The organism is Roseibium sp., from assembly GCF_965229775.1.
GTDB lineage: Bacteria > Pseudomonadota > Alphaproteobacteria > Rhizobiales > Stappiaceae > Roseibium.
Map to the genome: position 1 here is coordinate 4,564,271 of NZ_OZ245929.1, position 57,671 is coordinate 4,621,941.

Annotated in this window: 50 protein-coding genes and 2 tRNA genes (2 of these 52 running past the window's edge); 21 read left to right on the forward strand and 31 right to left on the reverse strand. The window is 60.2% G+C overall.

Features of this window, described 5'->3' with window-relative positions:
• The 4 genes from ACO07N_RS20550 to ACO07N_RS20565 form a co-directional block, all read left to right on the forward strand.
• On the forward strand, positions 1-915 hold the 3' portion of the coding sequence (locus tag ACO07N_RS20550; protein WP_421982816.1) for a caspase family protein. 708 nt of this gene lie to the left of the window's left edge; 915 of the gene's 1,623 nt are visible here — the last part of the coding sequence; its start codon lies beyond the left edge, outside the window; its stop codon occupies positions 913-915.
• A gap of 826 nt (positions 916-1,741) precedes the next feature.
• Entirely contained in the window at positions 1,742-2,422 is a 681-nt protein-coding gene (locus tag ACO07N_RS20555) for a hypothetical protein (RefSeq protein ID WP_421982817.1), read from the forward strand.
• Entirely contained in the window at positions 2,419-4,353 is a 1,935-nt protein-coding gene (locus ACO07N_RS20560; RefSeq protein ID WP_421982818.1) for an adenylate/guanylate cyclase domain-containing protein, read from the forward strand. Before ACO07N_RS20555 ends, ACO07N_RS20560 begins: the two co-directional genes overlap by 4 nt.
• Before the next feature lie 278 nt (positions 4,354-4,631).
• Positions 4,632-6,458: a M23 family metallopeptidase gene (locus ACO07N_RS20565; protein ID WP_421982819.1), complete on the forward strand. Its 1,827-nt coding sequence runs from the start codon at positions 4,632-4,634 to the stop codon at positions 6,456-6,458.
• Between the two features lie 134 nt (positions 6,459-6,592).
• On the opposite strand, the gene tssH is transcribed toward ACO07N_RS20565, so the two are convergent.
• From tssH to ACO07N_RS20610, 9 genes are all read right to left on the reverse strand, one after another.
• Positions 6,593-9,403, reverse strand: coding sequence for a type VI secretion system ATPase TssH (tssH, locus tag ACO07N_RS20570; RefSeq protein ID WP_421982820.1), 2,811 nt, complete (start codon positions 9,401-9,403; stop codon positions 6,593-6,595).
• Positions 9,404-9,428: 25 nt separating this feature from the next.
• Positions 9,429-10,952 carry a type VI secretion system baseplate subunit TssG gene (tssG, locus tag ACO07N_RS20575; RefSeq protein ID WP_421982821.1) on the reverse strand — a complete coding sequence of 508 codons (1,524 nt, stop codon included), beginning with the start codon at positions 10,950-10,952 and terminating at the stop codon, positions 9,429-9,431.
• On the reverse strand, positions 10,949-12,946 hold the full coding sequence (gene tssF / locus ACO07N_RS20580) for a type VI secretion system baseplate subunit TssF (protein WP_421982822.1): 1,998 nt from the start codon (positions 12,944-12,946) through the stop codon (positions 10,949-10,951). The genes tssG and tssF overlap by 4 nt, the downstream gene beginning before the upstream one ends.
• Positions 12,943-13,494 carry a type VI secretion system baseplate subunit TssE gene (gene tssE / locus ACO07N_RS20585; protein ID WP_421982823.1) on the reverse strand — a complete coding sequence of 184 codons (552 nt, stop codon included), beginning with the start codon at positions 13,492-13,494 and terminating at the stop codon, positions 12,943-12,945. The genes tssF and tssE overlap by 4 nt, the downstream gene beginning before the upstream one ends.
• Before the next feature lie 135 nt (positions 13,495-13,629).
• Positions 13,630-14,118, reverse strand: a complete 489-nt coding sequence (locus ACO07N_RS20590) for an Hcp family type VI secretion system effector (RefSeq protein WP_421982824.1) — start codon at positions 14,116-14,118, stop codon at positions 13,630-13,632.
• Between the two features lie 200 nt (positions 14,119-14,318).
• Positions 14,319-15,842 (reverse strand): type VI secretion system contractile sheath large subunit, encoded by a 1,524-nt coding sequence (tssC, locus tag ACO07N_RS20595; protein ID WP_421982825.1) that lies wholly within the window; start codon positions 15,840-15,842, stop codon positions 14,319-14,321.
• The gene (gene tssB, locus ACO07N_RS20600; RefSeq protein ID WP_421982826.1) at positions 15,843-16,397 is read right to left on the reverse strand and encodes a type VI secretion system contractile sheath small subunit; all 555 of its coding nucleotides are present in this window, start codon (positions 16,395-16,397) and stop codon (positions 15,843-15,845) included.
• A gap of 278 nt (positions 16,398-16,675) precedes the next feature.
• Positions 16,676-17,962: an ImpA family type VI secretion system protein gene (locus ACO07N_RS20605; RefSeq protein ID WP_421982827.1), complete on the reverse strand. Its 1,287-nt coding sequence runs from the start codon at positions 17,960-17,962 to the stop codon at positions 16,676-16,678.
• A 68-nt stretch (positions 17,963-18,030) separates the two neighbouring features.
• Entirely contained in the window at positions 18,031-18,741 is a 711-nt protein-coding gene (locus tag ACO07N_RS20610; protein WP_421982828.1) for an OmpA family protein, read from the reverse strand.
• Between the two features lie 386 nt (positions 18,742-19,127).
• Between ACO07N_RS20610 and ACO07N_RS20615 the strand changes: the two genes are divergently transcribed.
• From ACO07N_RS20615 to ACO07N_RS20665, 11 genes are all read left to right on the forward strand, one after another.
• Positions 19,128-20,954, forward strand: coding sequence for a type VI secretion system Vgr family protein (locus ACO07N_RS20615; protein ID WP_421982829.1), 1,827 nt, complete (start codon positions 19,128-19,130; stop codon positions 20,952-20,954).
• Positions 20,955-20,999: 45 nt separating this feature from the next.
• The gene (locus tag ACO07N_RS20620) at positions 21,000-21,590 is read left to right on the forward strand and encodes a DUF6931 family protein (RefSeq protein WP_421982830.1); all 591 of its coding nucleotides are present in this window, start codon (positions 21,000-21,002) and stop codon (positions 21,588-21,590) included.
• 22 nt (positions 21,591-21,612) lie between these two features.
• Entirely contained in the window at positions 21,613-23,400 is a 1,788-nt protein-coding gene (gene tagH / locus ACO07N_RS20625) for a type VI secretion system-associated FHA domain protein TagH (protein ID WP_421982831.1), read from the forward strand.
• A 74-nt stretch (positions 23,401-23,474) separates the two neighbouring features.
• Positions 23,475-24,809, forward strand: coding sequence for a type VI secretion system baseplate subunit TssK (gene tssK / locus ACO07N_RS20630; protein WP_421982832.1), 1,335 nt, complete (start codon positions 23,475-23,477; stop codon positions 24,807-24,809).
• Positions 24,809-26,443 carry a type IVB secretion system protein IcmH/DotU gene (gene icmH, locus ACO07N_RS20635; protein ID WP_421982833.1) on the forward strand — a complete coding sequence of 545 codons (1,635 nt, stop codon included), beginning with the start codon at positions 24,809-24,811 and terminating at the stop codon, positions 26,441-26,443. Before tssK ends, icmH begins: the two co-directional genes overlap by 1 nt.
• A gap of 40 nt (positions 26,444-26,483) precedes the next feature.
• Positions 26,484-30,140: a type VI secretion system membrane subunit TssM gene (gene tssM / locus ACO07N_RS20640; RefSeq protein ID WP_421982834.1), complete on the forward strand. Its 3,657-nt coding sequence runs from the start codon at positions 26,484-26,486 to the stop codon at positions 30,138-30,140.
• 10 nt (positions 30,141-30,150) lie between these two features.
• On the forward strand, positions 30,151-30,837 hold the full coding sequence (gene tagF / locus ACO07N_RS20645) for a type VI secretion system-associated protein TagF (RefSeq protein WP_421982835.1): 687 nt from the start codon (positions 30,151-30,153) through the stop codon (positions 30,835-30,837).
• Positions 30,834-31,601, forward strand: coding sequence for a PP2C family protein-serine/threonine phosphatase (locus tag ACO07N_RS20650; RefSeq protein ID WP_421982836.1), 768 nt, complete (start codon positions 30,834-30,836; stop codon positions 31,599-31,601). Before tagF ends, ACO07N_RS20650 begins: the two co-directional genes overlap by 4 nt.
• Positions 31,598-33,511, forward strand: a complete 1,914-nt coding sequence (locus ACO07N_RS20655; protein ID WP_421982837.1) for a serine/threonine protein kinase — start codon at positions 31,598-31,600, stop codon at positions 33,509-33,511. Before ACO07N_RS20650 ends, ACO07N_RS20655 begins: the two co-directional genes overlap by 4 nt.
• A 36-nt stretch (positions 33,512-33,547) precedes the next feature.
• The gene (locus ACO07N_RS20660) at positions 33,548-33,970 is read left to right on the forward strand and encodes an ExbD/TolR family protein (RefSeq protein WP_421982838.1); all 423 of its coding nucleotides are present in this window, start codon (positions 33,548-33,550) and stop codon (positions 33,968-33,970) included.
• Complete coding sequence (locus ACO07N_RS20665; RefSeq protein WP_421982839.1) at positions 33,967-35,853, forward strand: hypothetical protein; 1,887 nt, start codon at positions 33,967-33,969, stop codon at positions 35,851-35,853. The genes ACO07N_RS20660 and ACO07N_RS20665 overlap by 4 nt, the downstream gene beginning before the upstream one ends.
• Here the strand turns inward: ACO07N_RS20665 and ACO07N_RS20670 are convergent.
• The 3 genes from ACO07N_RS20670 to ACO07N_RS20680 all read right to left on the reverse strand — a co-directional run bounded on the left by ACO07N_RS20670 (position 35,845) and on the right by ACO07N_RS20680 (position 37,415).
• Positions 35,845-36,516 carry a MotA/TolQ/ExbB proton channel family protein gene (locus ACO07N_RS20670; protein WP_421982840.1) on the reverse strand — a complete coding sequence of 224 codons (672 nt, stop codon included), beginning with the start codon at positions 36,514-36,516 and terminating at the stop codon, positions 35,845-35,847. The two genes, ACO07N_RS20665 and ACO07N_RS20670, sit on opposite strands and share 9 nt — an antisense overlap.
• Positions 36,517-36,551: 35 nt before the next feature.
• Entirely contained in the window at positions 36,552-36,983 is a 432-nt protein-coding gene (locus ACO07N_RS20675; RefSeq protein ID WP_421982841.1) for a hypothetical protein, read from the reverse strand.
• 69 nt (positions 36,984-37,052) lie between these two features.
• Positions 37,053-37,415, reverse strand: a complete 363-nt coding sequence (locus ACO07N_RS20680) for a DUF1036 domain-containing protein (RefSeq protein ID WP_319387269.1) — start codon at positions 37,413-37,415, stop codon at positions 37,053-37,055.
• A 241-nt stretch (positions 37,416-37,656) separates the two neighbouring features.
• Between ACO07N_RS20680 and ACO07N_RS20685 the strand changes: the two genes are divergently transcribed.
• Positions 37,657-38,082 (forward strand): ExbD/TolR family protein, encoded by a 426-nt coding sequence (locus ACO07N_RS20685; protein ID WP_421982842.1) that lies wholly within the window; start codon positions 37,657-37,659, stop codon positions 38,080-38,082.
• A 51-nt stretch (positions 38,083-38,133) separates the two neighbouring features.
• Here the strand turns inward: ACO07N_RS20685 and ACO07N_RS20690 are convergent, their stop codons facing one another.
• The gene (locus tag ACO07N_RS20690; protein WP_421982843.1) at positions 38,134-39,714 is read right to left on the reverse strand and encodes a caspase family protein; all 1,581 of its coding nucleotides are present in this window, start codon (positions 39,712-39,714) and stop codon (positions 38,134-38,136) included.
• A gap of 471 nt (positions 39,715-40,185) precedes the next feature.
• Here ACO07N_RS20690 and ACO07N_RS20695 point away from each other — a divergent pair, with 471 nt between their 5' ends.
• Complete coding sequence (locus ACO07N_RS20695) at positions 40,186-41,037, forward strand: hypothetical protein (protein ID WP_421982844.1); 852 nt, start codon at positions 40,186-40,188, stop codon at positions 41,035-41,037.
• 50 nt (positions 41,038-41,087) lie between these two features.
• Here the strand turns inward: ACO07N_RS20695 and ACO07N_RS20700 are convergent.
• Positions 41,088-41,163: transfer RNA gene (locus tag ACO07N_RS20700), tRNA-Glu, on the reverse strand.
• 125 nt (positions 41,164-41,288) lie between these two features.
• A complete protein-coding gene (gene gloA, locus ACO07N_RS20705; protein ID WP_421982845.1) occupies positions 41,289-41,729 on the reverse strand; it encodes a lactoylglutathione lyase in 441 nt (146 codons plus the stop codon).
• A gap of 53 nt (positions 41,730-41,782) precedes the next feature.
• Here gloA and ACO07N_RS20710 point away from each other — a divergent pair, with 53 nt between their 5' ends.
• From ACO07N_RS20710 to ACO07N_RS20720, 3 genes are all read left to right on the forward strand, one after another.
• A complete protein-coding gene (locus ACO07N_RS20710; protein ID WP_421982846.1) occupies positions 41,783-42,562 on the forward strand; it encodes an SIR2 family NAD-dependent protein deacylase in 780 nt (259 codons plus the stop codon).
• A 137-nt stretch (positions 42,563-42,699) separates the two neighbouring features.
• Positions 42,700-43,281, forward strand: a complete 582-nt coding sequence (locus ACO07N_RS20715; protein WP_421982847.1) for a cold-shock protein — start codon at positions 42,700-42,702, stop codon at positions 43,279-43,281.
• Positions 43,282-43,456: 175 nt separating this feature from the next.
• Positions 43,457-43,939 (forward strand): DUF192 domain-containing protein, encoded by a 483-nt coding sequence (locus ACO07N_RS20720; protein WP_421982848.1) that lies wholly within the window; start codon positions 43,457-43,459, stop codon positions 43,937-43,939.
• Positions 43,940-44,281: 342 nt separating this feature from the next.
• Here the strand turns inward: ACO07N_RS20720 and ACO07N_RS20725 are convergent, their stop codons facing one another.
• Entirely contained in the window at positions 44,282-44,995 is a 714-nt protein-coding gene (locus tag ACO07N_RS20725; protein WP_421982849.1) for a peptidoglycan-binding protein, read from the reverse strand.
• Between the two features lie 316 nt (positions 44,996-45,311).
• Here ACO07N_RS20725 and ACO07N_RS20730 point away from each other — a divergent pair.
• Positions 45,312-45,388, forward strand: a tRNA-Pro gene (locus ACO07N_RS20730).
• A 322-nt stretch (positions 45,389-45,710) separates the two neighbouring features.
• On the opposite strand, the gene ACO07N_RS20735 is transcribed toward ACO07N_RS20730, so the two are convergent.
• From ACO07N_RS20735 to ACO07N_RS20805, 15 genes are all read right to left on the reverse strand, one after another.
• Positions 45,711-46,145: a GFA family protein gene (locus tag ACO07N_RS20735; RefSeq protein WP_421982850.1), complete on the reverse strand. Its 435-nt coding sequence runs from the start codon at positions 46,143-46,145 to the stop codon at positions 45,711-45,713.
• 25 nt (positions 46,146-46,170) lie between these two features.
• Positions 46,171-46,476: a YciI family protein gene (locus ACO07N_RS20740; RefSeq protein WP_421982851.1), complete on the reverse strand. Its 306-nt coding sequence runs from the start codon at positions 46,474-46,476 to the stop codon at positions 46,171-46,173.
• Between the two features lie 8 nt (positions 46,477-46,484).
• Positions 46,485-48,446 carry a TRAP transporter large permease subunit gene (locus tag ACO07N_RS20745; RefSeq protein WP_421982852.1) on the reverse strand — a complete coding sequence of 654 codons (1,962 nt, stop codon included), beginning with the start codon at positions 48,444-48,446 and terminating at the stop codon, positions 46,485-46,487.
• Positions 48,447-48,460: 14 nt separating this feature from the next.
• The gene (locus tag ACO07N_RS20750; protein WP_421982853.1) at positions 48,461-49,513 is read right to left on the reverse strand and encodes a C4-dicarboxylate TRAP transporter substrate-binding protein; all 1,053 of its coding nucleotides are present in this window, start codon (positions 49,511-49,513) and stop codon (positions 48,461-48,463) included.
• Positions 49,514-49,539: 26 nt separating this feature from the next.
• The gene (locus ACO07N_RS20755) at positions 49,540-49,707 is read right to left on the reverse strand and encodes a hypothetical protein (protein ID WP_421982854.1); all 168 of its coding nucleotides are present in this window, start codon (positions 49,705-49,707) and stop codon (positions 49,540-49,542) included.
• Complete coding sequence (locus ACO07N_RS20760) at positions 49,701-49,931, reverse strand: hypothetical protein (protein ID WP_421982855.1); 231 nt, start codon at positions 49,929-49,931, stop codon at positions 49,701-49,703. Before ACO07N_RS20760 ends, ACO07N_RS20755 begins: the two co-directional genes overlap by 7 nt.
• A gap of 12 nt (positions 49,932-49,943) precedes the next feature.
• The gene (locus ACO07N_RS20765) at positions 49,944-50,537 is read right to left on the reverse strand and encodes a malonic semialdehyde reductase (RefSeq protein WP_421984463.1); all 594 of its coding nucleotides are present in this window, start codon (positions 50,535-50,537) and stop codon (positions 49,944-49,946) included.
• A gap of 81 nt (positions 50,538-50,618) precedes the next feature.
• Positions 50,619-51,455: a 3-keto-5-aminohexanoate cleavage protein gene (locus tag ACO07N_RS20770; protein ID WP_421982856.1), complete on the reverse strand. Its 837-nt coding sequence runs from the start codon at positions 51,453-51,455 to the stop codon at positions 50,619-50,621.
• A gap of 1 nt (position 51,456) precedes the next feature.
• Entirely contained in the window at positions 51,457-52,344 is an 888-nt protein-coding gene (locus ACO07N_RS20775) for an intradiol ring-cleavage dioxygenase (RefSeq protein ID WP_421982857.1), read from the reverse strand.
• A 10-nt stretch (positions 52,345-52,354) separates the two neighbouring features.
• Entirely contained in the window at positions 52,355-54,112 is a 1,758-nt protein-coding gene (locus tag ACO07N_RS20780) for an FAD-dependent oxidoreductase (RefSeq protein ID WP_421982858.1), read from the reverse strand.
• A gap of 22 nt (positions 54,113-54,134) precedes the next feature.
• Positions 54,135-54,713 carry a VOC family protein gene (locus ACO07N_RS20785; RefSeq protein WP_421982859.1) on the reverse strand — a complete coding sequence of 193 codons (579 nt, stop codon included), beginning with the start codon at positions 54,711-54,713 and terminating at the stop codon, positions 54,135-54,137.
• A gap of 1 nt (position 54,714) precedes the next feature.
• A complete protein-coding gene (locus tag ACO07N_RS20790) occupies positions 54,715-55,788 on the reverse strand; it encodes a branched-chain amino acid ABC transporter permease (RefSeq protein WP_421982860.1) in 1,074 nt (357 codons plus the stop codon).
• 10 nt (positions 55,789-55,798) lie between these two features.
• Entirely contained in the window at positions 55,799-56,662 is an 864-nt protein-coding gene (locus ACO07N_RS20795; RefSeq protein WP_421982861.1) for a branched-chain amino acid ABC transporter permease, read from the reverse strand.
• The gene (locus ACO07N_RS20800; protein WP_421982862.1) at positions 56,659-57,366 is read right to left on the reverse strand and encodes an ABC transporter ATP-binding protein; all 708 of its coding nucleotides are present in this window, start codon (positions 57,364-57,366) and stop codon (positions 56,659-56,661) included. The genes ACO07N_RS20795 and ACO07N_RS20800 overlap by 4 nt, the downstream gene beginning before the upstream one ends.
• A protein-coding gene (locus ACO07N_RS20805) for an ABC transporter ATP-binding protein (RefSeq protein ID WP_421982863.1) crosses the window boundary here: on the reverse strand, positions 57,366-57,671 show its end. The gene runs 414 nt beyond the window's last position; only the last 306 of its 720 coding nucleotides appear in the window; its start codon lies off the right edge, out of view — the gene reads right to left on this strand; it ends in the stop codon at positions 57,366-57,368. The genes ACO07N_RS20800 and ACO07N_RS20805 overlap by 1 nt, the downstream gene beginning before the upstream one ends.

Here is a 57,671-nt window from a genome sequence, read left to right on the forward strand (position 1 = left end):
GTGATCCCCGAACTCATGATCGCGGGTGAACCCAGGGGCGCCTTGAGCTGGTCCTTCGCACGCGGTGTCGAGGGTCGGGCTGACCTTGACCGGGACGGCGGCATTTCGATGGAGGAACTGACCCTGTTTCTCAAGGAAACCGTTCGTGTCGCGACCGAAGGCCGGCAGACGCCGAGCCTGACCGTTGGCGGCGGCTCGCGCGCGGCGGTTCTCCCGCGGGTCAAGGACAACATCCTGGCACGCGGCGCGACCGGACTGACAATCTCGGCCAGCACGGACATAGCACTTCCGGTTCTGAAGAACCTCAAGGAGCGCCATGGCGGTGCGGTGGAGATTGTCGACGATGGAAATGCCGACCTGTTCTGGGACGTGGAAGAAGGCGATGTCCTGACGAAATTCGGAGATATCGTACTTCGCAACAGCGCCGGGAACGCCGACCGCTTTTCGCAGGTGGTCTCCAAATGGCTGTTTCTGTCGGAACTCTACGCGCTTTCAAGGGAACGCAAACCGGTGGAAGGCACCCTGCGACCCGCGGTCGGACATATCCCCGAAGGCTCGCCGCTCAAGGTGGGGCTTCGGTCCGACGAAGGCGGCTTCATGGCGGTGTTCGCGCTGGAGGCCGACGGCACTGTGCGTCTGCTTGCACCGAACCGGAAAGCGGACCCTTTGGGCGAGGATACGAAACTCGAGGCGGATGCGCCTTACGTGCTCAATCTCCGCGCCGCATTGCCGTTCGGAGCCGACCATATCGTGTTGATTCGCTCCCGTGAAACTATGCCGCAACTGGTCGGCGTGCTGTCCGCGATGGAGGGCAGGCCTCTGGATCCCGCCCTTGCGCCCAAATTGCTGAATTTGATCGGAAAATCTGCAGAGGCGGTCGGCATAACCGGGGTCTACACTGAACCTGCGGGCTAGTCACCTGGATCTGAAGTTCGACTCATTTGCAGCAGGCTTCGAACGAACTTCAGATCCAAGAAGGTGACTAGCAAGTCTATGTTTCTAGTGCGGTTTACGAATTTGAAGTTCGCTTCGGAGACTGCTTGAGCAATGATGCGAACTTCAAATTCACCGCACTAGGGTCAGGACTCATTCATTTGGTTGAATTGGCGCAGCAAACGGCGATGAGCTGCAAGGAAGAGCGTGACAAGCGGGCTACCTGCCCGGTTGAGCGGTTTGACGAAGCAGATCGAAGCCGTTTTTGCGTCCCGCAGGGATGGGGTACGGACTCATAAATGAGACCGAAATGGTTTGAAGTGGATTGCGTCTCCTCAAGGAGCGGAAGCGCAGGAAATGTGGTTCATTTTCAAGCCTTCCGCGACGCCGGGGTGGCGCAATCCGGTCAAATCCGAAGGACATGGAAATGGCTTCCCCCCGTGTCGTCAGCGTGGTTGACCGGGCAGGAAGCCCGCTCCGCACACCCTTCCTAACGGGATTTCGCCATTTCACATGCCATTTCTGTCTCATTTATGAGTCCGTACCCTAGAGTGAATTTGCCCGGCAACGTCGTTGCAAATCTTTGGAAACCGGACGGTTTCCTGCAGCTTTGCGCCTCGTATCCGAACAAATTCATCCCCACCGATTCATCAAAATGAATGAGTCCTGACCCTGGGCCCTGCCTCCCAATTCGCGTTTATGTGACCAAGGCCACATTCAATTCGCGATTTTCTGGTATCATTACTTCAATTGGCGACACGACTCCGAACGGGTCCGTGCGCAAAAACCATTGACCCTGGAGACCGTCATGAAAGATTTGTTTAGTCGATTTGCAAAACGAAGTCTGAAACCGACCGGTTTGGCTGCCGCATTCGGACTTGGCACCGTCATGTCCGGTGCTGCGCTTGCAGATCCCGTAGCGCTTGTCCTTGATCGGTCCGAAGGGGTGTCTGTTTCGGCCTTTTCGGAGCTGATGCCAGGAGACGTGGTTGATCTTGGTGAATCGGGACACGTGGATCTTCTGGACTATTCCGCTTGCCAGGAAGTGCGGATCAAGTCGGGGACCCTGACGGTGTCCTCCGACGGCTTCGCGATCGACGGCGGCGAAGAAAAGGTCCTGCGCGCGGGCAACTGCCTGCAGGCCGACAGCGGAACCAGCTCGAGCACAGCGGACAAGGGATTGACCGTAACCTTGCGCGGGCTGACGCTGGAAAACAAAAAAGCCGCGTCCCTGATGCTTCGTTTCGATGACAAGGCGAAAGACCAGTACGGCTCTGTTTTCGTCTCCTTTGGCGGAGGCGAACCGAAACGGTTCGATGTGCTCGACAACATCGTCACTGAAATGCCGGAGCGCGACAGCGATGATGATGCTGTTGAAGTCGAGCTTTTCCTGCAAGGAAAAGCGCCGGACTTTGGCGTTGAGATGCGGAAGATAACCATCGATCCGGCGCAAGTTGGCCGCAAAACCGCGGTCGTCCTCGTGAAATGAAGCCAGGTGGCCGAATCGCCGATTCGGCCCTCGGCCGAAAACAACTGGTCCTGCTGATTGCCGTCGTTGCATCCTTGGCCGGACTGGTTGTCGGCCTGTCTGCGAACAAGGCAATCTGGGAAGGCTGGGTGACGGACCGGCTCTTCCAGCTGCGCGCCAATTTCATCCAGTCCGGCGAAACCGCATCGGCTCCGGTTGCCGTCGTGGGCCTGGATCAGGCTTCACTTGATTCCGAACGTCTTTCCCGCATTCCCCGTGTCCTGATGACCCCGGTGATGGCCGAAGCCGGGCAAGCCGTGATTGACGCAGGCGCGACGGCTGTCGGCTTTGATTTCGTGTTTGCCTACAGTGCCGACTCCTTTGTCGATCCGAGCACCGGAGAGGCGCGGTTGAGCGGCTTCGACAGGCCGTTTCAGACCTTCGCGTATCGCAATCGGGGCAAGGTCTTCATAGCGCATACCGAAATCGGCGTGCCTCACCGCAGCTTCACCGCAGCGATCGGCGCCGGGGGCGTCCGTTCGGTGATCGTGTCCACCGACAATGACGGCATCGTGCGCAAACATACGCCGCAGCTTCCGCTCAACGATTCTCCACACCTCATCGACGCTCTTCTCGGGGCCGCAGGATCGGACGTGTCGGAAGCGTTCGTTTCGATCCCGGATTCAAGACTTGCGACCTCCTTGCCGTACATGTCCCTGATCGACGTCCTGACGCTGAGCCAAAGCGAGGAAGGACGCGCGGCATTGAAGGAATTTTCCTCCGGGCGGATCGTTCTTTTCGGCGGCTTGTTGCCCTTTGAGGACGAGCATCTCTATTCCGACAGGTTTCTGCCGCACGTCTCCGCCGCAGACGTTGAAACCGGTCCGGGCGGCAGACCGCGCGTGCAGCCGCAGACCGCGGGTGTCTTTATCCTGGCCGACGTCATCGGCGCCGCGCTTTCCGACCGCTATGCCGTTGCGCCGCCGCGCGGGCTTCTGACGGCGTTGTCGTTCGCCTTCGCGGCCGTCGGCGCTGCCGCCGGCCTTTTCCTGCCGCTCATGGTCTTGCCTTTGATCGCCGTGTTTGGCATCGCGGCAGGCATTGGCGTGAGCCTGGCCGGTCTGGAGGCAGGCATCCTCATTGCACCGGGTGTCGCACCGGTGAGCTGTGTGATGGCCATTGTCACGGCGGCGGTCGGCAAGGTGAGCATCCTGCAGCGCCGCCAGAGGTCGCTTGTCAGGCTGTTCGGCCACTACCTTGCGCCCGACGTCATCAAGCACATGGCGACATCGGAACAGTTGCCGGAACTCGGCGGAGATACAAGGCACGTCGTTGTCGCGTTCATCGACATTGTCGGCTTCACCAAGATGTCCGAAAAGCTGGCCGACCGCGACGTCGTGCGCGTCGTCAATGCCTGTTTCGACAGGATCGGACAAACAATCACGAAACATCAGGGGTACATCGACAAGTATATCGGCGATGCGATCATGGCGGTCTGGAACGCGCCCAACACGGTCGACAATCCCGAACAGTCCGCTGTCGATGCCGCGCATGAGATCATCGCGAGCCTCGACGAGATCAAGGAGATCACCGGAGAAGCGGGACTTGATCTCCGGATAGCCCTGAATGCCGGTCCCGTTCTCGTCGGCGATATCGGCGGCGAGCACCGGCGGTCTTTCACCGTCATGGGGACGACGGTGAACACGGCCAGCAGGGTCGAATCCGTTGCCAAGGACAAAAAGGTTCGCCTCGCGCTCAGCCAATCGGTCGCGGACGGATTGCCCAAACGGTACCCGCTGCAGGAAATCTGGACCGGCCAGCTGCGGGGATTGAGCACGGAGATTGCTGTCTACACGCTGGATGTCCCTGAAATATATATGGAAAAGAGTTCGGCTTCCACCGAAGAGGAGAACCGGCAGCCAAAATCCAATCTTCTCGAGTTTCCGCGCTGACCGCCTTTTGCCGTGTTTTGAAGCTGCTGTTTTGCATCTGATGGTTTCATCCTGCATGATCGGCCCTGCAGCTGATAACCAAGAGAAACTGCTGTAGCCAAAGGTGAGCGATGGTTCAGTGGTCTGACAACAACAGCCACGGTGCACACAGACCCGAATTTGACCGGACGGTGATACGCCCTGCGGGGAAGCCTGCAGCGCCGCCTGCTGCACCGGCACCTCCGGCGAGGCCGCAAACACCTCAGCCAAGGAGCGAAAAGCGTGCGAGTTCACCCATCGTGGTCTACGGGATACTCGCTCTTTCGTTCCTGGTCATCGGCGGCGGCATCGGCGGGATCGCCCATCTGGTATCGTCGGGCGCGATCTCGCTTTCGGCACCCGAAGATGCTGGTGGCGGGCAGCCGGACGCGCCGCTGGTTGCGGATATCGAAGCGGACCAGAACGCGGATGATGACGACGTGGCGTCCGTGGACCAGCAGGACGACGCGGACCCCACCGACAATGCGTCTGCAACCGACGACGGGACGGGTGAAGACCTGGACGTTCCCGCCGATCCTTTCTTCGACATGGCGGTGTCCGCCGTCATTCCGCTCGCCGGCGACCCGGTGTTGCTGAATGACGGTTCCTCCGCCGAGCGCATTCAACTGTCGGAACGGGCCATTCCGGAGACGTCCAAGACCAGCGGCGTCACGGCCTTGCCCGCGTTGAGCGCATTTGTCCTAGACAGCCGGATGCTGAATGACGACGGGGATCTGGTGATCCGGGCGCCGGGCAGCGAGGCCGACTTCCAGTTCGGCAATTTCGGTGGCGGGGAAGAAAATGACGGACTGGTCGTGGATGAACCGGAAGCGGCCGACGATGACGGTGCCACCGATCTTCCGGTATTCCTGAAACCGTCGACGGACACGCTCGATCTCTATCTGACCGAACGTCCGATCGGGCAGGGCCCCAGCCGGATCGAGGTGCGCAAGGCGATCACCAAAACTGTTCCGATCGGCACGCTTTTGAAAGACAACGGGTTCGATGAGGAGGTTTCCAAGCAGCTGCAGGAGTTCCTGAAGCTCGAATTCGACCGGTCCGATCTGATCGCGGGCGACAAGATCGCGATACGCGGCGTGAGGATGCCGAACCGGGTCGGCCGGATCGGGGATTATTACAGGCCTGTGCAGCTGTCGCTCTACTCGGCTGATGGCTACGTCGGAACGGCGGCCTACTCCGCCACGCGCGAAGGAGAGGCCTATATCCACGGGGCCGATCCCTGGTTCGGCAAGGAAATCGTGCAGGACAAGGTCGCAAGCGATAAAAACGGCCAGGCAGGAAAGACGCACCGCCTGATCGACGGGCTTTACGCGACCGCGGTCCGCAACGCCGTCCCGGCGTCAATCGTCGGAGAGGCAATCGCCTATCTCGCGCCGACCACCGATCTGAAACGGGCGATCAAGCCGGATGAACGTTTCACGCTGGTGTTCACCGACATGGCACGTGACGAAAAGCGCGGCGGTGGCCGCGTGCTTTTTGCAGGTGTCCGCAGGGGCGATGACTGGTCCGTGCGCTGTTACGTCCTCAAGGCACCGGGCAACAGGGGCTTCGCCTGCGTCAGCGAGGGCGGCAAGATCAGTCTTTCCGGCGCCATGCTGGTGCCGGTCAAAGGCGTCCTGACATCCAAATTCGGCATGCGGTTCCACCCGATCAAGAAGGTCTCGCGGTTGCACGCGGGCGTCGATTGGGCGGCGCCGACGGGCACACCCATCCGGGCCGCATTTTCCGGCAAGGTCACCTACAAGGATGTGCGCGGCGGCTACGGCAACTTCATTGAATTGTCGCACAAGGACGGGATCACCAGCCGCTACGCACACATGCACGAGTATGCAGACGGGATTCAGCTGGGATCGGTTGTCCAGGCCGGAGACCTGATCGGCTATGTCGGCACGACGGGCCTGTCGACCGGACCGCACCTACATTTCGAAATCCGTCAGAGAGGGGAACCCGCCGATCCGCTGTCCTTTGAAATGGAAACCGGCGCGGATGCCCCGCAATCCGTCGCCAGCAAGGATCTCAAGGCCTATCAGGGCGTGATTGGCGAAGTGCTGACAGGCAGCCAATGAGGACAGCCGGCAGGTGCCGGTCTGAACCGGTTCCGGACACTCTGGCCTGTCCCGCATTGAGCAGCAAATCGAGCATGGGATTGCAAAAGCACATGGCGGTGCCGGGGCACCGCCATGAACGCCGACGAAGCGTATTATGCGCCGCCTGTCGCGATCTCCAGACCGTCTTCACCCGCCGTGATCGCCACGGAGGTCAGTTCCTCTCCGTTCATCTGAGCGGTCAGGAACGCCCGCGAGAGCTTGGGCAGGAGGTCGTTCGTCAGGATGTTGTCGATCATCCGTCCACCGCTGTCCGGGTCGCGGCACAGCGATACGATATGCGCGATGACATCGTCCCCGAATGTCAGCTCCGCATCCCGGTTCTGCTTCACGCGCTTGACGATGCGGTTGAGTTGCAGGCGGATGATGAAGCCGAGCATGGACGGTGACAGCGGATAATAGGGGATCGTCACGATCCGGCCGAGCAGTGCCGGTGGAAACACGTCCAGAAGCGCCGGCCGCAAGGATTCCGCCAGTTGTTCGGCGTCGGGCGCATTCGGATCGGTGGCCGCCAGATCCGGGTCGCTTGAGACCGGGGCGTCCAGCATGTGGCTTGCTGCATTCATGATCGTTTCCGTGCCGACATTCGATGTCAGCAGGATCAGCGTGTTGCGGAAGTCGATCTTGCGGCCCATGCCGTCTTCCATCCAGCCCTTGTCGAAGACCTGGAAGAAGATTTCATGGACGTCCGGGTGCGCCTTTTCCACTTCGTCGAGAAGCACGACCGAATAAGGTTTGCGGCGGACCGCCTCCGTCAGACGCCCACCTTCGCCATATCCGACGTAGCCCGGAGGAGCTCCCTTCAGGCCGGAGACGGAGTGTGCTTCCTGGAACTCCGACATGTTGATGGTGATCAGGCTGTCCTCGCCGCCATAGAGCGTTTCGGCGAGCGCGAGCGCGGTCTCCGTCTTGCCGACGCCCGAAGGGCCGCACAGCATGAAGACACCGATCGGTTTGTCCGGATTGCCAAGCTGGGCGCGGCTGGTCTCGATCCGTTTCGCGATCATGGCGAGGCCATGAGCCTGGCCGATCACGCGCTTGTTCAGGCTGTCGGTCAGGTTGAGAATGGTCGCCATCTCGTCCTGCACCATCCGGCCGACCGGAATGCCGGTCCAATCCGAAATGATGCTCGCGACGGCTTCGTCATCGACATACGCATAGACCATACGCTCGTCTTCGGGAATCTTGGCGAGTTCCGCGCGTTTCTCGTGCAGTGCGGTGCGAATGGCGTCCTCGTCTTCCAGGTCGACGTCGAGATCGAGTTCGATGTCGTCGATCGAGACAAGCGCCGGTCCGTCATGCTCGGGATCCTCGATCTCCGCGCTTTCCGGATGAGGTGCGGGATCTCCGCCCTTGAGCTGCGACAGGGCAGCGTTCAGACGGCGGATTGCGGCCACAAGCCCGCGTTCGCGCTCCCATTCTTCCCTGACCTTCTCGATATCGCCTTCGGTCGCCTCGATGGCCTCGTTCAGTGCATCCAGCTGCTCCTGATGCTCCAGGCCGAGTTCGGTATCGTTCGTAAGCGCACTTTTCTCAGTTTCCAGGAAACCCTTCTTGGCCACGAGGTCGGACAGCTTGGCGGGCTGCGCGGCCTGCGAAATGTTCACCCGTGCCGAAGCCGTATCCAGAACGCTGACCGCCTTGTCCGGCAATTGCCGCGCGGGGATGTAGCGATGGGAAAGCGAAACCGCGGATTTGACGGCGCTGTCCAGGATGCGCACCTGGTGGTGTTCCTCCATGGGGCCGAGCAGGCCGCGCACCATCGCGAAGCACTTTTCCTCATCCGGTTCATCGACCTGGACCGGCTGGAAACGCCGCGTGAGGGCAGGGTCCTTTTCGAAATGCTGGCGGTACTCCGACCATGTCGTGGCCGCGACCGTGCGCAGCGTTCCGCGCGCGAGCGCCGGCTTGAGCAGGTTGGCAGCATCGCCCGTTCCCGCCGCGCCTCCGGCGCCGATCAGCGTATGTGCCTCATCGATGAAGAGGATCGTCGGCACGATGGAGGCGTGCACGGCGTCGATGACAGCGCGCAGCCGCTTTTCGAATTCGCCTTTCATCGACGCCCCGGCTTGCAGCAGACCGAGGTCAAGCGCACACAGGCGCGTTCCGAGCAGGGCGGGGGGAACATCGCCGGCGACGATCTTCTGGGCGAACCCCTCGACGATCGCCGTTTTGCCGACACCTGCCTCACCGGTCAGGATCGGGTTGTTCTGCCGACGGCGCATCAGGACATCGATGACCTGGCGGATTTCTTCGTCCCGGCCGACGATCGGATCGAATTCCTCCGCGCGCGCCCGGGCGGTGAAGTCGACCGTGAACTGGGAAAGGGCATCCTCGCCAACGCCGCTGCCCGGCGCGGTTTCTGCGGGTTCTCCGCCGGGAGCCGCCGCAGCTTTCGGACCGGAGCCGTCGATCGGACGCGCGCCGACTTCGCTTGAAGATCCGGCGATCTTGTCGAGGTCGCGCGTGAGCACATCACGGTTCAACCCCTCGAGCGCCGGTGAATAACTGCGGAACTGTCGCCACGTCGTCTTGTCGCCCATGGCCGCAATCAGCACGTAGGCGGACCGGATCTTGTAGTCGCCGTAGCGCAGCGTTCCCTCGAACCACGCCCGCTCAAGCGCCTCCTGGAAGGGCGTCGCCATCGACGGAAGTTCGGTCTGATTGATCTTCAGGTCCGCGATCGCCTTCTGGAGGTCACCATGAACGTCGCCGACATCAATGCCGAAGTGGCGCAGAATATGGACGAAATCGGTATTCTCGTCGCGTGCGAGATAATAGAGCCAATGAAGGATTTCCAGGTGCCGGTGACCGGAACTCTTGGTGAGCCGCATGGCTTTTTCGAGACAGTCGTAGCTGACTGTCGTGAGTTTGTTGGCAACTGTTTCAACCAGAATGTCACTCATGGCACCGGCCTTTCAAATTGGAGACCTATTGATAAACGGTGGTATGCCGACGAACCGGCCGGAACCGGGTATCGGTCAACATTTCTTCTTCGTCGTCGAGTGCGTCGTCCTCTGCCGGAGCAGCGCCCAAAGGCTTCAGCCAACCGATATGGCCGAGCGTTGCGGAGCTGGTGCTGTCCATGCGGACGGAAGAGGCGCATCTTTTCGGAAGCGCAAGTTCGATCTCGTACTCGATCTCCAGTCCGAGATAAAAATCGATGAGATCGAAAAGCTGTTCGGTCCAGGGATTGGGCCGTGTCCGCGTTGGCGGCAGAAACTTGCGGTATTCGTCGAGCGAACTTGTGAAGATCCGGATCCGGACCTTGTCGCTGACGCTGTAGACCTTGGAGCCGACGATCGTGTCCATGCCCAGCTGTCCGCCGCCACCGGGCCCCAGACCGCCGATACTGAGCTGGTCATCGGGGTCAAGGTGCAGCCACGTGCCGACGCACTGGTCAATCTCGACGTCAACGCCGAAAACGCCGGTGATCAGGGCTTTCAATCGTGCGGCGCTCTTGACCTTCGTGGAGGTGAGGCCCGCGAACAGCAGTTTGATCCGGTCGTCGATCCCGTCCAAATCCTGGTAGACTGGGCTGCCGATACCAATGCTCGACCCGAGGTAGGACAGGAACCGGTCATCGTCCGGACGGTCGTGCTGCACAATCGGGCGGGCATCGGCCCAGGCCCGGAAAAACAGCTGAACGAAACGGTTGTTGAAGACATCCAGGAATCTCGGGAAACTGTCGTCACCCCGCAGTCCGCGCACGATGGCTTCGTCGGTATATGCCGAAGGCAGTGCTCCGTGCGGTCCGAGAAAGCCCAGAAACTTTTCAAGCAGAACAAGGCCATCATCCGCATCGCGGGTGGCGCGTTCAATCGTCGATGTCGCGAATTCGCCGGTCGGATCCTGACCAAACCGGACGATGTCTTCCATTGTCCGCCGGCTCTTGCCGATGCGGGGAGGGGCCGGTTCGTCGAGCTTCTTCGGTCCCATGCCGGACTGCGCGCCGCCCGGTCCCGTCTGCCCCTCCAACATGCGCAGCACCGCCAGGAGATCGTGTCCACCCGGGTGTTTCTGCACACGGTCGCTGAGTGCGGACAGCAAGGACGCGAATTGCTGTTGCACCGGAACTTCTATCCTGGCTTCCTCGACAGGTTCCGGGTCTTCTTCTTCCGGGGCCGTTTGCTGCTCTGCCTCCGCAACAAGTTCTTCCGTCTTGTTTTCTTCCGCCTGTTCGATGTCGCCTCCCGGAGAAGAAGGTATCTCGATCGCGTCGGACTGGATCGCCTCTTCCATGAACGGCGCGGTGTCCGGTTCGGTTTGGAGCGCTTCTTGCGGAAGCTCGGCGACGTCGCCGCTTTCATGCAAAGGCGTATCCTCAGGCTCTGAAGGGCTGTCCGGCCAGACGGAAGGGGCAGCTGCCACCTGCACGATCGTCTTGTCGGCAGCCGGCTTCTTGCCCTTCGGAACGACTTTCGTCTTCTGGTCGTTGTCGTCAGCGTCGCTCATAGGATCCCTTGTGCTCCGATCCTGGGAGGCCATTTCATGATAACGCCGCGTTCCGTGGTGGCGATCACGCACTGGGTGAAATGGTTGATGGACGCATATTCGGCAATGAAGCGATCAAGCACGGCCCCCATGAGAAACGCACTGGCTCCTTCGAATGCCTTGTCGTCAAGCGTGATCGTGACTTCCAGTCCCCGCGCCACGCCGGTTCCGGACTTTTGCTGCAGGCGCCGCACGACCGGCCGCGTCGATACGGATCGAACCGACTGGGCCTGGCGATCCGCGGCATTGTCGGCGAGCGGTGCGAACAGGCTGAGGATATCCCTGAAGGACCGGCCGTCCTGCCCGGCGGCATCATGCACAAGGCCGGTATGGTTGAGCGCCAGCACGTTGATCAGCCGCCACGCAATCGCCCCGGCATGGCCTTCTTCGCCGAGCCGTTCGTTGTAGGAAATGAGAGGCGGGCGCGGCTGCGTCGGACCCGCGACGCAGTCGACCTTCAGGCTGACGTCTTCCAGGATGCGGAAGTCACCGATAGAAGACTTCTCGGGGTTGCTGCCGACGGGAAGTTCCGCTGCAAGCGCCCGGTTGGAAGCCATCACCTTCAGCGATAGTTCTGCCAGGCGTTTGTTTCCGCTTTCCAGCAGCGCGGCAGCCTGCGCACCGCTCGAAATCATGATGAAGGTTTCCGTTCCGATATAGGAACTCGGCTGCATTCTTCTCAGCTCGCTGGAGGACTGACGGCGGGGCATGCGCCGGATCGTGTAGAACCATTCGTGACCGGCTTTTTCCGTGTCGGGCGCAACGCTGTAGAGCGGTTCCACGGATCGCTTTTCACCGCCGGAGAAATGGGCATTCACCTCTGTAACGGCGTGGACTTCATAGTCGAGGGGGCGGGTCCGGTCGGTGATGACGGCAAATTCGTGCTGTCCCTTCTTGATCGGAACCCGGTCGGTTGCGCGTTCGAACAGGTTGACCGCCGGTGCGGTGTGGAGCGCGAAGATCTTGTCCTCGACATGGGAGGGCAGGCGCGAATCCGCCTCATCGAACACGAACACGACCTCGAACGACTTCGCGTTCACACGGTCAAGATACTTCCGCAGTCCCGTCAGGCGAAATCCCAGGAAACTGCGCGGAAAGTTGAAGTAGTCCCTCAAATGGTCGAAGCCGACGAAAAGTCTTCTGTCGTTGCGCAGCAGCGCGTCGTTCTCGTCAAAACCGAGCTGGGTGACCGCATCCACCGGAAAGCGCTGCAGCGTCGCCTGACCGAACGCGTCTTCGGTTCTGAGGTAAACCGCGATCGTATGACCGAAAATCTGCTCGTAGACCTTCGCGGCGAGATCGAGCGGGCCGACAAGCTGTATCGGCAACTCATCTATGCGGCATCCGGCAACCTGGTATTCCGGCTTCTTCAGCGCTTCTTCTTCAGAGACTTCAAGCTCCGGATCTTCCGCCATCCGGTGGGTCAGCTTGATCGCCAGCCCCGCGCGCACGCGCCGGTCCTCGGCCATCGCGGCCCCGAGGCCGGATACCTGGGCAGCGGAACTCAGATAACGTGCGCCAGTCAACTGGAGAGGGGTAAGCACGATCGGAGCGGCCAGCGTGAACCGGCACCTGACTTCTCCCTGACGTTCCCGGAAGACCGCTTCCATGGGGGCGTGCCGGTCAACCTTGATCCCGGCCCTGAGGTTGGCGTCGCCGTATTTGGGAGTGACGCGGGCCAGCACCATGGAGGGGATGGGGGCAAGGGCAGACGGATAGAGCTGTTCGAACAGGTTGGAGGTGAACTCGGCAAACTCGTGTTTCATCTTCAGCTGAACACGGGCGGCAAGGAACGCGGTGCCTTCAAGCAATCCGGACAGCATCGGGTCGGACCGGTCTTCCAGAAGCCCGCCCAGTCGCTCGGCCACTGCCGGGTAGGATTCGGCAAAAGCAGCGCCCTGCTCACGCAGATAGGTGAGTTCCTGATTGTAGAGGTCCAGAAATTCGCGGTTCATGCAGTCGCCCCGATGATCTTGATGCGTCCGAATGCCGGGTCGACATCCGCAATGAATTCACTTCCGATGCGAACAGGGTCACACCGTATCTCGGCCTTGATCAGAAACCGTACCTTGAACGTGTCGCTCTCGATGCTGTCGTCCCGGATGACCTGCAGCGTGCGCGGGTCCATGCGCGGTTCGAAACGAATGAGGGCCTCTCGGATGTCGTCCGCCAGCCGGTCGATCTTGATGGTGTCGACGACATGAACGGATAGGTCGGGAAGGCCGTAGTTCAGGATTGAACTCTCGACTTCGGGAAAATCGGATAGATCCTGTGTGGAATTGAGATTGACGGTATTCAGTAAGGACTGAAGATCTCGGCGGACCTCTGAAAGAAGCGTATGCTCCGTGATGCCGTAGCTTCTGGAAAGTCGCCGTCCCGACTTCAGGTTCCTGCCCTTGCCCTCTTCTTGCTGGCGTTCCTGTGCAGCCCTGTACTCCGGGTCGTCCATAGCGCGGAAGGCCCACATCAGAGGCGCGTGAATCTTCACAGTTGATTTTGCCATCGGCAATGCCCGGGAGGTAGCTGCTGTCAAGGGATTCCGGGAGGCGGAAAACGCGATGCGCCTTCATTTGTAGATCTTCGCCCCAAAAAAGAACGGCTGCCACCTGCTTGGGCGGCAGCCGTTTCGGCAAATGCCTTACTTCTTTTCGTTCGCTGCGATATCCCAGGCGAACTCCGGCGTTGCACCCTTGGAGCCGTCCGGCTTCTGTTCGGTGTACATCACCTTGTATTCACCGAAGTTGATCGAGCAGTTGTAGGTGACCCGGTCTTCTGCTCCGCTGCCGCCGGTGGTGAGGCTCGAGATGATAAGATCTTTCATTTCGATCTTCAGGTACTCGAGCGGGTTGTCACCAGCTGCCTTGCGGCAACACAGCGTGGCCTTACCGATGTGTTTACCGGTCGAAAGGTGGTTCAGGAGGGCCGTGAATTCCTTGCCGATATACATCACCAGGTTCATATCCTGAAAGTGTGCCTTACCGCCACCGGAACCGGAACCCATGTGGGTTGTGCCGGACTGGGACGCGCCCCACGACCAGGACAAGATGTCGATCTCGTTCTTGTGGGTCTTGTCCTGAGATTCACCTTCGATACCATCAATTTTAATAAAACAATCAGACTGAGCCATTTTATATAGTCCTCTTTATGTTCAGGCCGGTCATTTCATCCGGCGCTGGGTTTCCAATACTTGCATCTAACTCAGACCTTCTGGCCCGAACCCCTGAGAGCTTACGCGCTCGTTTAGACCTCCACCCGGTTGTCCCGGGTTGCACCTTTTCGGATGCAGGCCATTCGGACGGGTTGGCGCCCGAATGGCAGTCTTGTCGATCAGTTTCCGTCTTGCGGAATGCGAGAGGCAAGGCTCATACCGATATCCATGCCTTCAAGCTGATAGTGCGGACGCAGGAAGAACTGGGCTCTGTAGTAGCCGGGGTTTTCCTCGTCCGGAATGATGGTCACCTTTGCCTCGCGGAGCGGCTTGCGCGCCTTGGTTTCCTCTGTCGAATTGTTCGGATCACCATCGACGTAGTCCATGATCCAGTCATTCAGCCAGCGCTGCAGTTGCGGCGCTTCCTTGGTCGAACCGATCTTGTTGCGCACCATAACCTTCAGGTAATGGGCGAAACGTGTGGTCGCGAACATGTAAGGCAGCCGCGCCGACAGGTTGTCCGAAGCCGTTGCGTCCTTTCCGTCCGGACCGGAGAACTGACGGGGCTTGAAGACCGACTGCGCACCAAGGAAGGCTGCCTGGTCGGTGTTCTTGCGGTGGATCAGCGGGATCAGGCCGAGTCGCGAAATTTCATGTTCGCGGCGATCGGAGATCGCGATTTCAGCCGGACACTTCTGGTCCACGCCGCCGTCGTCGGTTTCGAAGACGTGGGTCGGCAGGTCTTCGACAAGGCCGCCGCTTTCCACGCCGCGGATGCGAACCGTCCAGCCGTACTCTTTGTAGGCACGGTTGATGTTGGTCGCCATCGCGTAGGCCGAGTTCATCCATGCATAGTTGTCGTGGCTGTCCTCACCGAATTCTTCCTCGAAGGCGAATTCTTCGACCGGGTCGGACTTCGCGCCATAGGGCTGACGAGCCAGCACGCGCGGCAGGGACAGACCGAGGTAGCGGGCGTCTTCGGATTCGCGAAGCGTGCGCCACTGGGCATGAATTTCCGTGTCGAACACCTTGGACAGGTCGCGCTTGGTCGGAAGTTCCGTCCAGCTTTCCATCTGCATGAGCTGCGGATCGGCTGCCGCCAGGAACGGAGCGTGCGCTGCCGAGGCAATTTTCGCCATGCCGCGCAACACGGTGATGTCCTGCGGCTCATAACCGAATTCATAGTCACCGACCAGGCATCCGTAAGGCTGACCACCGAGCTGACCGAATTCAGCTTCGTAGATCTGCTTGAACAACGGGCTCTGATCCCACTTGGCACCGCGATAGCTCTTGAACACCCCGGCGAGTTCCCGCTTGGAAATATTCAGGAACTGCAGTTTCAGCGACGCGTCGGTCTCCGAGTTGTGGACCAGGTAATCGATGCCGCGCCATGCGCTTTCCAGTTTCTGGAACGAAGGCGCATGAATGATCTCGTTGACCTGCGACGTCAGCTTCTCGTCGAGTTTCGCAATCATCTCGTCGATCGTGTCGTAGACGTCGTCCTTGATGAGTGCCTGGTCGGACAGGGCCTCCGCAAGGAACGTCGACATCGCGTTGTCGACAAGTTCGTTGGCGGTTTCGTTTTCGCTTTTGATGCGGAAGTTCTGCTTCAGGATGGAAGCGAATTCCTCAGGACTTTTTTCACCTGCAGCTTCCGCGGCAGCCGCGCCACTCGTTTGAGCGCTTGTGTCGGTGTTGCTCATTTATGCCTCCTCTTTGTCCCCGTCATCGGCACCGTCGCCCTTTGAAGCGGCGGTTTCGGCTTCCATCTTCTGAGCAAGGGCCTGCATCAGGGCCGGATCGCGGGTCAGTTCCTCAAGCTGGCTGATCGCCTGGACCCGCCCGTCCATCATGGTGCGCAGAGCGGCAAGGCTGTTGCGCGCATCAAGAAGCTTTTTGAGCGCCGGCACCTGTTCTGCAACTTTGCCCGGTGTGAAATCGTCCATGTTCTTGAACTTCAGCTGGACGCTCATCTTGGTGTTCTCTTCACCTGACAGCTTGTCCTCGACGGTGAAGGACGTTCCCGGCTCGATCGCTTCCATGCGCTTGGAGAAATTGTCCATGTCGATATCCAGGAACTTGCGCTCGTCGACATCGTCCTTTTCAACACCGGGGCTGTCGCCGGAAAGGTCAGCCATGATCCCCATAACGAACGGCAGCTCGACCTTCTGTTCCGCATCAAACGGATCTTCGTAGAAGATGTGCACCCTCGGAGGTCTGTTACGCTTGATAAAGCCTTGCCCGCTATTTGATGCCATTTTACTTGCCTTTCGTGTTTCTGACCTCAGAAATTAAATCGAATATCGTCGAATACCTGTAGAACGTAGAATCGGTAGCGACATTGCTTGCTGTTCATCGTGTCTGATGAACTTATATTTACTGCGGTTGCCGTAGAATTGAAGTGACGGCAGTCACATGTGTGTCGCTTTGAAAAATTTCCCCAAATATTGAGAACCCGTTGCGTCGTTGAGTCAAGGACAAGTGTGGGAACTCTAGGGAAATAAAGGATTTTTGCCGCAAGGTGACCATGTCCGCCTCACTCCTCTTCGGGGCGCAGAAACAGGTTCAGGAGACCGGTGAACGATCCTGAGCTCATGTTCTGGGCTTCTTCCAGCAGCATGGGAATCGGGCTGGTTGGCTCGTTTGCGGAATAGTAGCCCTTGACGGCGCCGATCCCGGTTATCGCGTCCGCGCGGTTTTCAATGACAAGCACCGAAAAGTCGTCGATGTCGCCGAGTTCCCGGTCCTCGCCTTCGTTGAGTTCGAGCAGCCGGTCATTGGAAAGCTGCAGTCCGCTCGCGCCGAGGAGCAGGGCGACTTCGTCGAATCTCCTGGGCATCAGGATCTTGAGCGCGTCAAGATAGGACTTGCCGACCAGTCCTCGTGCTTCACGCACCAGGAACAGGGCCGGGTGAGACGGCTCGCGCGCAGAGAAATAGTCCTCGACGGCATCGAGAATCAGTTTCGCCTGGGCGGCATTTCTGATTTCGAGGTTGGACGCCGTTCCAGCTCCGGCGCTGGACGCCTGGCCCGGTTCATCGCTGTCGGATGCGGTCGAATCGGCGTCTTCGGCCGACATGCGGCCGAGGCGGATATTCAGTTCCGTGTTGATATCGCTGAGGAGCGTCGCCAGGACATCGTAATCCGGCGCTGTCGCCTTGGCGTCAGCGGCCTTGAGTTTTTCGGCGCAGGTTTCCGAGATGGCACGAAGTTCACCGGGGAGCTCCGCCAGGTCCTTGAGAACCTGTTCGATGACATCCTGTTCGAGTTCACCGGATGTCAGGGCCGCTTCGATCGCGCCAAGCGAGATGGTGTGTTCGTCTTCGCGCGCCGTGACGTCCCCCGTCGCGATCTTTATGGCCCGGTAGCTGATGGGTCCGCTGCGGCGTGTTTTCAGAAGGGGGGCGGCTTCAAGCGGCAGAATGACCGTCGGACGGCTGTTCAGCGCTTCCAGAGCACCCATGCGCTCCATGAACCCGAAGTCCGCATCCATCGGGTGAACCTCGTCCCAGAGCGTTTCAAGCAGCTTACGCAAGATCCGGACGACATCGGCAAACTGTTGGAGCTGGCCGCTCAACAAAGAGAATTGCCCGAGCATCACCAGCAGCCGGATATCCCTGGACTGCTTGAGAAAGCCCTCCATCTGCTTGTAGATGTCGGAAAACTCGATTTCGGAACGATCAAAATCGGAGAACCGTTCCGGCAGCATCTCCTCGCAGGAGTCCATGAGTGCCGCGAAGGCGGGTTCCGTGTCGTAGAGGTCGGGTCCGCATCCGGCGCCGGGAGAGATTTCGACGCCATATTTCTCCGGATCGAAATTCATAGATCTGTGTGCCCCACTTCAAAAACCCTGCCGGAAAGACCCCGGCAGGGCAGCCGCCGCATCAGGCGTTATTCGAAAACCAGCTTGCTTTCGACACGTCTGTTCGCCGGATCGTTTACGTCCGCGACTTTCGGGCGCGTCTTTCCGTAACCGACCGTCTTCAGCCTGTTCCTGCCGACGCCGAGCGAAACCAGATATTCGGTCACGGCCTGGGCCCGGTCCTCGGAAAGGCGCTGGTTGTAGTTGAGCGAACCAATGCCGTCGGTGTGGCCTTCAATGACAAAGACCGCACTGGCAAGTTCCGGATCCGCAATGCCCTTCGCGAACTCTTTCAGATTCGCTCGCGCGGACGGGCTGAGGCGCGCCGATGCATATTCGAACGAAACGAGGAGATTGAAGCCGGCATCGATGGCCTTTGTTTCCGGATCAACGACGAGCGTGTCCGTGCTCGCGGTCTCGCTGTCGGCGTTTTCGGGCTTCACGGCCACCTGGCCGCCTTCTCCCTTGGCGGCGTTGGGATTGCATTCATCCCTTGTGCCGATGCAAAGCGCGCGTGTCGCACCGGTCGGTTTCAGCGACCGGGTCTTGAGCTGCTTGAAGTGTTTGCTGACTTCGTCGGCCGAATAGGTCGCGTCCTGGGCAAAGGCTGTCCCGGAAGCAAATCCCGTTGCGGCAACCGTCAGCGAAAGCAGTGTGGCGGCCAGCACGGAACGTGGTTTGAACGAAGCGGCTTTGACTTTCACATTGCACACGCCTGAGACGATTTGGCGATGGGTCACGATCTCAATCCTCCCTTTCGGAGCTTGCGCGAGCGAACTCGCAGTGGATGTTGAAATATATCGTGCCATAACCTGAAAATATTAATGTGGTGCAAGTCACTAAAGTACGTTTTGATGTCAGTATGTCGATTTGTGGGGAATAAGCAAGAGGAGGAAAGCGTGAGATATTCGTGAGATAGTTAACAGACTAATGTGATTTTTCTCGAGTCTTCTTGATTGCCGGGTTTAGTGCCAAACAACTCTTGGTAATTTTTGAATTCGGTGTTTAAATTTTTGCAATAACTGTGTTCCCTAGCACATCGGTTTCGTCAGATTCGTCATAAATAAAGGTCAAGATGCCTGTGACCGGCAGCCGTATTTAACCGCAGTTTTTTAAGGAGACTTCCGTGGCCACTGGACAACTCAGACAAACCGATCGGATGGCCGAGCTCAAGTCGGTGTTTGGCGATGATGTGCTCTCCTTGGTAACGCTAGAATGCGACGAGGGATTGAGCGACGAATTCGATATTCGCCTGGATGTCGTGAGCCAGGAGGAAGACCTGGATTTCGATCAGGCTCTTGCCACCCACATGACGGTAAAGGTCAAGACCAATAACGGTGATACCCGGTATTTCGACGGGCTTCTCACCAATGCCCAATGGCTCGGTCACAGGGACGGCTATTATCGCTACAAACTCACCCTGCGCCCCTGGTTCTGGCTTCTGACCAAGAATTCCAACTGCAGGATGTTCAAGGACAAGTCGGCGCCGGACATTATCGCGGAAGTCCTCGGAGAACATGACTTTGCCGATTTCCAGAACAAGCTCACGGAGAGCTACGATCCGATTCACTACTGCGTCCAGTACAGGGAATCGGACTATGATTTCTGCTGCCGCATCATGGAGGAATTCGGCATTTCCTATTGCTTCGAGCACAAGGACGGCAAGCACACGATGATTCTCGCCGATGCCAAGTCATCCTACAGCCCGATCGAAGGTGACCCGAACATTCCCTTCATCGATCTGGGGGGAGACAGTCAGCGCGACGTGGAACATCTCTACCACTGGGTCGGCGGCCGGGCATTCCGCACCGGTAAATTTGCCATCAACGACTATGATTTCGAAAAACCGAGTGCTTCGCTGGAAGCGGACAAGGATGCCGGGTCGTCGTACCGCGCCGGGGCGCTGGAAAAATACGACTACCCTGGACGCTACACGGAGAAAGACAAGGGCACGAAATACAGCGATATCCGTCTGCAGGCGGAGCAGGCCGGCGACAACCGTGTCGAGGCTGCTGGCGAAGTGCCGCGATTTTATGCCGGAGGGCTCTTCACGCTGAAGGATCACCCGCACCAGGCGCAGAACAAGGAATATCTCATCATCCGCGCGAGCCACCAGATCATCACCGAGAGTTATCGCTCGGGCGATGGGGTTTCTCAGGGTGAGGCCTATACGGGCACCTATGATGTCCTTTCATCCGACATTCCGTTCAGAACCCCGGCCAATACGCCGAAACCGAGCATTCCGGGGCCGCAGACGGCCAAGGTCGTCGGAGACGGCGAGATCGATGTCGACGAGTACGGCCAGATCATGGTCGAGTTTCACTGGGACCGGGACAAGACACAGTCGCGCCGCGTGCGCGTGGCCCAGGTCGTTTCCGGTAAGAACTGGGGTGGCATGTACATTCCCCGCGTGGGCCAGGAAGTCATCATCCAGTTCCTGGAAGGCGACCCGGACCAGCCGATCGTGATCGGAACGGTGTATAATGCCGACAACATGCCGCCTTATCCGCTGCCGGGCGAAAAGAACAAGTCAGGTATCAAGACCGATTCGACTGTCGGCGGCGGCGGGTACAACGAATTTGTGCTCGACGACTCCAAGGGCCAGGAAAAGATCGGCGTGCATGCCCAGAAAGACATGGAGACTGTGGTCGAGAACAATGACGATCTCCATGTCAAGAACGATCGCACGACCAAGATCGATGGCAACCGGACCGAGAAGGTCGGCGTCAATGTGACGGAAACCATAGGTCAGACCTGGAAAGTCAAGGCGGGAATGAAGATCGAGTTCAAGTGTGGCTCAAGCAAGATCGTCATGACCCCCATGGGCATAGAAATAAAAGCGTTGCAGGTTAAGATCCACGGCCAGATGCAACTGGATGCAAAAGGACTGTTCACGACTGTCGAGGGACAAGCCTTCAATACGATCAAGGGCGGTTTGGTGCTCATAAACTGACGAGACGCAGTGGTATTGAGCAGGATCGCAGACGGAGTGACGGAAATGGGATCTCGTATCCGGTTTACAAGCGCAAATCAGGTTTTTCAGACTTATCCGGATCTGCAAGAGGAACTGGAGCCGCCTGCGGGAGACATCTCTCCTCAGGACTTCACGCTGGAGATCCTGAAAGGGGAAGACCCCTATGCGGCAATCCTTTTTTTCGCTCATGTGCTGCCGAAACGGGAGGCCGTATGGTGGGGATTGCGCTGCGTGACGGGTCTTGATCAGAACAAGACAGCAGAAGATCTGAGTATGCTGGAGCTGGTCACGGCATGGGTGCAAGACGAGGACGAGGAGGCGCGCCTGTCTGTGCAGGCGGCGGTGGACGAGTTTAAGGGCGACGGTCCTTCGCTTTGGATTGGCCGTGCTGCAAGCCTGTCAGGCGGGTCCATCTCTCCAAATCCCGAATTTCGCGTAGACACGCTCCCGCATCTGACTGCAGTTTGCGCCAATGGCGCTGTGCAACTCGCTGTTGGAGCGCTCGGACCTGGCGTACGTGAGGAAGCGATTGCGGATTGTATCACCGCGGGAATTTCCTTTGCGGAAGGTGGGTCAATGCCTGTTGTTCTTGCAAAGCAGCAAGCGGCAGTCTGATGTGATCGGGGGACCAGTGGGCATGCGGATTACGCTCCAGATCGAAAACGTGGACAGGCTCGAAACCGGAGGGCAGGTATCCTATTCCTGCGCCGACCGGGGATTCGACATTGGCCGTCACGAGCATCTGGACTGGAGCCTGCCGGACCCGCAGCGTGTGATTTCCGGAAAGCACTGCGAGATCCGGTTCGAAGGCGGAAATTTCGTTCTTTACGACGTTTCGACCAACGGCACGTTTTTGAACGGCAGTCCGAACCGCATGGACAAGGCCCACGCCCTGCGCTCCGGCGACCGTCTGATGATCGGCGATTACATCGTCGCCGTCACGCTTGATGCCGGAGAAGGTGCCGGTGCCGGTTTCTCAGGCGGCGCACCTGCAGGTGCCGATCCTTCATACCCATCCGGGCCGGCGCAATGGCAGTCACCCGCACAGGCTCCGGCCGCACCCGCTTCACCGCAGTGGCCTGCGGGCCAGCCCGCGGCAACACCTCATTACCCGGCCCAGGAGACAAGCAGCCCATGGGACGCGCCGGCCTCGACCGGCATGGAAGGGCGCCATGCGCCGCCGTCTCAGGCTCCCGGGATAGGCACGCCTGCAGATGATGTCTGGAGCCAGCAGGGCCACGGATGGGGGAGCGCGGACCCGGCGCTTTACGATCCGCAATCAAGGCAGCCGGAATCAGAACCGGTCCGGCCGGCTCAGGCGGATCCGCTGGACCATCTTGCCGCCCAGCCGAGCATGCAGCCGCCCGTTCCGCCCGTTCCGCCAGCCCCTGTTCCATCCGAGCCCGTTCAGGCGCCGGCCGCACCATCTGCCGGACCGGGTCCCGCGGCCCCGTTTCCGTCGGCGGCTCCGGAAGCAGCAGAGCAGGGGGCACCGGAGCCCCTGTTCAAGATGCCGGCCCTCGAAACTGAAACGGCGGAGGAGAGCCTTCCCGTCGAAGGTTCCGCCGAGTTATCCGGCAGTGTTTTTCCCGAAGCACCGGACGCGGCCGCTCATTCCGAACTGGACGCCGCTGCAGCCTCTCCCTTTCCGGAGAGTGCTCCGGCAGCCGAGCCTGTCCAGGTGGAAAACGTTCCTGAAGTGGCAGCTGAAGCACCGGTTGAGGCGGCTGAACCGCCGCAGAAGGCTACTGCACCAGAAGTGGAGGCCGAAGCGCAGACATCTGCGCCGGAACCCGCACCAGCCGAGGCCGCACCGGCAAAGGCTACGCCTGGTCCCGGACCAGACATTCTGAAAGCGTTCGCGGAAGGTGCGGGTATTCCCGAAAGCGTTCTGGCGGATCGCGATCCCGAGGCGTTCGCGCGTGAACTCGGCTCGATCCTGAACGGCATTACCAGTGATGTCATGGGCCTCCTGCAGGCGCGCAGCAAGGTCAAGGCCATGACCCGGAACGCCAACCGGACCTTGATCAGCCGGAGCGGCAACAATGCACTGAAATTCTCGCCGACCCCGCAGATGGCTCTTCAGACGATGCTCGCGCAGAACGTTGAGGAAACCGGCTATCTTCCGTTGCCGAAGGCAATGTCGGAGGCGTTCAAGGACATCCAGAAGCATCACGTTTGGACATACGCCGCGATGCAGAAGGCTGCCGCCCGGTTCGATGAGACGCTGTCGCCCAAGGCGGTGGAGGAAGAAGGGCAGGTCGCCAAGAGCACATTTGGAAACCAGAAGGCAAAGATGTGGGAGCGGCTTCAGGAGCGCTGGACGTCGCTGACAGGTGCATATGACGACGGCGTCGTCGGCGTGTTCACGCAGTACTTTACGGAAAGCTACGAAGAATTTTCAAACGATGAGTCAGAGCAATAGGACGAACAGCAATTTTGAGGCGTTCGGGTGTCAGGGGCGCATCGGCGTCGTCAAGGTAAGGGAGCAGTGCCTTAATGTCATGGTATAGCAAGGTTGCATGGACCGAAGGCCTGTTTCTGAGGCCGCATCATCTTCAGCAGAGCGACCGCTATGCGGAGCACCTGCTGGATGAACGCGTCAGGCTTGCCTCTCCCTATCCCTGGGGCTTTTCCGACATCGAGATCGATCAGGATGTCGGCCAGCAATGCCGGTTCGCCCTGCGGTTCGGTCGCGGGATATTCCCTGATGGAACCGTCTTCAATTTCCCTGCCGATGGCACGCCGCCACCTGCCATAGATGTTCCCGAGGATGCCGCCGGTCAGATCGTCTGGCTTGGCATTCCCGAAACCACTGTCAATGCCGTCGAGGTTGCGGATGGGCGTGAGGACGCCGCGACGCGCTATATGCAGGGCCGCGAGACCATCATCGATTCAACGTCGGCGATCCGGCAGGAAGAAGAAATCGATGTTGCTCATCCGCGGCTGACTTATTCGATCCGCTCGACACCGCACCCCGGCCACGTCTGCCTCCCGGTCGCAAGGATCACGGAGATCAAGGATCGCATCGTCATCACCGACGGAACGTTTGCACCGCCTGTGCTGGCGTGTCACGTGCATCCGGTCGTGACGGGCTGGATCGATTCCGTCATCGGCTGGGTGGAGCGGAAACTGAGCGAACTGGCACGTTACGCAGCCGACACCTCTGCAGGCGGCGGTCTGCAGAATTTCGATTACCTGACGTTGCAGATGCTCAATCGGCTTCATCCGCAACTCATGCATCTGCGCAAGTCGGCCTATGTTCACCCTGAACGTCTTTATTCGGAGTTCCTTCAGCTTGCCGGCGAACTTGCGACCTTTGCCACCGAGGAGCGCAGGGCGCGCAACTATCCTGTCTATGATCACGACAAGCTGCACGACATCTTCAAACCGGTCCTGGCAGACATCCAGGCCTTTCTGTCGGCTGGTTACGATCGCCGCGCGATCCGGCTGCCGCTGGAGCAGCTCGCGCCGAACGCCTTCAAGTCGACGATCGTCGACCGCAACCTGTTCTCTCAGGCAAACTTCGTGATCGAAGTGGCCGCGCGCCGTCCGCTGACAGAAATCCAGACCGAATTCCCCCGGCTGTTCAAGGTCGGCCCGTTCGGCCAGATGCGCCAGATCGTCTATTCGAACCTGCCGGGCATTCCCCTGATCCACATGCCCGTTCCACCGGCGCAAATTCGCGCGCTGACGGACAGGGTCTATTTCAGGCTCGACAAGTCGACACCGCTCTGGCGTGAATTCAGTCAGGATTCGGCGATCGGACTTCAGTTCTCGGGGAACTGGCCCGACCTGCAGCTTGAGTTCTATGCAATTCGGGAGGGCCGCTGATGTCGGACAACGACGATCCCTTCGGCGTTTCCAAGCGCAAGGGAAAAACGATCGTCCGTCCAAACCCCGGAGGGCGCTGGAGCGAGACACCCCAGCCGGGTGCACCGGCCGGTCAGCCGCCTGCGGCACCTCCGCCTCCCGCTGCCCCGGCGCCGGGACAGGCAGCTCCGCCTCCGCCACCCCCCGGTCCGCAGCCTGGCGGCGCGCCGGATCCCTGGCAGGGCGGCGGCGGCGCGGGTCAGGACCCTTACGCACCGACACCGGCCGGTTATGAATACGGCCAGCAAAAGGCGCCCGACATCAGGACGCCGCCACCCGCTCAGGCGCCGTCTCCGCCGCCGCCGCCACCGCCGCAACAGGCACCTGTTGGAGGCGCTGCACCTGGTGCGCAAGCCACCGGGCAACTGGCTCAGACACCGGACATCAACCAGATCCGGGTCGCCAACCGCAATCCGATATCACGTGCAGCGGCACCCCTGCTTCTGCTGCTTGGCCGTCTGCACCTGACGATGACGGACGCGCAGTTCGACGCTCTCATGCGCGACGTGTACAACGCGATCAAGACCTTCGAGAAGGACTTGCGCAGCGCCGGGATAACGGACGACCAGATCCAGTCGGCCGCCTATGCGCTCTGCGCCACCTCGGACGACATTGTCCAGAACCTGCCGTCTTCGGGCAGGCATCAGTGGACGCAATATTCCATGCTGACCCAGTTCTTCGGCCAGGCGACCGGCGGCGTCGAGTTCTATCAGGTGCTGGAAAAGGCGAAGCAGGATCCCGGCCGGAACTACGGCGTACTGGAAGTGATGCACGCCTGTCTGTCCCTCGGGTTCTACGGCAAGTACCGGGCCATCCAGGGCGGTCAGCAGGGGCTGGAACGCGAACGCAGGGATCTGCACGAGATCCTGAGGCGCGTCCGGCCGCGACCCGGAGACGACCTGTCACCGCATTGGCGCGGGCTTGAACTTATCCAGAAGCGAACCGGGTTTTCCGTGCCGATCTGGTCGGTTGCGGCCGTCGCCGGAGCACTGCTGCTCGGTGGCTATGTCACCCTGATGCTTCTCCTTGCGAGCGGCAGCGAAGTGATTGCAAGCCGATCGAGCGCGCTCTACCCGACCGGTCCGATCGAACTGGCACGTGAGGGATACCAGCCCAAGCCGCCGCCGCCACTGCCGCCGCCCGCGGATGCGCCGATTGATTCCATATCGGAACAGCTTGCTGGCATCGACGGATTGGAAATCCAGCAGGCAGGTCCGGCCATCATGCTACGGATGCGCGCGCAGTTCGACGTGGCCGCAGCGACGTTGCGTCCCGAATTCCAGCTGCTTGTGGAACAGGTCGCCCAGACCCTCGATCAGGTCGAAGGTGAAATTCTCGTGGTCGGGCACACGGACAGCGATCCGATCCGCAACAATCCGAGGTTCCCGACGAACTGGCACCTGTCGGTCGAAAGGGCAAAGTCGGTCGCGGCCGTCATGCAGGCGCTGTTGCAGACACCGGACAGGGTTGAAGTGGAAGGCCGAGGCGCGGAGGAACCCATCGCGCCCAACACCAGCCGCGACGGCAAGGCACTCAACCGGAGGGTGGAGGTTTTCCTAAAACCTCCGGCCAAGGGACTGGTCATCGACAACTAGACGTCAAATCCGGGGCAAAGTTAGAAACAAGGTTTTATCAATGAAATTCTGGCTCGGAATAACGGCAATAATCATAGGCATTTTGGCCTTGATTGCTCTGATCTGGTTCGGGGGTCCGTTCCTGGCGATTGCCGGCGTGCGTCCGTTCGAACCTCTCTGGGTGCGCCTGCTTCTCGTGTTTCTCGTCTTGCTGACGATCGGCGGCTGGACCGGCTACCGCATCTACAAACGCATTGCGGCCAACCGCGCCCTGGAACAGGAAATTCTTCAGCCCAAGGCCAGCGAACAGGACCTGCAAATCATGTCGGAGCGCATGAAAGATGCGCTGAAGACCTTGAAAACGGCCAGTGGCAACACGCGAACCTACCTCTACGACTTGCCCTGGTATCTGATGATCGGCCCTCCGGGCGCCGGCAAGACGACGGCCTTGATGCATTCCGGGCTCAAGTTCGCCAATTCCAGGGGCAAGGGTGAAGCGCAGAAGATCGAGGGTCTGGGTGGAACCCGCTATTGCGATTGGTGGTTTGCCGAGAATGCCGTTCTGATCGATACGGCGGGACGCTACACGACCCAGGATTCCGATGAAGAGCATGACAGCGAGGCATGGCTCGGTTTCCTGAAAATCCTGCGCAAGGCGCGGCCGCGCCAGCCCGTCAATGGCGTCATGGTCTCCATCAGTCTCGAGGATCTGATGACCTTGTCGGACACGGAGCTGAAAGAGCACACGGATGCCATTCGCGCGCGCCTGATCGAACTCTACAAGACGCTGAAGATTGATTTCCCCGTCTATGTGATCTTCACGAAGGCCGACACTGTTGCAGGCTTCATGGAATTCTTCGGCTCCTATCCCGAGAGCAGACGGAACCTCGTGTGGGGCGCGACCTTCCAGACCCGCGAAAAGAACAAGAACATGGTCGCGGAAACACCGGCAGAGTTCGATCTCCTGATCGAGCGCCTGAACGAGGAACTCGCCGACCGGCTTCAGGAAGAGCCTGATCCGAGAGCGCGGCTGATGCTGTACGGGTTCCCGACCCAGATCGCTGCGCTCAAGGATCGTCTTACCGGGTTCCTCAACGCGATCTTCGAACCCAGCCGCTACTACCCGAACGCGGTGTTGCGCGGTTTCTACTTCACCTCCGGAACGCAGACCGGAACGGCAATTGACCGGGTGGTCGGTTCGATGAGCCAGGCCTTCGGAACCTCCTATCAGGCAGCCGCGCTGTCGGGGCAGGGCAAGAGTTACTTCCTCCGGGACCTGGTCAACAAGGTGATTATCGGAGAAGCCGGCTGGGTCACGCACAACCGGCAGGCCGTCCGTATGGCGACGGCCACACGGATCGCCGCCTATTCGGCAATCGTGCTGCTGACGCTTGGTCTGGGCAGTCTCTGGACCATGAGTTACCTGAACAACAAGTCGCTCATTGATGAAACCGCAAAGGCGGTCGCCACGGTACGCGCGGAAGGGGAAGGCGTTCTTGAGCAAAGGGTCGTGCGCGATGATAGCTTGCGCGATTCTGTCTACATCCTGTCGCTCCTTCGTGGACTTCCCGTCGGGTACGACAGCCGGAACGATCCGACGCCCTTCATGGAGAAACTCGGCCTGAGCCAGCGCGAACGCCTGGAGGCGGCCGGCATCACGTCCTATCGCAGCGGTCTTGAAAGACTGCTCCGTCCGCGTCTTCTGCTGCGTATCGAAGAGCAGATGACCGACGTCCTCGACAATCGCACGGGACCCGGCGGCCAGGACATCGATACGCTTTACAATCTCACCAAGCTCTACCGGATGGTTGCCGGTGACGCTCCGGAAATCGACAAGGATCAGATCAAGAATTCGTTCCGTGCCGACTTCCTGCAAAGCTTCCCGGGCCCTCAGGGAGAGGTTCTGCGCAATGAGCTGAACTCTCACATCGCGGCCATGCTGGATCTGGATTTCGGCGGCAACGTGCTGACGGACCAGCTGGACGGCGTCCTCGTGGCGGAAGTGCAGCGGGAACTGGCGCGGGTGAGCCTTGCCGAACGCGGCTACGCCTTGCTCAAGTCAAGGTCCAAGGGCATTGCAAGCGAGGACTGGATCGCCGAGCAGCGCGGTGGGCCGGATATGGAGACCGTGTTCGAAACGGTGAACGGCGATACGCTCGACACGGTTCTTGTGGATCGCTTCTACACCTATCCCGGCTTCCACCTCTCCGTGCTGCCCAACCTGGCCGGCATTCGCGAGGAACTTGAACGCGACAAATGGGTGTTTGGTGAGATCGGCGATGCCGATGCCTTTGCCGACCAGTACCAGTCGTTGCCCGGCGAAGTGCTCGCGCTTTACACCAAGGACTTTATCGAGGCCTGGGAAGAAGCGCTCGGCAATCTGAAATTCAAGTCGATGCGCAACGACAAGCCGCTCTACACGACGCTGCAGGCGGTATCCGCGCCAACCTCGCCGGTCGTTCAGCTTCTGGAAAGCATCCGCAGGGAAACGCTCCTGACGCAGGACCTGTCGCAGGAGGGCGCCGCCGGCGCGCTTGCTGGTGGAGGCAATGCCGGGGACGCAGGCAAGGAAGCCGGTCAGAAGGTCTTCCAGTACTATGTTCTGGACAGGGCCGGCGGTCTGAAACGGATCGGTCTTGAGGCCGGGATCAAGGCGCTTGCTCCCAGCAGTGTTGCGGACGCCCTGAATGCGGCGACCGGGGGCGGGGGCCCGGCCATCATTCCCGGCAAGGCCATCGAAGATCACTTCCGGCCCTACCATGTGCTGGTCGAGGGCGAAAACAGCCGCAAGATCGATGCGCTCCTGGTCAACTTCAAGAACATTCTCGACAATCTTCTTGTTGTTGCGAACAATCCGATCCAGAGCGAAACGGCAAATTCCAACGTGCAGATCCAGGCGTCGCTGCTCAGGAGCAACGCGACCCGGTTCCCGAAGCCCTTCGACCAGCTCATCTTGCAGGCAGCCAAGGAGTTCGACGAGGAGTTCAAGGAAACCTCGATCACGCAGCTGAACGAGAAGCTCAAGTCCCAGGTGGTCGACGAGTGCCGCAGGATCGTCGCGCGGAACTATCCGTTCACGAACGGGCGGTCGGAAGTTCCGATGACCGAGTTCGCGAAACTGTTCTCCCCGGCGGGCATCATGCAGCAGTTTTTCGATCAGAACCTCAAGGCGCTCGTGGATACGTCGTCACGGCCATGGAACTGGAAGCCAGAGGTGGCCCAGGCGGACCGACTGTCCAATGCCACGCTGCGCCAGTTCGAGCGGGCGGACCTGATCAAGGAAGCGTTCTTCCCGACCGGAAATGCCTTCCCGTCGATCGGGCTGCAGGTGGTGCCGCGTGCGCTGTCGCAGCAGGCGGACGCGGCCAGCCTCGAAGTGAACGGCAATCTGGTGCTGGTCACCCGCGGACCGGGCTTCAACGCCGACATTCAGCCTCTTCCAGCAAGTTTCGACTGGCCCAGCAACACGGCGACACCACGCGTCGTTCTGGTGATCCAGCCGGAAGTACCCGGTTACAGATCGCGTCAGGAGGTTCATGGAGACTGGGCGTTCTACCGGTTCATAAGGGCCAACAGGGTCAGCTCGGGACAGAACAAGTTCGTGATCCGCAAGACGCTCGGCGGGCGCCAGGTCGCCTTCACGGTCACGCTTCGCACCAAGCCGAACCCGTTCTTCCTGTCGGCAGTCGGCGACTTCAAATGCCCGACGAGTTTCTGAGGGGAACCGGATGCAGCGTAACCTGGCCGGATATTTCGGGAAGCTGCCGGACCGCGCGGACTTTGTAACAGGGAGCTGTCCGGACGGGTTCCTGAAACTGTGGGAACCGTTCCTGATACACGGTCTCGCGCAATCGAGGCAGGAACTCGGAGGTGACTGGGAGGACGCCTATATGACGATGCCTGTTTGGCGTTTCTGGATGAAGCCGTCCGCACAGGACGGCGTGCTGTCTGCGTGTCTGGCTGGTGCGCTGATGCCGAGTGTCGACAAGGTGGGACGCAAGTTTCCGCTGACGGTGGTCGGGTTTTCAGAGGAAGGCGATGACACCTGCCGGCCACCTGAAACCTGGTATGACAGTGTGGAGGATGTTCTGCTCGGTGCGCTAGGGGAAGACGCGACGCTCAAGGAATTCCAGGAGGCTGTTGCAGGACTTGCCGCGCCGTTCGAGAGCGCTGAACCGGATGAGGCGTCGTCTTGCGAAACCCTGGAGCCAGCCCGGGAAACCCGGGACCAGCTCGCATCGCGCTTCTTCTGCCAGGCTGGTCCGCGCACCTACCGGTTTGGCTGCGACGGGTTGCCCGCCCCTGAGGAATTCCGCTGGCTGCTTTTGCCGGAGGCTTTCAAGGCGGGCGCGGATGACGGGAAAATGGCAGGGCAACACCATGGGCGATACCAGGCGGAGGATCATCGAACATGAACCAGCAGTTTTCCGAAGCACTGCAGGGGTTTTCGATAGGACTGACTCACGTCGGCTGCGTGCGAAGCGAGAATCAGGACACCTATTTCTGCGACGAAGCAAAGGGTGTGTTCGCGGTTATGGATGGCGCCGGGGGCATGCATGCGGGCGCAATGGCATCCGGGCTTGTCAAGAACGCACTCGGATATATCCGCGAACCGCGCAGCGCAGTTGATCTGCTGGACCAGTTCGAAGGGCGGGTCATCGACGCGAAGAAAGACATCGAACGCGTTGCGGCGAAGGCCAATGGCGCCGCCATGGGCACCACGATTGCCGCGCTCCTGGCCTACGGCACGGATTTCGCTTGCCTGTGGGCCGGCGACAGCCGAGTCTACCGCCTGCGAAACGGGACGATGGAGCAGCTGACGACCGATCACACGGAGGCACAGGAACTCGTGGATCAGAATGTGCTCACGCCAGAAGAGGCGAAGAACTTCTCACGAAGGCATGTGATCACGCGTGCGATAGGCTCCGGACTGGAGCTTGAGCTCGAACTGGTCTCCGGCAATCTGCGGCACGGTGACCGCTTTCTGCTCTGCTCAGACGGATTGACCGGCCATCTCGATGATGCGGTCATCTCCAACATGCTCCTTGACGGTGCACAGAAATCGGTGGCACAGCACCTTTTGGATGGGGCCCTGGAAAAGGGCGGCACGGACAATGTCACGGTGGTCGTGGTGGACTTCGACCAGGTCAACCGGAGTGAAGGAGCAGGGCGTACATGAAGCCGGATGACCATTTGCTGCCGATCGGGACCAGGCTGAACAACCTCTACGAAATCGAGGAACACATTGCCGACGGCGGGATCGGGATCGTCTATCGTGCGCGTGATGTCGAGAGCGGCGATCCGGTCGCGATCAAGGTGCTGCTGGCCAACTTCGCCAAGGATCCGCTGATCCTCGATCTCTTCAAGCGTGAAGCCAAGATCCTTCGAAAACTCAAGCACGACGCCCTGACGCAGTACTTCGTTTTCGCCAAGGAACCGACGCTTGGTGTCTACTACCTCGCGATGGAATTCGTGGGCGGCCCGTCTCTCAAGTCGCGGCTGGAGTCCGGTCCGCTCGAACCCGAGGCGGCCTATAGGCTCGTCATACGCCTGGCCTCCGCCCTGCAGGATGTACACGACAGCGAGGTCATCCACCGCGATCTCTCACCGGACAACATTATCCTGCAGAACGGCGATGTCGGTCAGGCGAAGATCATCGATTTCGGGATCTCGCGGGCCAACACCGGCGGCCCGACGATCATAGGCGACGGCTTCGCGGGCAAGGTGAACTACGTTTCGCCGGAGCAGGTTGGCCTGTTCGACGGCAAGGTCACCGCCAGAAGTGATATCTACTCGCTCGGGCTCGTCATTGCCGAAGCGCTGACCGGAAGACAGCCGGACATGGGCGGTTCCCAGGTCGAGATGGTCGAAAAGCGCCGGATCGTTCCGTCATTGGACGGCATCGACAATCGGTTCCGGCCCCTGCTGGAGGCGATGCTGCAACCGGACCCGGCGAACAGGCCGGCGTCAATGGCCGACATTGCCCAGTGGACGCTGGGTGCGCCCATGTCCCAGCCGCGCGAAGACAAGACCATCATAAGACCGTCCGCGCCGCCTCCGGAACAAACGGCCCTGGACATGCCACCGCCGCAAGCCAGGTGGGGGAGGCGCATTCTTGTCGGGCTGTCGCTGCTGGGATTTGCCGGTGTCGGCGCAGCCGGCGTCTATTTCCTGGCAGGGCAGTCTGTTCCGCAGCAGGACCAGAAACCGGTTCTGGTGGCGCAGCCCAGGGACAATGCGCCGGATCCGCCTGTTCAGGACACGGGGCAGGCGGGAGATACGGGCTCGCAAGGCGGCATTGCCGACAACGGCACGACGGACCAGGGCCCGGACAACAGCGCTCAGGACAACACCGTTCCTGACATACCGGTCAGGACGGACGGTCAGGACGACGCGGCTGACCTCAGCCTGCTGTCTCCGGACAAGCAGGACAACGACACGGTCCAGGACGCCGTGGCTCAGCAGCCTGCGAAGCCTGAAGACCGCGTGCGCAACTATGTGAACAACTACAAGGCTGACGAATGCATGTATCTGCAGCCTGTAAGGATTGCCGCCAATTCCGCTGAAATCGAAGGGTTTGCGTCGCGCACGCCACCCTTCATCGCATTCGACAGCGACTTCACCCGGTCACAGGGATTCGAGGCCAAGATACAGGCCAACCTCGTGTCGGACGCCCAGTGTCCGGCTGTCGCCTTTTTGAGGGCAACGCCTCAGGGCAGCGAAAAGACGGAACTCCGGCTCGACATGCAAAGGACCGTGGTGCCGAACGGCGAGAACATGGCCGGCAGGATCTCCGGATTCGATGCGTCGACAGGGGAACTCGGGCTCTTGTTCGTCGCGAGCAGCGGAAGCGTGGTCAACCTGTCGCCCTATCTTCAGTCCGACGACGGCGGCGCCGGATTTGTCGTGCCGCTCAATCTGAAAACGCCCTCGGAAGAAACCGGCCTGATCATTTCCCTGGTCGGGGACGGCCTGGTGGCGAAGCTCGCCGGCCGCAGTGAAAAGCAGGCCGACGCCTACTTTGACGCGTTGATGGGTGAGTTACCCATCTTGCGGGCAACCGCGACGACGGTCAAAGTCGTTCCGTGAACAAACAGGAGCCGGGAAAGAGGATCATAGGTCGCAATGAAGCGTTACACGAAGCCGATCCATTTGCCCAAACCGTTGCCCAGCCGGTCAGCGGACAGTTCACTTGCGCTGATCAATGTCGTCTTTCTGCTGTTGGTGTTTCTTCTGGTGTCAGGAACATTGCGGCCGTCGTTGCCCGACGCATTCGAATGGGCCGAAACAACCGAAACCAAGGGTGAAGGACAGGTCCGCAACACTCTGGTGCTCACGCGCACGGGGGACGTCTGGTTCGAGGGCGCGATCCTTGAAGAGGCAGGTGTCGACGATTTCCTGGAAGGTCTTGGCGGGGGAATCGACACCTTGTCGGTTCAGGTCGACCGGCATGCACAAATGAAAGACGTTGCGCGTCTTGCCGGGACACTGCGCACCGCTGGAATAGCAAGGCTGAGTTTCGTCACGATCGAGGCGGAAAATCCGTGACGGCTGCCGTTTACAATTTTGCCGGTGAAGCGCGCATCCCGGCCTATGTATGGACGGCCGTTCTCGGCGTTTCCGTCGCCGCACACGTCGCGCTTCTTGTCTATGGAATTTCGCTGACGTTCACCGAAGACGCACAGAACCCGGACATCACACAAACGGAAATCGTCATCGAAAGCGATGAACTGGTTTTCGAGACCGCGGAAGAGATCCCGTCCGTGGTTGCTGAGGCGGCGCAGCCCGATGCGGTCACGCCGCAATCGGCCGGCCAGGCCGCGCTTGAGCCTGTTCTGCCTGAAGACATCCAACAGGCGCTGACGCCGTCCGTCTCAGAACTGCAACCGGCCCAGATTGAGGCCGTGCGTCCTGTTGAAAGCGAAACAGCAGTTTCCAGCGCGGTATCGCCGAGCGTGCAGGACCCGGTCGACGCTGAAACAACGCCCATAACGTCAACGGAAAGGGTTGCACCGGACAGGGTGGAAACGGTGGTGCAGCCGGCCACGGAAGTTGCAATTGCGGCACCCGTTCAGCCGATCATCTCGGCCCGGCCGGAGACGGCGGTGCAGGTTGAACAGAACAATGCGAGCATCGCTCCTCCCGACGCAACAGTGGTGACCGGTATTGCCTCTGATGTTGTTGTCGTCGAAGCCGTTCCTGAAGATGTGCCGACTGGTGCGAGCGAGCCTGAAACCATCGTCGCCGTTCCAAGCGTCGTTCCGGCCCAGACAGGCAGTGAAGTTCCTGTTGTGACGAGTGTCCAGCCGACCACCCAGGTCCAGCCGCAAACTGTCGATAGCGCAGTCCGGCCGCCGGTTTTGAGTGTTGCGCCACCGGTCGAGGCGGTGACGGCGGCAACACGTCCGGCCCCGGTCACCACCACGACGAGTTCTGCGCCTGTGAGCGCCGTCACGCCGAATAAAGGTGCTGTGCAGGCGGTCACATCGACGGAAGTCGTTCAAGACGTGACCGTCGCCGCGAGACCGCCGGTTAGCCAGGTCGAGAGCGAGACGGTCCCGGCGGCGAGTGCCAGCCCTGTACAAGTGGCACCGGGCAACGTACAGGCAGTCGCACCGGCCGAAGAACAGATCGCCGCAGTGCAGCCTTCGCAGATCCTTTCACCTTCCGTGCGTCCGAGCGACCCAGAAACCTCCAGCGTCCCCGCAGCACCCACCGTCGCAGACCCCGAGCCAAGCGTACCGCCAGACGATGTCCCGACAATCGATCCGCTCGCAAAGGTGACCGCCTATGTCGAGAACTACGACGCAGGTGAGTGCATGCATTTATCTGTATTGTCAGCGGGGACAAACACTGCAAACGTGACGGTGTTCGCTTCGAGGATAAATTCCTTCACTTCATTTGATCAGCGTTTCAAGACCGATCAGGGCTACGAGGCCCAAATCGGGGGCCGTTTGGTTACCAGGCGCCAATGCGCTTTGTTGAATGCACTCAAGGCGGCGAACGGGGTCGAAGCACCCAGCCTCTTTGAGCTGGACACTACCCTGGTTCGCAGTGGTGCCGTCGTATCCGGCATAGTTCAGCGAGATTTGCCTTTGGACCGAATTGCTCTGGCGGAACAGGCGGGTCTCGTGCTGAACGGAAAAGGGCCGCCGGAACTGTATCTGATCGACAATGCTGGCCAAATATTTGATGGCCGGAGTTACCTGCGTCCTCAAACGAGCAGGGAGCGCCTGGGTGGGTGGACCTTTTCGTTCCCGGTGACTTTGATGGGCAGTGTGCAAAGCGAAACAGCCTTGCTTCTTGCGGTCTGGAACAGGCCCAAGGAGAACCAGCCTTCGGCCTTCGGGAGATTGCCTGCCGAAAGAATCGCCGATGTTCTGGAGAAGCCGGGGGTTTATTCGATCGAGGCCTTCAAGGTGTCACGATGACGGCTGCGGCGCGCCGGTGCCTGCGGTAAAGACGCCTGTCAGAAGCACTTCGAGAGCGGCACGTTCTTTTTCCAGGCGCGTTTCGAACCAGGTGACTGCGACCGAAACGGGAATGGCCACGGCGAGGCCGCAGGCGGTCGTGAGCAGCGCGACCCAGATGCCGCCCGCCAGCGTGCCCGGGTTTGCCGCAGAACCGGATTCCTGAAGCGTCTGAAAGGTTTCAATCATCCCCAGAACGGTTCCGAACAGGCCGAGCAGGGGCGCGATCTGCGTGACAAGATCGAGCGCCTTTAGCCAGCTCGCCAGCCCGAACAACCGGTCGGCCGCCCGCGCTGAAATCTCCTCCCGCAAACGTTCTTCGCGGATGTCGCGTTCCTGTGATCCGAGCGGCTGGTTTTCCAGCATCTGGATCGCATCCATCGCGCTGCGGATGAGCCCTGCGGACAGGGACCGGTCCTTGAGCAGAACCTGTGCCGCCTTGGTCCGGTCTCCGGTCCGCCACATGGTGACGGCCTGCCGTACCAGCGTGTGACGGCCGACGCGCGCGTTTGAGAACTGGAACGCCTTTGCAAGGATGACCGCGAGCGCGAGGATCGAAATCCCGAGCAGCACCAGCACGACCGGTCCGCCCAGTTCCAGGAGAGAAGACGACGTCTCAGGCATTCAGATCCGGCTCCATTCGGTCTCGGGTGACACGGTCAGTCGCCGAACTCGATCGCTGTCCGGTTCCCAAGGTCCAGCAAATCAGGGCAATAGACGTCCGTGACACTCGCCGGAACGCAGTTCAACACGTCGTTGATGTGTAACCTGGACAGGCTGTCGCATGCCTTTCCGGCTAGATCGAACTGGAGAACCTTGGTTTTACCGGCAGAAATGCGTGAGAATTCAAGCCGCAGAAATTGGTCGACAAGGCCATCTTTGTTGAAGGCAACAATTTCCAGACCGAGCTGGCTCATCGGGCGCTCCAGACCGTTGGTCGCGATGATCGACAAGCGGCAGCCGCCGTCTTGGGTCGGCTGGACGTGGTTCAGTTCCAGACTGATCTTGCCGGTCGGCGCCTGCGCCAGACCTGGCGTGAGCGAGGCGATGCTCAGAAAACAGATTGCGACGAATTGCGTCAAAAACCGCATGTAATTCCCCCGAAAACATCACGCTGAAACGATAACAAAATCAGCACTCAACGCCATCTGACACAAAAATCAGTCATATGACAACAAAACAGTCCAGTCTTCAGCGCCTTCAGTCTCGATCTTGAAAAAATCGGCCTCGATCAGGCCTCTTTGCCAGCATTGGTCTCCATCGAAGAGAACGAATTTTTCCTGGCGGATGCACAGCGTAACGTCGCCGCCGAGCCGGCCTTCGCCGAAACCGTCCGAAACGTGCAGATAATAGTTTTCTGCCTTCAAGGGTTCCTGCAGCACCTGGCTGCATGCGTTCGCGGTTATGGTCCACCATCCCTCGGTGCGCAAACCCTCCTCGGTGTCGTATCCGATCGCAACGTTCACCAGATCGACGGACCCGTTGCACACCCGCAGTCCGGCCTGCGCGTCCTGAGAGGCCATGAACAACAGCACCGGCGCAATGCACAAGACGGCCGCAGCCCGGTCGAAGTGCCGTGCGCATGGGATTCGATACGCGGCATGCTTGGCTCTCGCCATGAGGAAGAAGTCTCTGATCATCGAATGCTTACGCTAAGACGGAGCGCCGCGCGGGTCAATTTGCCGTTTCGATGCCGTTTGACGCAGACAGACGGAATATGACAAGGTCGGCACCGCTCAAGCCTTGTGATTGAAGACGTAACAGATGATCCTGATCCATCCACCGATTGGAAAACGCAGGCGGATACCACTGACGCCGCTCATCGATGTGATCTTCATTCTCGTGATGTTCTTCCTGTTGTCGTCGACATTCGGTATCTGGCGGCCGCTGGACGTGGCGCTCGGCAGCGGAGAGGCGACGGGCATTTCTGATACCTCTGCCGCAAAAGGTGTTCCCGCCGTCCTGATCAATTTCAGGGCGGGACCGGGCAACGCACAGCCGCGTCTCGTTGTGAACGGCAAGAATGTGCCGTTGACCAAATTGGTGGAGGAACTGGACAACCTGGCGGAGGCGGGTGCGGCATCTGCCGTGCTCATCCCGGATGCCACGATCGATTTTCAGCAGGTGGTCAGGGTGCTGGATGTGGCGAAAACCTCGCGGCTCAAGCGGGTCAGTCTCAAATTGGACTGACAAAAAAAGCCCGGCCAATTTGCCGGGCTTTCCTGTTTCTGTAGTGCTCGCCTAGCGGCCGATCGCACCACCGATGATGCCGCCGACAACGCCGCCGATAAACGCGGCACCTGCCGGGTTCACGCCTCCGCCGGTGTTCCGCCGCTGCGTGTTGGTCGCACGCTGGGGCTGGGTCGTGTTGTTCCGGCGGGTCGTTGTGCTGCGCGAGGCGGAAGCAGCCTGCTGCTTGCGCTTGATTTCGGCGATGTAGGCCGAGTACTGCACCGCCGTCTGGTTGGTCAGCAGCAGCTGCTGAGACGCCGTGAAGAACCCGGACGGAACCAGTCCGTTTGCCGTCTGCCACGCGACGATGCCGGCACGGGTCTTGGGTCCGAAGGCACCGTCAGGGCGTCCGACATTGTGCCCGGTAAGGTTCAGGCGTGTCTGGATTTCCCGACGTGCGGTGCGGTTCCAGCCGAGCGCGGCTTCGGTTTCCGCAGTGCCCGGAACGGCTGTCTGCGGGTTCGGCAGGGACGTGACCGCTGCACCCGGTACTGCGCCCTGCGCAGCGTTCGCCGGAGCCGTGGCCGCAGGATTGACCGCAGCAACCTGTGCGCCGCCTTGCAGACGCTTGATCGAGTTGCGGGCAAAGTCCGCGAACGTCCCGTTCGGATACGCCGACAGGTAGGATTCATAGTCGGCGACCGTGTCGCTGGACTTTGCAGCTTCCCAGATCAGCTTCTCGCGTTCCCAGTCGAGGTTCGGCTGGGGTGTTGCCGCAGCTGCGGTTGCAGCGTTGGTCACGGCCTGGTTGGGTACGGGCGTCGTTGTCGCAGTGCTTCCGAGGGACGCGACTTCCGTTCCCGCCGCTGCCGGTGCAGCCTGCTTGTTCAGGAAGACCTCGCCGATCAGCGATGCATTGACCCAGGGACGCTGACGCTTTTCGGTGGCGTCGTAGACATCGCCGGTAACACGCGTCATCACGGTCTGGATGGATGCGTTCGGCGTGTCGATGTGCCGGATGAGAGCGGACGTGAACGGAGAGTTCTGTCCCTCGCCATCCAGGGCGACGTCGCCCGGGCTTGTCGCGAACGCAATCACGGAGCCTTCGCCGCCGGTTTCCTCGACCTTGATTTCCGCAAGGCCGCTACCGAGGCTTCCGGACCGGCTCGGTCCCATGCGGCGTGCGAGTGTGCGCGCCAGCGGGTTGTCGCGGCATGCGTCGAGAAACACCATCTGCACCTTAACGTCCTTGGACATCTGGCGCATGATGAAGTCGACGGAGATGGTTTCGAAATCGAGCGACGTCTCGTCTTCGATCCGGGCGTCGATCGGGACCAGCAGGTTCTGGCCAGCGACCTGCATGCCGTGGCCCGCGTAAAACAGCAGCGCGATTTCGGCACCATAGGCCTTCTTCGCGAAATCCATGACGGAGCGGCGCATGTCGTTGTAGGTCTGGTCCTGGCCGGCAACGACCTCAAAACCGAGGCTACGCAGTTTTGCAGCCATTTTTTCCGCATCGTTCGATGGGTTGGGTAGCGGAACCGTGTGTTCGTAGGCGCCGTTGCCGATGACGAGTGCAACGCGCTTTGCCAGAGCTGGTATTGTACCTGCCAATAATATTGCCAGCACGGCGATCATTCGTGTGAACATGTCCTGTCCTCTCGTAAGATCAATATTGCCCGTCGGTTTGTCCGATCTTTATTTGAGGCGAGTGTCCTCTTCTTCTTTAACCTACCTCTGCGGCATTAATCGATGTGTAATACGCGTCACAAGTATGCGTTTTGGTGAAATTGCTCTTAAAAATGCCCACCTGCCCGAGTGTGAAGGTTCCAAGAACGCTTGAATCCTCGCGCTGATCATAGACAAACTTTATGCGTGATTCCACTGTTCACACAGATGCTTCAACGATTTTTGTATCAACTTTTCGTCGATTTCCGGCAGAGGCAGCGCCTCTTGAACAGATGAAGGACAGTTGTGCGGCGGCGGCGCTGGCAATCCTTCGGCTTTAGGCAAGATGCGTGATGAAGATCACGTACGTTCCGCAGAGGATCTTGGTAGAATGGCTTCCAACGCGCGGCGATACCGGATGGCCGCGATCGAGTTCGAGCGGGAGCGGGTTTGATGGCTGGTCATTCAGATATTCTTTCTCACATGAAAGGCCCGCACATAGGTGTCTTCAAGACGGCGGCGAAGCTTTACAACGTTGCGATCCTGGTGAGGCGAACGAACACCGCGTCGCTGCAGCATATCGGAGAACCCTACGCGGTCCCCAAAAGGCTGGACTGCAAGGCAAAGACTGCCGATTACAACGTCGTGCCGACCGGAGCACGTCTGCCCGAAGCGAAACGGGGCGTGATTGCCGGCCTCGTGGTTGATCCGAATTTGTTCGGGGAGGGCGCCTACACCGACGGAAAATATGCAAAGGCGTTGGCGGCGTGGCGCTCATTTGCGGGCCAGCTGCATCCGGAAATGTCCACTCATGAAAAACAGAAAAGCTTCACCTATATTCCCGCCGGCGGCCAATACTTCGTCGAACGCAATCCGGAAGATCCTTATTACGGCTGTGTCAAGTTCACCTCCAGCTCCCTGATCACGGCCGGGAAATGCATCCACGGCGACTTTGATCTCTACGGCATCGTCGACATGGACGCCCCGGATCGCATCGTCAGGGTCAAGGAAAAAAGGCTTGGGCAGACGCATGCACGTTCGCCGAAATTCGTCGATGTCCAGAACTTCGTGAACAGCCGCATCGGCGTCAACATGATCCTGCACGGCTCCCAGGAAACCTATGCATCGGACCACGAGGATGATGATCTCGATGTCTTCTTTCCCGATGGCAGGATCGAATATGCCGGTCCGGGCGCGAACGACCTGGCCGCGTTCTACCAGCGTCATTTTCCGGGCAGGACGTTGTTCGGAAGCGACGACCCGGCCCAGGCGATCGAAGGGCGCTACGTTTCGCCCACGCGCTGACGCACGCGCGAGCGCGTTTGCTGCCTGACCCGGAATAATGTGAGGGGAAATGGCACGCCCAACGGGACTCGAACCCGTGTTTCCGCCGTGAAAGGGCGGCGTCCTAGACCGCTAGACGATGGGCGCGCGGTCGACGCGGCTGCGTCGTGGGGAGGCTTATAGGCGGGAATGGACTTGCCCGCAAGAGCCTTTGCGACAATTTTTTGCGGGCCCGGTATTCCGGACCCGCACATGTTGAAAACCGGACGGAATCACCACTCGCCGGTATTCGGCATGGATGCCCAGGGTTCTTTGATTTCAAGGGCTTCGCCCTTCTGAAGCAGCTCGAAGGAAATGTTGTCCGGCGAACGAACGAAAGCCATGTGGCCGTCACGCGGCGGACGGTTGATCGTCACGCCTTTTTTCTGCAGATCGTCACAGAATGCGTAGATGTCGTCGACCTCAAAGGCAAGGTGACCGAAATTGCGGCCACCGCTGTATTCCTCCGGATCCCAGTTGTAGGTCAGCTCGAGAAGAGGAGCCTTGTTCGCCTTTGCCGCCTCGATATCGTCCCCACCGGCAAGGAAGATCAGGGTGAAACGGCCTTTTTCGCTTTCGTGACGGCGGATCTCCGTCATGCCCATCTTGTTGCAATAAAAGTCCAGGGACTCTTCAATGTCGGTTACACGAACCATCGTGTGCAGATAACGCATAGCTTGTCCTTTTCCTCAATCGAGGGATCTATCCAGAGGTGCCCGGCCGGCTCATGACCCTTATCACCAGCCTTTCCGAAGCCAGAGACTTTGTAGCCGATTTTTTGCAGGATGACGGCCTCAGCATCGTTGCTTTGACCGGCGCGGGTATTTCGACTGAATCGGGAATTCCGGATTTCCGGTCCCCGGGAGGGATATGGTCCCAGCGCAGGCCGGTTCAATACCAGGATTTCATTGCTTCCGAAAAAAGCCGTCTTGAAGACTGGGACCGGCGTTTCGAGATGGCGGACTTCTTTGAAAAGGCCAGGCCAAACGCCGCGCACAGGGCCCTGACGAAACTGGCGGAGACGGGGCAGCTCAAGTGCCTGGTGACCCAGAATGTCGACGGTTTGCATCAGGCGGCGGGGTTTCCGGAGGACAGGCTGATCGAAATTCACGGCAACTCGACGTTTGCCACCTGCCTGGATTGCGGCAGGCGGGCGGAACTCGCTGACCAGAGGAAGGACGTGGAGGAAAGGCGCTCGCCGCGCTGTACCGCCTGTGGCGGCCTTCTCAAGGCCGCGGTCATCAGTTTCGGCCAGCAGATGCCCGAGGCCGAGCTTGAAGCCGCCTTTCAGGCCACGCAGGCCTGCGACGTCTTCCTGGCGATGGGAACCTCGCTCGTGGTGCACCCCGCGGCCCAGTTGCCGGTAAATGCTGTTCGTTACCGCGCCGAACTCGTGATTCTCAATGGACAAGAAACGCCGCTCGATTCGCTCGCCTCTACTGTCATTCGAACGCCGCTGGCACAAACTTTTTCAGGTTTTGGCGAAGAAACTGATCAAAACATGTAAATGGTCTGTGGTTAGTTCCACAATTTCGCTTCTCGCTATAAGTCGCAATGTTATCCTTTTATTAGGAATCGGTCGTGAGGTGAGTCGCAACTTGCCCTCGGCCAAATGATGCGGACCAGAGACGGGACAATATCGCTATGGGGGTGAAAACCGCACGGGAACCCCGCGCGCTCGAAACGACGACAGAGGACGTTGCCGTCGACGTATTCGAGATTGCCGGAACAATAAAATGGTTCGATGTGGGCAAGGGCTATGGCTTCATCGTACCCGACAGCGGAGACGGCGACATACTTCTGCACGTGACCTGTCTCAGACGCGACGGTTACCAGACGGCTTACGAGGGCGCGCGCGTCGTCTGCGAAGTGCTCGACAGGCCCCGTGGCCTGCAGGCGTTCCGCATCCTGTCGATGGACGAAACGACGGCGACCCATCCCTCGCAGCTGCCGCCGTCAAGAACCCATGTCCAGGTCGTTCCCGAAGGCGGGTTTGAAACGGCGACGGTCAAGTGGTTCAACCGTGTGAAGGGATTCGGTTTCCTGACTCAGGGCGAGGGCACGGAAGACATCTTCATTCACATGGAGACGCTGCGCCGCTTCGGGATCACGGAATTGCGGCCCGGGCAGGATGTGCAGGTTCGTTTCGGCCAGGGGCCGAAGGGGCGCATGGCCGCCGAGATCCGCCCCGTGGGAACCGGAACACATATTCCCGCGTCGCACTGAACCGGGATTGCTTGCGCGGAGTTTCCTTCCGGCCGGACTTGCTCCGGCCTTTTTGTTTGCCGAATGTCCCCGGACAGGCGGGTTGATCCTGAAAACGCGCAGCCCCGAATTCGAATTGACCGGCAGATGTGCAACCGCGCTCCCGCCGATGTGTAACTGTTGAAGGTGAAAACCAGTGTCCCGATTTTTCCGCTCAGCCGCCCAGGTGTTCCTTGCCCTGATCCTGGTGACGGGCCTGTCCGCCGGCGCCGTCGCACAGGATGACGGCAAGCGGCTGCGCACCGAACCCCTGACGGTTGAAAGCTCCGGGAAGACGCATGAGTTCACGGTGGAGGTCGCGGTGACCGCACCCGAGCGTTCCCGCGGCCTGATGTTCCGCGAGGAAATGGCCGCCGACCACGGCATGCTGTTCATCTTCGAACAGGAAGGCGACCGCTATTTCTGGATGAAGAACACGCCGCTGCCGCTCGATATCATCTATATCGACGCCGCCGGCGGGATCGTCAGCATCGCCGCCGACACGACGCCCTTTTCCGAGCAGACGATCCCCTCGGGCGCACCTGCCAAATACGTCCTGGAACTCAACGCCGGGACATCGGCAGAACGTGGCATCAAGGTCGGCGACAGGGTCTCCAGCGCATCGATGACGGGTGGCTGAGCGCGCGAAACGGGAAAACAGAGCTTCCATCCACGATCAACTGATCAGCTTTGTTGGACTGCCGTCCGACTTCGATGTTACCCGTCTGTCAAAATTTAAGATACATTTTTTTGAGACGAAACGGTTCATTAATAAACATGCCGTAGCGTCAAATTGCGATCGAAGGCATCGCTTGGCAACCTCACGCGTGATCCTCCGTAACCCTATGTTTACTCGTGAGGTTGCCACTCCATTCCCGAAAGACCCGTTTGGTGGCGCATTGGTCTGAATCCTGTTCGGATCGGTGGAGACCATATGCCCGCGCGGTCGCTCACTACCTGTTCCGCCAGAGCATGACATCGACTAGATCAGCAGCGGCACTTTCGGCATCCATGTTGTCACGCGTCCGCCCATGCCGTGCAATTCAGGGATCTTGATCACTTTCATGGGGTTGGTCTGCTTCAGGGGATCCATTGTAATTACGGCAGGCTTGCCTTTGTGGATCGTGGTTCCCCACATGACTTCGACATGCCCGACATCGGACCCGGTGGGTTTGTAGCCGATCATGAGGGGCCCGTGCCAGGACATCCGGGTGAAGGCCGTTTCAGCGTAGAACTCGTCTGAAGAGACAGAGAGCGGACGCAGACCGTAGTAGAGTTCCCAGAGTGTCTGGCCGCTCGGGATCCGCAACGCACCATTCGATCTTGCGCCGCCTTCCGAGATCATACCGGAGATGATCTGTTCTTGCGTATAGTTGCGCCGGCCGTGGCGCGTGGTCAGCCAGCTTTCGGTGGCGGCAGCCCAACAGTTGGACGTTGCCCCCTGGAAGACTTCCTTGGGCTTGTGCCTCAGTTTTTGATGATCCTTTTCGAACAGGACAGCGTCGGTGAATGCGCCGACAACGCCGTCGACCATGAGGCTTTCCTGACTTTGAAACGCGTAAACCGCGCCTTCCGTCTTGGACCCGAAATCGCCGTCCGGTGTGAGCGTAATGCCGATTGAGGACCGGTTGAGCTGACGTTGCAACTGTTCGACATAGGGCCCCTTGTAGCCACGTTTCGCTTTCACTGAACTCATCATCAGTCTCCATGCAATTTGGGCCGGCAAGGTGCCGGCTTCACTTGGATGCTGAAATAGCGACGCCGCGGTAATTTCGTTATGATATCCGTCACAAAAGACACGAATTACGCGTATTCCGTGCGAAGGCTCGTTGTCTCGTGGTCGGTTTTCTTGCTGTTTTGGGAACAGTTCGAAACAGGACCGCACGATGCCCGGTTCGCGGAATTGGCCCGGGAACAATTTGCCGGTGCATGTCCACAAAGGACAGAACATCACGCATCATTCCCGCTTGACGCAATCTGCGAACGTCTGTACACCCGCCAAATCAACGGATCGGGGTATAGCGCAGCCTGGTAGCGCATCTGGTTTGGGACCAGAGGGTCGCAAGTTCGAATCTTGCTGCCCCGACCACTTTTCCCAACACGCAAACCACTCGCATCGGACCGCAACACGGTCTGCGAATGCTTTGTTGTGTGCGTCTGTTGCCGCGTTGACATCGGTTCCAAACGGGCGGCGCGGAACTCGGCCCGGCAGACACACTGCCGTCCGAAGAGACCCGGACGATGTCCACTAGTCACCTGAATCTGAAGTTCGGTTCATTTTGCAGCGGGCTTCGAACGAACTGCAGATTCAAGAAGGTGACTAGCAAGTCTATGTTTCTAGTGCGGTTTACGAATTTGAAGTTCGCTTCGCAGACTGCTGCAGCAATGATGCGAACGTCAAATTCACCGCACTAGCCCTTGAAGAACACGGACGGGTCCGGTGGCATTTCGTCGAAGGCGGGGAGGTCCGATCCGTCCAGAACCCCGGGCAGGGCGCGCGAAGCGTAGACATTTGCCCTGGGTTTCACGAAGCTGCCGTCGTCAACCGTGCCGGCGCGCACGACCTTGATCGCCGGACGGCCCGAATTGGCGTTGAAGATCTGCGAGCCGCAGTCGGCGCAATATTCCTTGGTCATGCTGTTGCCGCTGTCCGACTTGTGCTGGAACTTGGCCGTTTCGCCCCGGGTCATCGTGAGGTCTGCGACCCTCACAAAGACATTGGTTGCGTAGCTTGCTCCGGATGATTTGCGGCAGTCGTCGCAGTGGCAGTTCCACATGTTGACCGGATCGCTCGACACCTCGTAGCGGATCGCGCCGCACAGGCACCCGCCCTTGAAACCTGGCATTGTTCTTCATCTCCCTTGACCGGTTTCAGGAACCGGTCATGTTGTTCTGCCTGACATGGACGGCAGAGACGTCGACCGTCTCCCACACATTCGCCGCCTTGAGCGGATCTCCCTCGATAAGCGCTTCAATCGACGCCCGGTCCGGCGCATCCAGCAGGAAGAACGACCCGCGCATGGTCTCCCCGTCATCCCGTGTGAGCGGACCGGAGAGCAGCACCCTGACGCCGTGCCGGGCAGGGGCTTCGCCCAGATAGGCGCGATGAAGATCGATGACGTCGAGGCGCCGGTTGAGGGCGTCCGGGCGGTCCTTGGCAAAGATGACGAAATGCATGGCGGTTCCTATTCAAAGACCAGGCTGAGCGCCGGGATGAAGGTGAGCAGCAAGGTGACGATTGTCATCATGACCACGAACGGAAACGTGCCGATGAAGATGTCGCCGAGGGTCGTGCTGCTGTCCGATATCGTCGCCTTCACCACATAGACCGTCAGTCCGAAGGGGGGCGTCAGCAAACCGATCTCCACGGCGATCACGGTGACGATGCCGAACCAGATGAGATCGCCGCCGAGCCCCGTAACGATGGGCAGCGACAGCGGCAGAAGGATCAGCATGATCGAGGTGGAATCGAGGATCATGCCCATGACGATTACCAGGAGCAGGTAGATCATCATGAAGCCCATCAGCCCGAGCCCGGCATCGGAGAAGAGCATGGTGATTTCCTGCGGGATCGTCGACAGCGTCAGCATCCTTGAATACATTGAGGCCGCAATGATCAGGAGGAGAATCGAGACGGAAACGAGACCGGTATCGACCAGCACCTTCCAGAACCGCGCCCAGGTCAGGCTGCCCTTGGCAACGGCAACGGCGATGGACGCGGCAGCGCCCGCAGCACCAGCCTCGGTCGGCGTGAAGAAACCGGAATAAATGCCGCCGAGAACGATGATCACGAGCACCGTGATCGGGATCAGCTTGACGGCGGCCGTGCCCCAGGTTTCCCCCTCGATTACCGCCGGGCGGTCGCTCTGCATCACCATTCTGGGCCGGAACCTTGCCATCAGGTAGATGCCGACACCGAACACCAGCGCCAGCAGGATGCCCGGTACGATCGCGGCAAGGAAAAGCGCGCCGACGGACTGTTCCGCCAGAACCCCGTAGATGATCAGGAGCAGGCTCGGCGGGATCAGCATGCCGAGGACGGACGAGCCGGCGACCACGCCGAGCGCGAAGCGGTTGTTGTAACCGTTGGCGACCATCTGCGGCACCGCGACCCGCGAGAACACCGCTGCCGAGGCGATGGAAATGCCGGTGATGGAGGCAAACACGGCATTGGCGGCAACGGTCGCCATGCCGAGGCCGCCCTTGATCTTCTGAAGCATCCAGGCGGCGACCCGGTAGGCGTCGCGTCCGATATCTGCCGTGTCGACGATCAGGCCCATGAGCACGAACAGCGGCACGACGCCGAAGAGATAACGGTTGATGGCCCCGTCGGCGGCCAGCGCCAGCGAGCGCATGGCGACATTCGGGTTGTCGCGGATCAGCCAGATGCCGAGAAAGCTGAGCAGGATCAGCACAACCGCAATATGTGCGCCGGAGAAGATCAGCATCAGCATGAAGAAAATCGCGGCGACCCCGATTTCGATCCGGCCGAGATCGGCAAAGAACACCCCGTAGCCGAGTACCAGAAGCAGCGCAAAGCCGATCAGAATGGGCAGGCCTCTGGGCGGCAGGTCAACGGAATGGCGGACGGTGAGAGGTTCGACGCGCGAGGCGTTCAGGATTTCCTTCACATCGATGAGCACCTGCGTGGCGAAAGCCATGCACGTGAGGATCGAGCCGCCGAAAAGACAGGCCTTGATCGGCCAGACGGGTGCTGTGAAGACGCCCTGCGCGCCGAAAAATTCGTTTTCGACCCAGGCGTCCACCAGCTTCGGCCAGGTCCCCCAGGCAATCAGGGCGAAGACGAAGATTCCGGCGAGGTGAAAGAACACGCGCATGACGGCGGCAGCGAAGGGCCTGTGCTCCTCGATGCTGCCGATCAGGATATCGGTGCGGGTCATGCGCCCGCTCATGACGGTGTGGCCGGCCTGAAGGAAAACGATGGCAACGATGGAGTTGGCCACGATCTCCGCAACGCCCTGCACGGGCGAATTGAAGAAGGTGCGTCCGACGATGTCGGAGCAGATCAGGAGCATCAGGCAGAAGATCCAGATCGAGGCGGCCGCACTGACGGCGCCGGTGAGCGCGGAAACCCCGTTCACCGTCCGGTCGGCGCCGTGGCGGAATTGTCGTGATGTGATCGCCACGGCGAGCCCTCCCTTTACTTCTTGGTCCAGTCGATGCGCGGCTCCAGGCCGGCTTCACGCACCTTGGCCATGTAGGCCTGCAAGACGTCCTCGGCGCCGTCGGAGGCATTGGCGTCGGACCAGTCCTTGGCAAGGTTCGGAAGACCGTCGGCCCAGGTCGAGACTTCTTCTGCCGGCAGCGTGGTCACGGTCGCGCCGACTTCCGGCAGCTTGGCCAGGAACGCGTCGTAGCGCGCCATGACTTCCTCGGCATGGGCAACCGTGTATTCCTCGCCAAGTTCCGTCAGGACCTTGCGGACATCGTCAGACAGGCCGTCCCAGACATCCTTGTTGATGCCAAGACCGCCGGTCATCTGCGCGCCGATACCGACAAGCGTTACGTAGGGGGCGACCTCGTAATGCTTGTTCGGAAAGGCGCCGGTCACGATGACGACCATGCCGTCGGCAACGCCGGTCTGGATCTGGTTGTAGTAGGTCGGCAGCGCGCCGTTCACCGGGACAGCACCCAGATGCTTGATCCAGTTGGCGGACGGCCCCGGTGCGAGGATCTTGCGGCCTTCCAGGTCCTTCAGGGAATTCACCGGGAAATTCGTCAGCAGGTGATAGGTTTCCACACCGCTGGCGCCGAGGAAGACCACGTTCTGATCATCCCAGGCTTTCTGCAGGGCGGGCAGTTCGCGGTGCAGCTCGTTCATGATCTTCAGCGTCGCAACAAGGTCATCGGAAACGAAGGGCGTGAAATAGGTCATGTTCTGGAGCGGCATCTTGGAACCTTCCCAGAGCGTGCCGACCCAGCCGGCGTCGGTCAGGCCGTCGCCGACGGCTTCCAGCGTGTCCTTGAAGCCGTAGAGCGATCCGCCATAGGCTTCCGTCCATTCGATCCGGTCTTCGGCCCCCATCGCCTCCAGGCGTTTGTTGGATTCGCCGACCACCAGGGTGGACAGCTGTCCGACCCAGGGCAAGACGGTCGGATGGCTGGATGCCATCGTCAGGTTGTAGGTTTCGGCCTGTGCCGGTGCCATGGCCGCTGCGGCGGCGAGGCTGAGTGCAGCTATCATGCGTTTCATGCGTTTTCCTCCCAAAAGAGCGGTCATCAGGCGACCGCGTGGCGTCCTGTCGAGAAATTCACCTCGACCGTGATCCGGCCTTCGTTGAGCAGCCAGGGCCGGATCGTGAAACTGCGTGCACCCGAGGAATGCATCGGATCTGTCTCGGCGATTTCACGGGCGTGGGCGAGGCTGTCGGCGCGAATGATCACCATGCTTCGCCGTTCCAGGTATGTTCGTCGTCGGCCCAGAAAGGACCGGCACCGAGCATGATGCCCCTCTGTTCCAGGTCGACCTGGAACTTCAGGTGTTCTTCGATGTTTTCCATCACCGGCCCCATTCCGTTCGTCGGGCTGGTGAAGACGACGAAAAGCTGCTTTTGCAGCATCCCCGCCGAGGCTTTCAGGATGTCGTCCTTGGTAATGTGCGGGCCTGACATGGCGTGGTCCTCCTAAAGCGTCTGACAGACGTCGGCGTAGTCGAACCTGGGAAGACGCCGGAAAATCTTCGACGTGTCGGCGTAACCAAGGTTCACAAGGAAATTCGATTTGAGGGACGTTCCGTGGAAAAACTCCTCGTCCACTTTCTTGTTGTCGAAACCGGACATGGCCCCGACATCCAGCCCGACGGCTCTCGCGGCGAGCATGAAATAGGCGCCCTGCAGCGTCCCGTTCCGGAAGGCGTTGACCTGCGCTGCCGTCGAGTTGTTGCGGAAGATGTCCTGCGCATTGGGATTGGGCGGGAACAGCTTCGGCAGCTCCTCCCAGAAGTTCAGGTCATAGGCGATGATTGCCGTAACGGGAGCGGTGCGCATCTTGGGCCTGTTGGCCTCCATCAGGCACGGCTCGAGCCTGTCCTTGGCATCGTCCGAATGGATGAACAGCACCCGCATGGGCTGCTGGTTCATCGAGGTCGGTCCCATTTTCGCAATGTCGTAGAGCGCATGCAGCGTCTCTTCGGACACATCGCGGTCCTGCCAGCCGTAGTGGGTGCGGGCCACCGTGAACAGGAGTTCGAGGGTTGTCGGGTCCGCTGAATGTTCCATGGCCTGGAAGGCGCGGGCGGCCTCTCTGGCTTCAACATGTGCGGCTTCGAAGGGATCGCTCATTTAAGGGTTCCTGGGTTTTCAGTGGGGTTTGGGGGCAAGGCCAAGCAGCGACCGGGCTTCGTGGGCTGACGCAACAGGCCGGTTGTTGGCGGCACAGATTTCGGCTGTTCGCTTGACAAGAGCGGCGTTCGACGGCGCGAGCCGGTCCCGGTCGAGGCGGATGTTGTCCTCAAGCCCGGTGCGGGCATGGCCGCCGGCAGCGATCGACCATTCGTTCAAGGTGAGTTGGCTCGCACCGATACCGGCGGCGCACCATTCAGCATCCGGCATCAGGCGCTCGACTGTTCTGACGTAGTAGTCGAACACATCCTTGTCCGCGGGCATGGCGTTCTTCACGCCCATGACGAACTGGATGTAGATATCTCCCGGAATGCGTCCGTCCCGGTTCATCGCCGCCGCCTGGTGGATATGGCTGAGATCGAACGCCTCGATTTCCGGCTTCACGTCGTGGATCTTCATTTCCCCGGCCAGCCAGTCGACAAGGTCGGGTGCGTTCTCATAGACCCTGGTCGGGAAGTTGTTGGAGCCGACCGAGAGCGAGGCCATGTCGGGTTTCAGCGGCAGCATGCCGCCGCGCGCCTTGCCCGCCCCGGATCTGCCCCCCGTGGAGAACTGGATGATCATGCCGGGGCAGTGCTTTTCCAGTCCTTCCTTGAGCCGGGCGAATTTCTCCGGGTCGGAGCTCGGGGTTTGATCGTCGTTGCGCACATGGGCATGGCAGATCGTCGCCCCGGCCTCGAATGCCTCGTGGGTGCTCTCGACTTGCTCGGAAACCGTGATCGGCACGGCCGGATTGTGCTCCTTGCGCGGCAGGGAGCCGGTAATCGCGACGCAGATGATGCAGGGTTTGGACATCTTACGCCTTCTTCGGAGCCAGCACGAAATCGAACTCGACGTCCCAGAAAGAGGGGCCGCTGAAACCGGCGTCCCGTGTCTTTTCCGGGTCTTCGATCTTGCGGAAGTCCGCGATCAGGCTCTTCTTGACCCCGAACACGCTGTCGGAATCGATGTATTCGTCATCCGGGTCGAAGATATGTGTGGTCAGCTCGTCGTAACCGTCCTTGGACACGATGTAGTGGAGATGCGCCGGGCGGAACGGGTGCCGTCCGAGCCGGTTCAGCATGTCGCCGACAGGTCCGTCGGCCGGGATCGAGTAGTGTTTCGGCTTGACCGCCCGGAACCAGTATTTGCCGTCCGGTCCGGTGCGGAACACGCCGCGCAGGTTGAACTCCGGCTGGATGCCTTTCTGCTGGACGTCATAAAAGCCTTCATCATTGGCCTGCCAGACATCGATCTTGACCCCCTCCATGGGATTGCCGTCGATGTCCTTGACCATGCCGCGTACCAGCAGGTCTTCGCCCTTATCATCCAGGCAGATGTTGTGTCCCATCTCGTATTCCGGCGCATCGCCCAGGTGGAAGGGCCCGAGGACCGTGTTTTCCGAGGCGCCGGTCGGGCGGCGCGAGTTGACGGCATCGACCAGCATCGAGACACCGAGCACGTCGGACAACAGGATGAACTCCTGGCGCCAGTCGTCGCATTTGTGCCCCGTCGCCGTCAGGAACTGTATGGCCTTGAACCATTCTTCCTGGGTCGGTTCGATTTCCTTTACCGCCTCGTGAAGCTTGCGCGTCACGACTTCCATGATTTCCTTCAGGCGCGGGTCACTGGCGTTCTTGTTCCGGCCCGTAACCACTTCCGCGGAATTTTCTTCGGTGAAATAACCAAGCTCGTGAGCTTCCATCGGGCTCTCCTTAACGTGCGAGAATTTTGGAAAAGACGCGGCGCAGATCGCCGGCAGGATCGCTTGTCAGTCCGGTGCTGCGCCACGCGACATGCTGGTCCGGACGCACCAGGACGCAGCCCTTGTCGCTGACCTCGCGCGCCCGCGCCCAGTCGCCGGTGTGATCGACATATGTCCGGCGCGGACCGATCACATGCACCACGACATTGAGACCGAACTCCGCGCCGACGGATTTCGCGGTTTCTTCCCAGGCTTCGCCGCCTATGCCGGTGAAAACGGTGAAGGCGCCGCCGCCGCACAGATCGAGCGTCGAAAACTTGTCGCCCGTGTCGTGATCGAACAGCCAGCAATGGGGAATGCGGGCTCCCGGCCAGGTGGTCGCCTGGTAGTGAAGCTCTGCATCGCGTTCGAAAGCCGGCTCCGGCTGGCCGTCCGTTTCAACCGCATTTGACTTGTAGCGCTGGTTCATTTCCACGCCGTGGGCATCGAACTCGTATTTCTTGAAGGCGATCGCCTTGCGGATCGCCTCGCGTTGCGCTTCTGCGGCATCGGTGCTGTCGCAACGTGCGACCAGGTTCTGCTGCATGACCTCCGGGTCGACACCTTCGCCCATGCCGAGCGCTTCGAAGATCGGGCCGAATTCGGCAATCGACTGGTTGGCACGGGTCACGATTTGCTTGGCGACGGGTGCCCGTTCGACGCTGTAGCTGTCGAGCAGCGCTTCGCTCGCCTGGCCCTTCAGAACCGCGGCAAGCTTCCAGGCCAGGTTGAAACTGTCCTGGATCGAGGTGTTGGATCCCAGACCGTTGGACGGCGGATGCCTGTGCGCCGCATCGCCCATGATGAACACCCGGTCCTTTTGCATGTGCGTGGCGTACATGTTGTTGACGGTCCAGGTGTTTGCCGAGATCAGTTCGATAGTGAGCTCCGGGTCACCGACCAGTTGGCGGGCCACGTCGGTTGCCATTGCTTCATCGACTTCCGGGGCCGGCTGGTTGATGTCGTAACCCCAGACGATCAGCCACTCGTTCCAGGGCCGCACCATCCTGACGAGGCCCATGCCGATACCGCCGACATCCGCGCCGGGCTGCATCACCCAATAAAGAACGGAGGGCCGGTGGGCGACATATTTGGAAAGGTCCGCCCGGAACAGGATGTTCATCGAGCCGCCGACGCCCATCTTGCCTTCGAACGGCAGGCCGGCATGTTCGGCAACGAGGGAATTGCCGCCGTCAGCACCGACGAGATATTTCGAGCGGATGGTGAACTCCTTGCCCGACAGCCGGTCGAGGCAAGTGGTTGTCACGCCTTCAGCGTCCTGTTCGTGCGAGAGGTACTGGGTCGACATGCGTGCCTGGGTGCCCCGCGAGCAGGCTGTCTTGAACAGAAGCGGCTCCATGAAGGTCTGCGGCAGGTCGTTCATCATGGTCGGCGAGGCCATCAGGTGCTCGGCCTTCGAGAGCGGATGATTGCCCCAGCTCTTCATTCGGCCGATTTCTTCACCGGCAAGGCTCTCACAGAAGACGTTTTCGCCCATGAGTTCCTGATGCGCGGCGAAGAGGTAGGCTTCGTCCTCGACCTCGCGTCCGAGATCCCTCAGGACCTCCATGGTGCGCTGGTTCGTAATATGCGCGCGCGGCGTGTTGGCGAGCCAGCGATATCGGTTGATCGCCATGTTCTCGATGCCGTAGGTCGACAGAAGCGCCGCTGTCGCGGAGCCCGCCGGACCTGTGCCGATGATCAGGACATCGGTGCTGTAATCAGCCATTTGCAGTTCCTCCAAATATCGATCAGGACCGGGGGTCCCAGAGGCGCGCGTCGAAATCCGCCTCGTAGGCCTTGCCGTCCGGGTAACTCACGAGTTCAAGCTGCATGCCCCACGGAGCAAGGAAATAGACCCAGGTTTCCCCGGCCGACGGGCCTTCGGTCATCTTCGTTGGTGCGCCCAGCACCTTGATGCCCTTGTCCTGCAGGTAGGCGACCGCGCCGTCCATGTCGGTGGTGTAGAACGCAAGGTGGTGTCCGCCGATGTCGGAGTTGCGTGGCGGCTCGCTGTCCTGGTCCGGTGCGGTGTACTGGAAGATTTCAAGGTTGGCGCCGTTTGCGCAGCGCACGAGGCGCATGGCCGGAATGGTCGCTTTCGGATCGACGTTCAGGTGATCCTGCATCCACGTGCTGTCGCCGCCGGAAAACGGGCCGAGCGGATAGAACGCCTTGCAGCCGAGCGTGCCGGTGAAAAACGTGACGGCCTCTTCCAGGTCGGGGACGGTGAAACCGATATGGTCCATACCCTTCATGCCGGGCAGGCCATCGGCCGTCGCCATGGAGCCGCTTGCGATCAGAAACAGGGCTGTGAGTGTCTTTTTCATGTCAACCTCCCGGTTTTTCGGTAGGGCCGCTGGAGAGCCGGCGGCGGATGGGAAAGAGTTCGATGCCGGTGCGGTCGGTGAAGAGACCCCAGAGGCCACGCGGTGCGAACAGCATGATGACGATGCCCAGCAAACCGAGGACCAGCAGGTACCAGGAGCCATAGCCGGACAGGGAATTCTGCAGGGCAAAGAACACGAGGACGCCGATGATCGGTCCCTCGATCGTTCCGATGCCGCCGATGACGACGATGAAGATCACGTAGGCGGTCCAGTCCAGCACCGAGAAGGCGGCATCGGGAGAAATCCGGGCTTTCTGGACATAGATGAGTGCGCCGGCGAGGCCCGTGATGAAGGCTGTGCTGAGATAAACGATTGTCTTCAGCCGCTGCGCATCAACGCCGACGGAACGGGCGGCGTTCTGGTTGTCGCGCACGGCCGCGAGCCCGAGCCCCTGCCGTGAGCGCAGCAGCCGGTAGACCACCCCGACCGTGACGACGGCGAGCACCAGCGCGAGCCAGAAGGTGATGACGTCTGTTGCCGCAGAGGTCTTTAAGCCGAACGTGTCCTTCAGGAATTCAAGGCCGAACATTTCTCGGGTCGCGCTGCGGGGCAGGGATGTGCCCGTGCCGCCGCCGAGGGCTTTCCATTGCGCGACCGTAAGACGGACGATTTCCGCGACAACCCAGGTGCCGATGGCGAAATAGGCCCCCTGCAGACGGAAAGTGAAGAAGGCGGTCGGGATGGCCAGCAGGGCAGCCGCGACGCCGCCGAGAAGGATCGAGACCAGCGGATCAAGGTCCAGAAGGATAACGCCACCGAACATGGCATAGGCGCCGATACCGACGAAGGCCTGTTGGCCGACGGAGACGAGACCTGCATAGCCTGCGAGAAGGTTCCAGCCCTGGGCCAGCACCAGCATGGTCAGAATGAAGAACAGGTCCTGGATCAGGCTGCGCGATGCATAGAAGGGGGCAAAGGCGAGGACGATCACGAGGACAGCGGCAAGGCCGAGGAAGATGGTCGACGTGCGCGTCCGGGTCTCGACGGTCCAGGCGGGTTGGGCGGAGCTAGTCATGGCAGCTTCCTCAATCCACGGCCCGCGGGAACAGGCCGCGCGGTCTGAACAACAGGACAATGACGAAGGCGATGTGCCCGGCGAGGATCTGCCATTCCGGATTGATCGCGGCCCCGAGGGTCTGCGCGACGCCGATAATGATCCCGCCGGCGAGCGTGCCCCAGAGCGATCCGAGGCCGCCGATGATCACGGCTTCGAAGGCATAAATCAGGCGCGCCGGTCCGATCGTCGGGTCGAAATTGGCGCGGGTGCCCAGGTAAAGCGCAGCGATGGTCACGACGACCATGGCGATCCCGGTCGCGGTTGCAAAGATGTTCTGGGGACGGATCCCCATGAGGCTGGCGATAACGGAGTCATCTGAAGTCGCTCGGAAGGCCCGGCCGAGCGACGTGCTGTAGAAAAGCCGGTTGAGTGCGATGATCACGATGATCGCGGACAGGAAGGTGAGCAGTGGCATGACGCCGACATTGACGGGCCCGATTGCGAGCGATGCGGTTTCCAGCGGGCCGACGGACAAGCGCTGGCTGTCGGCGGAAAAGCCTTCCAGGAGAGCGTTCTGGATCACGATCGACAGACCGAAGGTAACGAGCAGAGGCGGCAGGATGTCGGGTCCGAGGGTTCGGTTGAGAACATGCATCTGTAGCAACCAGCCGATGCCGAACAGCAACGGGGCAGAGATCAGGGCCGCGAGAAACGGGTCGATGCCAAGCAGCGTCACCAGCACCAGGATCAGGTAGGCGGCCATGACGATGAGATCGCCGTGGGCCAGGTTCACCAGCCGCATGATCCCGAAGACGAGGCTGAGTCCGGCGGCGAAGAGGGCATAGAGCCCGCCAAGCAGAACACCCTGGACGATTGTGTCGACCCAGATCATGCGGAAGCTCCGAAATATGCGTTGTGGATGGCGTCGCGGCTGAGGTCGGACGGGGCCCCTTCGAGCGTGATCCGCCCTTCCATCATGCAGTAGACGCGGTCGGCGACCTTCAGTGCCTGGCCGATGTCCTGCTCCACCACGACGATCGATGTTCCGGTTTCCTTGATTTTCGGCAGAGCGGCGTAGATGTCCTTGATGATCACCGGCGCAAGGCCGAGGCTGATTTCATCGCACAGGAGCACGCGCGGATTGGACATCAGCGCCCGTCCGATCGCCACCATCTGCTGCTGTCCGCCGGAAAGGGCGGTTCCGGGATTGAGCCGGCGCTCCTTCAGGACAGGGAACATCTCGTAGACGGTCTCAAGGGTCCAGACACCGGCGCCTTTGCGGCCATATGCGCCAATCAGCAGGTTTTCCTCAACGCTCAGCGATGGGAACAATTTGCGTCCTTCGGGCACCATGGCGATGCCTTTTTTCACGATGTCCGCCGCGTGCGTGGACCCGATCCGGTCGTTCTCGAACATGATGGCTTCGGGCTGGTTGGACAGAACGCCGGAGATGGAGCGCATCAGCGTGGTCTTGCCGGCCCCGTTTGCGCCGATGATCGCCACCGTCTCGCCTTGCTCAAGCCGGATATCGACCCCGAAGAGAGCCTGGAAGTCGCCGTAGTGGGCGGTCAGATTGTCTGTCTGAAGCAGCGCCATCACACATCGATCCCGAGATAGATTTCCCGCACTTCCTGCGAGTTCATGATGGCGTCCGGCTCGCCGATCCCGATCACCTTGCCGAAGTCGAGCACCAGAAGACGTTCGGCGACCGATGTCAGGGCGTGGAGGACGTGCTCGATCCAGATGATCGACATGCCGCCAGAGTGGATCTTCTGGATGGTTGCGACAAGCGCGTGGCATTCGCCTTCAGTCAGCCCGCCGGCGATCTCGTCGAGCAGCAGCACCTTGGGCCGGGTTGCCATGGCGCGGGCCAGTTCCAGGCGCTTGCGTTCCAGCAGGCT

Excerpts from the sequence above, each read along its gene's own strand:
- ACO07N_RS20555 (WP_421982817.1), top strand. The coding sequence starts at position 1,742 with ATGAAAGATTTGTTTAGTCGATTTGCAAAACGAAGTCTGAAACCGACC.
- ACO07N_RS20560 (WP_421982818.1), top strand. The coding sequence starts at position 2,419 with ATGAAGCCAGGTGGCCGAATCGCCGATTCGGCCCTCGGCCGAAAACAA.
- tssH (WP_421982820.1), bottom strand. The coding sequence starts at position 9,403 with ATGAGTGACATTCTGGTTGAAACAGTTGCCAACAAACTCACGACAGTC.
- tssG (WP_421982821.1), bottom strand. The coding sequence starts at position 10,952 with ATGAGCGACGCTGACGACAACGACCAGAAGACGAAAGTCGTTCCGAAG.
- tssF (WP_421982822.1), bottom strand. The coding sequence starts at position 12,946 with ATGAACCGCGAATTTCTGGACCTCTACAATCAGGAACTCACCTATCTG.
- tssE (WP_421982823.1), bottom strand. The coding sequence starts at position 13,494 with ATGGCAAAATCAACTGTGAAGATTCACGCGCCTCTGATGTGGGCCTTC.
- ACO07N_RS20590 (WP_421982824.1), bottom strand. The coding sequence starts at position 14,118 with ATGGCTCAGTCTGATTGTTTTATTAAAATTGATGGTATCGAAGGTGAA.
- tssC (WP_421982825.1), bottom strand. The coding sequence starts at position 15,842 with ATGAGCAACACCGACACAAGCGCTCAAACGAGTGGCGCGGCTGCCGCG.
- tssB (WP_421982826.1), bottom strand. The coding sequence starts at position 16,397 with ATGGCATCAAATAGCGGGCAAGGCTTTATCAAGCGTAACAGACCTCCG.
- ACO07N_RS20605 (WP_421982827.1), bottom strand. The coding sequence starts at position 17,962 with ATGAATTTCGATCCGGAGAAATATGGCGTCGAAATCTCTCCCGGCGCC.
- ACO07N_RS20620 (WP_421982830.1), top strand. The coding sequence starts at position 21,000 with ATGGGATCTCGTATCCGGTTTACAAGCGCAAATCAGGTTTTTCAGACT.
- tagH (WP_421982831.1), top strand. The coding sequence starts at position 21,613 with ATGCGGATTACGCTCCAGATCGAAAACGTGGACAGGCTCGAAACCGGA.
- tssK (WP_421982832.1), top strand. The coding sequence starts at position 23,475 with ATGTCATGGTATAGCAAGGTTGCATGGACCGAAGGCCTGTTTCTGAGG.
- icmH (WP_421982833.1), top strand. The coding sequence starts at position 24,809 with ATGTCGGACAACGACGATCCCTTCGGCGTTTCCAAGCGCAAGGGAAAA.
- tssM (WP_421982834.1), top strand. The coding sequence starts at position 26,484 with ATGAAATTCTGGCTCGGAATAACGGCAATAATCATAGGCATTTTGGCC.
- tagF (WP_421982835.1), top strand. The coding sequence starts at position 30,151 with ATGCAGCGTAACCTGGCCGGATATTTCGGGAAGCTGCCGGACCGCGCG.
- ACO07N_RS20650 (WP_421982836.1), top strand. The coding sequence starts at position 30,834 with ATGAACCAGCAGTTTTCCGAAGCACTGCAGGGGTTTTCGATAGGACTG.
- ACO07N_RS20655 (WP_421982837.1), top strand. The coding sequence starts at position 31,598 with ATGAAGCCGGATGACCATTTGCTGCCGATCGGGACCAGGCTGAACAAC.
- ACO07N_RS20660 (WP_421982838.1), top strand. The coding sequence starts at position 33,548 with ATGAAGCGTTACACGAAGCCGATCCATTTGCCCAAACCGTTGCCCAGC.
- ACO07N_RS20670 (WP_421982840.1), bottom strand. The coding sequence starts at position 36,516 with ATGCCTGAGACGTCGTCTTCTCTCCTGGAACTGGGCGGACCGGTCGTG.
- ACO07N_RS20675 (WP_421982841.1), bottom strand. The coding sequence starts at position 36,983 with ATGCGGTTTTTGACGCAATTCGTCGCAATCTGTTTTCTGAGCATCGCC.
- ACO07N_RS20680 (WP_319387269.1), bottom strand. The coding sequence starts at position 37,415 with ATGGCCTCTCAGGACGCGCAGGCCGGACTGCGGGTGTGCAACGGGTCC.
- ACO07N_RS20685 (WP_421982842.1), top strand. The coding sequence starts at position 37,657 with ATGATCCTGATCCATCCACCGATTGGAAAACGCAGGCGGATACCACTG.
- ACO07N_RS20690 (WP_421982843.1), bottom strand. The coding sequence starts at position 39,714 with ATGTTCACACGAATGATCGCCGTGCTGGCAATATTATTGGCAGGTACA.
- ACO07N_RS20695 (WP_421982844.1), top strand. The coding sequence starts at position 40,186 with ATGGCTGGTCATTCAGATATTCTTTCTCACATGAAAGGCCCGCACATA.
- gloA (WP_421982845.1), bottom strand. The coding sequence starts at position 41,729 with ATGCGTTATCTGCACACGATGGTTCGTGTAACCGACATTGAAGAGTCC.
- ACO07N_RS20710 (WP_421982846.1), top strand. The coding sequence starts at position 41,783 with ATGACCCTTATCACCAGCCTTTCCGAAGCCAGAGACTTTGTAGCCGAT.
- ACO07N_RS20715 (WP_421982847.1), top strand. The coding sequence starts at position 42,700 with ATGGGGGTGAAAACCGCACGGGAACCCCGCGCGCTCGAAACGACGACA.
- ACO07N_RS20725 (WP_421982849.1), bottom strand. The coding sequence starts at position 44,995 with ATGAGTTCAGTGAAAGCGAAACGTGGCTACAAGGGGCCCTATGTCGAA.
- ACO07N_RS20735 (WP_421982850.1), bottom strand. The coding sequence starts at position 46,145 with ATGCCAGGTTTCAAGGGCGGGTGCCTGTGCGGCGCGATCCGCTACGAG.
- ACO07N_RS20740 (WP_421982851.1), bottom strand. The coding sequence starts at position 46,476 with ATGCATTTCGTCATCTTTGCCAAGGACCGCCCGGACGCCCTCAACCGG.
- ACO07N_RS20750 (WP_421982853.1), bottom strand. The coding sequence starts at position 49,513 with ATGAAACGCATGATAGCTGCACTCAGCCTCGCCGCCGCAGCGGCCATG.
- ACO07N_RS20755 (WP_421982854.1), bottom strand. The coding sequence starts at position 49,707 with ATGGTGATCATTCGCGCCGACAGCCTCGCCCACGCCCGTGAAATCGCC.
- ACO07N_RS20760 (WP_421982855.1), bottom strand. The coding sequence starts at position 49,931 with ATGTCAGGCCCGCACATTACCAAGGACGACATCCTGAAAGCCTCGGCG.
- ACO07N_RS20765 (WP_421984463.1), bottom strand. The coding sequence starts at position 50,537 with ATGGAACATTCAGCGGACCCGACAACCCTCGAACTCCTGTTCACGGTG.
- ACO07N_RS20770 (WP_421982856.1), bottom strand. The coding sequence starts at position 51,455 with ATGTCCAAACCCTGCATCATCTGCGTCGCGATTACCGGCTCCCTGCCG.
- ACO07N_RS20775 (WP_421982857.1), bottom strand. The coding sequence starts at position 52,344 with ATGGAAGCTCACGAGCTTGGTTATTTCACCGAAGAAAATTCCGCGGAA.
- ACO07N_RS20780 (WP_421982858.1), bottom strand. The coding sequence starts at position 54,112 with ATGGCTGATTACAGCACCGATGTCCTGATCATCGGCACAGGTCCGGCG.
- ACO07N_RS20785 (WP_421982859.1), bottom strand. The coding sequence starts at position 54,713 with ATGAAAAAGACACTCACAGCCCTGTTTCTGATCGCAAGCGGCTCCATG.
- ACO07N_RS20790 (WP_421982860.1), bottom strand. The coding sequence starts at position 55,788 with ATGACTAGCTCCGCCCAACCCGCCTGGACCGTCGAGACCCGGACGCGC.
- ACO07N_RS20795 (WP_421982861.1), bottom strand. The coding sequence starts at position 56,662 with ATGATCTGGGTCGACACAATCGTCCAGGGTGTTCTGCTTGGCGGGCTC.
- ACO07N_RS20800 (WP_421982862.1), bottom strand. The coding sequence starts at position 57,366 with ATGGCGCTGCTTCAGACAGACAATCTGACCGCCCACTACGGCGACTTC.